Origin of the sequence: Promicromonospora sp. NPDC023805, assembly GCF_040639635.1 — a bacterium.
Taxonomy (GTDB): domain Bacteria; phylum Actinomycetota; class Actinomycetes; order Actinomycetales; family Cellulomonadaceae; genus Promicromonospora.
On record NZ_JBFAAH010000038.1, the window covers coordinates 1 to 41,746 of the forward strand.

Here is a 41,746-nt window from a genome sequence, read left to right on the forward strand (position 1 = left end):
CGGCCCGGGGTTCCTCGTCACTTCGGGCGGTTGCTCTGAGATCGGTCAATTGATTGACCGATCTCAGAGCAACCGACCGAAGTCACGGAGCGCGCCAAGCAACCGACCGAAGTCAGCCCGCCGAGGACGACGATCCTCATCGTGCGACCTGCAGCCGCTGGATCCTGACCGGCGCCGGTGCCGGGACCTCTGCGGGCGCCGGCGCCGACACCGCCCGACCCGCCCGCCGTCCCCGGCCCGGCAGCTGCCCCGCCAGCACCGCGGCGAGCGCCAGCGCGAAGCCCGCGACCTGGATACCGGAGAGGCTCTCGCCGAGCACCCCGACGCCGATCGCCGCGGCGACCATGGGCGAGAGCGGGGCGAGGAACGCGACGGAGGTGACCGGCAGCCGTCCGATGCCGCGGAACCAGAGCACGTAGGCGATGAGGCCGCCCACCAGGCCGAGCCAGAGGTAGCCGAACGCCGCGCGTCCGTCGATGGCCGGTGGGAGGCCCTCTGCGATGAGGGTGACGGGGACGAGGAACAGTCCGCCCGCTGTCAGCTGCCAGCCCGCGGCCGAGACCGGGCTGACGCCCTCTGGGCGTCCCCAGCGCTTGGTCAGGGTGACGCCGAGCGCCATCGAGACGGCGCCGGCCAGTCCGGCGACGACGCCTGCCGCGTCGAGGCGGGCGCCCGGGCCGAGTACGACGAGCCCGACGCCGACGACGCCCGCGATACCCCACCCGACCCGGCGCACGGACAGGCGTTCCCGGAGCACCGGCACGGCGAGGAGCGCTACGAACAGGGGTCCGACGGCGCCGAGCGTTGCCGCGATGCCGCCGGGCAGCCGCTCGGCGGAGATGAAGAGCATCGGGAAGAAGAGCCCGATGTTGAGCGTGCCGAGCACTGCGCTCTTCCACCACCAGGCGCCGCGGGGCAGTGCCCGGGCCGCCGTGCCGTTCCTGGCGGCGGTCGCGCGGCTGAGCGCCGCGCCGATCGCCACGGCGACGAGTCCAGCGGGCAGCGCACGCGCGAGCCCGGCGAAGAGCGGGTGCCCGGACGGGAGCATCTCGGTGGTGACGAAGTACGTGGTGCCCCAGACCATCGGAGCGAGCGCCGTGACAGCGGTGAAGGCGGCGACGGCGGTGAGTGCCGCCGTCCGGCCCTGGGGGCGGCCTTGCCGGAGTGTCGTGGTGTCTGTCGTGGGGTCCATGTGCTCCAGTCTTCGCCCGCGACCAGCGATGAGTCCAACACATCCTTTTCATGCGATCGATCGTGATGCACGATTGATGGCATGGAGCTCCAGCAGATGCGCTACGTCGTCGCGGTGGCCGAGACGTCGAACTTCACGCGGGCCGCGGAACGCTGCCACGTCGTGCAGTCGGCGCTGAGCCACCAGATCAAGCGGCTCGAGCACGAGCTCGGCGCCGCCCTCTTCGCCCGCACCAGCCGCCAGGTGCGCCTGACGGCGGCGGGTGAGGCGTTCCTGCCCGCCGCCCGGCAGGCGCTCGAGGCCGCGGAACGCGCTGCGGCCGACGCCGCGGCCACGGTCGGCGAGGTGCGCGGGCGGCTCGGCGTGGGCGTCATCCCGACGGTTGCCGCCGTCGACGTGCCGGCGGCCCTGCGTGACCTGCGCCGCCGGCACCCGCAGGTGCGCGTCTCGCTGCGCACCGGCCCGAGCGAGCTGCTGACGACCGACGTCGCGGCCGGGCGGCTCGACGTGGCGTTCCTGGGCCTGCCCAGCTCCGCCCGGCCGAGCGGCGTGCACCGCCACGAGCTGGCGCGCGACCGCCTGGTCGCCGTCCTCGCCGCGGACCATCCTTTGGCCGGCGCGGAGGGCCTGGCCCTCGCGGACCTCGCCGCCGAGCCGTTCGTCGACTTCCCGTACGGGTCGGCCGGCCGGGCGCAGACCGATCAGGCCTTCGCGAGGGCCGGTCTCGGCCGTGACGTCGCCTTCGAGGTCACCGACGCACCCCTCATGGCCCAGATCATCCGGCACGGGCTGGCGATCGGCTTCCTGCCCTCTACCTATCTGCGGCGAGCGCCCGAGCTCGGCGGCCTGGCCACGGCCACGGTCACCGATGCGCCGAGCCGCATCGAGTACGTCGTCTGGGGAAAGCCCGGGCCCACCCCGGCGACCCGTGCGTTCCTGACGGCGATCGGGCTCCCTGCGACGGCAGGCCCTCACTCCGCGCCGTAGAAGACCCGCTCCATCACCCCGCGCGCCCGCCGGGCGAGTCGCAGGTACAGCTCCTCGAGCTCCGGGCCGGTGCCGACGTCCCCGAGCAGGCGCGCCAGCCCGGTCAGGGCGTGGCTGTCGTGCGGCAGCTGATCGACGCCGGAGCCCGTCGTCCGACCGGACCAGAGCACTATCGCCGAACGCAGGCGCGACGCGAGCCGCCAGGCCTCCAGCAGCACCTCGGCGTCGTCGTCCGTCAGCAGGTCTGCGTCCCGGGCCGCCTTCAGGGCGGCGACGGTGCCGGTGGTCCGCAGGCCGGGTACCTCGAACGCGTGCTGGAGCTGCAGCAGCTGGACCGTCCACTCGACATCCGAGACCCCGCCGCGGCCCAGCTTCAGGTGCCGCGCCGGGTCCGCGCCGCGGGGCAGCCGCTCCGACTCAACACGCGCCTTGATGCGCCGCACCTCGCGCAGCACCGCGGCGTCCGGGCCGCCCTCCGGGTAGCGCAGCGGGTCGATGAGCGCCGTGAACCGCGCGCCCAGCGACACGCCGCCCTCGGCACCGGGCCCCAGGTCGAGGTCGCCGGCGCCGGCCGCTCCGCCGTCCGACAGCAGGGCCGCTACCGCGCCCTCCTCCGGGCCGCCCGCCGCGACCACGCTCAGCGTCCCGGACAGGGCCCGCGCCCGCAGGAGCGCCTGCGCCTCCCAGGGCGACGACCAGCGGCCGTAGTACTCCACATAGGACTTGAAGGACCGCACCAGGGGCCCGTTGCGCCCCTCGGGCCGCAGGTCGGCGTCCACGGGCAGGCCAGGCTCGGGCCCGACGGCGGAGAGAATCTGCCGCAGGTTCTTCGCCACGGTCAGGGCGTAGTCGTTGGCCTGCTTGTCCGGCGCGCCGCCGACCGCCTCGTACACGAACATGACGTCGGCGTCCGAGCCGTAGCCGAGCTCCTGACCGCCGAGCCGGCCCATCGCGACGATGAGCAGCCGGGCGGGCTCGTCCCCGCGGGCGACCCCGCGCTCGGCCCGCGCGTCGTGCTCGGCGATCCGCAGACCGCCCGCCAGGACGACGTCGGCGGCGTCCGAGATGGCCTTGGCCGCGGAGACCGGGCCGAGCGCCCCCAGCACCTCGGCGACGCCGGTGCGCGCCAGCTCGCGCCGCCGCAGCGCGCGGAGCGCGACGGTCGCGCCGTCCACCTCCTGCGCGCGGCCGAGCAGCGCGTCTGCCTCCGCCGCCAGCCTGCGCACCCCGCGGGGCGCCAGCGAGTCCGACTCCGCGAGCCAGCGCACCGACTCAGGGGACCGCCCGATCGCGTCGGCGAGATATCGCGAGGAGGAGAGCACCTGCGCCAGTCGCGACGCCGCCTCGGCGGAGTCGCGCAGCAGCCGCAGGTACCAGTGCGTCGAGCCGAGGGTGTCGGACAGCTTGCGGAACGCGAGCAGCCCCTCGTCCGGGTCGGCGCCCTCGGCGAACCAGCCCAGCAGCACCGGCAAGAGCTGGCGCTGGATCGACGCCCGGCGCGAGACGCCGTCGGTCAGTGCCTGGACGTGCCGCATGGCGCCGGCTGGGTCCCGGTAGCCGATCGCGGCGAACCGGGCCATCGCGGCCTTCGGCGCGAGCGACGCCTCGCCGGTCGAGAGCAGCGCCGTCGCGGGCAGGAGCGGCCGGTAGTAGACGGCCTCGTGCAGGTCACGGACCTCACGCCGCACCGAGCGCCACGTCTTGACGAGGTCGTCGGCACCGCCCTGGCCCAGCCCGCGCGCGATGCGGCGCAGCTCGGCCTCGGACGTCGGCATGAGGTGGGTGCGGCGCAGCCGGAAGAGCTGGATCCGGTGCTCCAGGGCCCGCAGGAACCGGTAGCACTCCCCCATCCGGCGGGCGTGCTCGCGGCCGACGTAGCCGCCGCGCGACAGCGCCGCCAGGGCGTCGAGCGTCGTCCGCGACCGGATGTCCTCGTCCGCGCGCCCGTGCACGAGCTGCAGCAGCTGGACGGTGAACTCGACGTCGCGCAGGCCGCCCTTGCCGAGCTTGACCTGCCGGTCCGCCTCGGCGACCGGCACGTTGTCCTCGACGCGCTTGCGCATCGCGCGGGCGTCCTCCACGAAGTTGGGCCGCTCCACCGCCTGCCACACCAGCGGCCCGACGGCGGCCACGTACTCCTCCCCCAGCGCCAGGTCACCAGCGACCGGACGCGCCTTCAGCAGCGCCTGGAACTCCCACGTCACCGCCCACCGCTCGTAGTACGCGGCGTGGCTGGCCAGCGTGCGGACGAGCGGCCCCTGCTTGCCCTCCGGCCGCAGCGCCGCGTCGACCTGCCACAGCGCGGGTTCGGCGGACGGGCCGGAGCACACCTGCGCGAGCCGCCCCGCGAGCCGGGCCGCTACCCGCAGGGCGTGGTCCTCGTCGCACGCCGGTGCGCCGTCGGGCAGCAGACCCGGCTCGGCGACGTAGATCACGTCGACGTCCGAGATGTAGTTCAGCTCCCGGCCACCGGTCTTGCCCATGCCCAGCACGGCCAGGCGCACACCGACGGCGTGGTCCTCCTCGTCGGCGCGCGCGATCGCGAGCGCACCCTCCAGCGCCGCCGCCGCCAGGTCGGCGAGCGCGGCGGCCACCGCGGGCAGCACCACCATGGGGTCCGGCGCGGTGACGTCGGTGGCCGCGATCCGCAGCAGCCTCGCGCGGTAGGCCCTGCGCAGCCGGTCGGTGTACGACGGCGGCCCGCCCTCGCCGGGTGCCGCACCGTCGGCCGGCACGTGGGTCCCCGCGACCGGCTCCTCCGACTCGGGGTCCGCGGCGACGGCCCGCAGCAGCTCGGCGCGCACGAGCTCGGCCGGTACGCCGGTGCCCGGCGTGCGGTCGCCGATCAGGTCCAGCAGCGCGGGGTGCCGCACCAGCTCGTCGCCGAGCGCCGAGGAGGAACCCAGCACGCGCAGCAGCCGGTCGCGCGCGGACGGCTGGGGCGCTTCGTCGCCGTCCGCGTCGCGGGCCTCCGCCGGCTCACCGTCGGGGACAGCGAGGACCGGACGCAGCCGGTCCGGGGCGGCGGCAGCGAGCCGGACGAGCTGCAGCAGCGCGAGGTCGGGGTCGGCGACGACCGCGAGCGCCCGCAGCAGCGCGGCGTCCGCCGGCGCGAGCTCGACTGCACCGCGGTCCGGTCCGGCCGCGTGGTCCGCGCCTCTGGCGCCCTTCGGTCTGCTGTCCAGGACCGACACCAGGTCGGGATCCCGCCACAGCGAGGCCGAGCGGGTGAGGTCGGCGAACCCGGCCCGGATCAGGTGGGTCGTCAGGGTCTCGGGTCGGCGGCTCTGCACCCCCTGACCCTACGACGCGAGCGCCCTCTGCCGAAGTAGAACCGTGGCGAAGTAGAACTCTGGCGAAGTAGAACCCGGGCGAGGCTGCGGTTCTATCTCGCCAGGGTTCTACTTCGCCAGGGTTCTACTTCGGCGGGGTGGGTCAGAGCTGGAGGAACCGCTTGATCTCGAACGGCGTGACCTGGGCGCTGTACGCCTCCCACTCCTCGCGCTTGTTGCGCAGGAAGTAGTCGAAGACGTGCTCACCGAGCGTCTCCGCGACGAGCTCGGACTTCTCCATGAACTGGATCGCCTCGTCGAGGTCGCGCGGCAGCGGCGCGATACCCAGGGCGCGCCGCTCGGCGGCCGTGAGCTCCCAGACGTCGTCCTCCGTGTGGTCGAGGAGGTCGTAGCCCTCCTCGATGCCCTTGAGGCCGGCGGCCAGGAGCACCGCGAAGGCCAGGTAGGGGTTCGCGGCCGAGTCCAGCGCGCGGTACTCGATGCGTGCCGAGTTGCCCTTGCCCGGCTTGTACATCGGCACCCGGACCAGCGCGGAGCGGTTGTTGTGGCCCCAGCTCACGTAGCTCGGGGCCTCCTGCCCGCCCCAGAGCCGCTTGTAGCTGTTGACGTACTGGTTGGTGACGGCGGTGATCTCACCCGCGTGCACCATGAGGCCGGCGATGAACTGGCGCGCCGTCTTGGACAGCTCGAACTGGGCGCCCGGCTCGTGGAAGGCGTTGCGGTCGTCCTCGAACAGCGACACGTGGGTGTGCATGCCGGAGCCCGGCTGGTCGGCCAGCGGCTTGGGCATGAAGGAAGCGAACACGCCCTGCTCCAGCGCCACCTCCTTGACGACCGTGCGGAACGTCATGAGGTTGTCGGCGGTGGTCAGCGCGTCGGCGTAACGCAGGTCGATCTCGTTCTGGCCCGGGCCTGCCTCGTGGTGCGAGAACTCGACCGAGATGCCCATGGACTCGAGCATCGTGATGGCCGCGCGGCGGAAGTCGTGCGTCGACCCCCGCGCCAGGTGGTCGAAGTACCCGCCCTGGTCGACCGGCTCGAGCGTCGGGTCGCCCTTGGTCATCTGGTTGAAGAGGTAGAACTCCACCTCGGGGTGCGTGTAGAACGTGAACCCGCGGTCGCTCGCCTTGGCGAGTGTGCGCTTGAGCACATTGCGGGAGTCCGCCAGCGAGGGTTCGCCGTCCGGCGTCAGGATGTCGCAGAACATGCGCCCCGTGCCGTGCCGTTCACCCCGCCAGGGAAGCACCTGGAAGGTGGTCGGGTCGGGCTTGGCGACCATGTCCGCCTCGAAGACCCGGGTGAGCCCCTCGATGGCGCTGCCGTCGAAGCCGATGCCCTCGGTGAACGCCGACTCCAGCTCTGCGGGCGCCACCGCGACAGACTTGAGCACACCGAGCACGTCGGTGAACCAGAGCCGGATGAAGCGGATGTCGCGCTCCTCGACCGTGCGGAGCACGAACTCCTGCTGCCTGTCCATGGGCCCATCTTGCACTAAACCTGTTACAGGCGCGTGTACCGGGCATGGACGACCGGCCGTAGGCTTTCCTGCGGCACCGAGGCCGCCCGAACCACAGGAGGACCATGTCCGCCCACACCTCACCCACTCAGGGTCCCAAGAGGGTCCGCGTGCACCACCTGGCGGAGGCCAAGGCCCGAGGCGAGAAGCTCGCGATGCTCACCGCGTACGACGCGGTGACCGCCGCCATCTTCGACGCCGCAGGCATGGACATCCTGCTCGTGGGTGACTCCATCGGGAACGTCATGCACGGCCACGCCACCACCATCCCGGTGACCGTCGACGACATGATCCCGGCCGCGCGCGCCGTCGCGCGGGCCACGAAGCGCGCCTTCGTGGTGATCGACCTGCCGTTCGGCTCGTACGAGGCCGGACCGCAGCAGGCGCTGGAGACGGCGGTGCGGGTCTTCAAGGAGACGGGCGCCGACGCGGTCAAGCTCGAGGGCGGCATCCGCTCGGCGGCGCAGATCCGCGCGCTGACCGACGCAGGCATCCCCGTCGTCGCGCACCTCGGGTACACACCGCAGTCGGAGAACCTGCTCGGCGGGCCGCGCGTCCAGGGCCGCGGCGACGACGCCGTGGAGGCGCTGGCAGCGGACGCGCAGGCCATCGAGGAGGCCGGCGCCGTCGCCGTCGTCCTGGAGATGGTGCCATCGGGCGTCGCCGCGCGCATCACCGAGATCGTGCGCATCCCGACCATCGGCATCGGTGCCGGGCCGCACTGCGACGGCCAGGTCCTGGTGTGGACGGACATGGCGGGCATGACCGGCTGGTCGCCGCGCTTCGCCCGGCGCTACGCCGAGATCGGCGCAGCCCTGCAGCAGGCCGCTGAGGACTACGTCTCCGAGGTCAAGGACTCCTCGTTCCCGGACGCGGAGCACTCGTTCGACAAGTAGGAGCGGCATGTGTCAGACCTACGGATCACCCGGGTGACCTGTACGTCTGACAGGTGCCCGCGCGTCACTTCTTGCGCCACTCCTCGTCGTCCTTGTCCCAGGACTCGTTGCGCGACTTCGCGCTCTCCAGGGCCCGCTGCGCCTCGGCACGAGTGCCGTACGGCCCCATCAGATGGGTCCAGGAGGAACGGTGCCCCTCCTCGACCTCACCCGTCTCGGTGTTGTACCAGTACTGCTCCCCAGTGGTCATGAGACGATCCTGACATGACTGACCTGGCGTTCGGCATCGACATCGGAGGTTCGGGGATCAAGGGTGCGCCCGTCGACCTCGTGGCCGGCGAGTACGCGGACAAGCGGACCCGCATCCCGACCCCCCAACCGTCCACCCCGCAGGCCGTGGCGGACGTGCTCGCCCAGCTCGTCGACAGCTACCACCTGGCTGACGACGTGCCGATCGGCGTCGCGTTCCCCGCGCCCATGCAGCACGGTGTGGTGCGGTTCATGGCGAACCTCGACCAGTCCTGGACCGGCGTCGACCTGCCCGCGCTCGTGCAGCGCGCGACCGGCCGGAGCGTCACCGCGGTGAACGACGCCGACGCGGCGGGCATCGGCGAGGTCCGGTACGGAGCGGCTCGCAACACCGATGGCGTGGTGCTGGTGGTGACCCTGGGCACGGGGATCGGTTCGGCGCTGGTGGTCGACGGCGTCCTGGTGCCGAACACCGAGCTGGGGCACCTCGAGATCGACGGGCACGACGCCGAGTCGCGTGCGGCAGACTCAGCGCGCGAGCGGGAGGACCTGTCCTGGGACGAGTGGACCGAGCGCCTGCAGCGCTACTTCGGCGTCGTCGAGGACCTGTTGTCGCCCGACCTCATCGTCGTGGGCGGCGGTGTGAGCAAGCATCACGAGAAGTACCTGCCGCACCTGCACCTGCGTGCGCCGATCGTTCCCGCGCAGCTGCGCAACGCTGCGGGCATCGTGGGCGCCGCGGCGCTGGCCGCGGGGCGCTGACCAGCCGCTGAACGGCAGAGCCCCGGTCAGGCCTCCCGCGCCACGGCGGGCTGGGCCGGCTGGGCGAACAGCACGTCGACCCCGAGCATCTCGATGACGCTCCGGACCACCGGTGGCGGGTCCGGAAGGGTGACGGTCAGCCCGTCCTGCGTTCCGTAGGTGTACATCTGCATGAGAAATGCGACGCCCGTCGAGTCCATGAACGTCACCCTCGAGGTGTCGATCACTACCGACTTCGCCCGCTCCAGTGCATTAGCTATCGCAGCACTGGACTCACCGCGCAGGGAGACATCGATCTCTCCCCACATACTCACGACACTCGTGCGGGACTGTTCTTCGAACATGATCCCGCCCGTGCGCCCCCTGTTATCGAATTCCGAGTTGCTCACTTGCATCGCCCCTGTTCATTGCTCCCCGACATGGCCGCCGGAACGGGTCGCCCGACCCCCCGGGCAACTCTGGGAGATTGCAACGCCTTCGTCGCGATCACGGGAAGCCTACATCCGTGAAGATCGCAAGTGGAACAGCCTCGGAGGCTTACATTTCCCCCTCAGGACTGGTATAACCCACCTTTTCTCCGGCCAAACTGGAACATTTCCACCGGTCAGACCGGACATATGGACGCCCAGTTGGACAATCGTCCAAGAAAAAGATTCACAAGATTCATTTCTCGGATGATCGATTGGGGCCATCCGGCCCCTCTGCCATCCCTGGATTGCGAACGGTCGGTGCGCTTTCCTTCTCCCATGCGTCGAGCTGCATAGTGAGCGCCTTGGCGAGCTCGAACACCTGCTGCGGAGGAATGCGCACTCGCGACACCACACGGCCCGGCACCGTTATCGAGGTGACTTCTCCCGACTCGGGGTCGGAGACCGGGCTCGGGGGCTGCTTCACGGCGATGAAGTCCAGGATGAACGACGTCGGCGTGTGCCATACCGAGGCGAAGTCGGCCGGTACGCCGGTCTCCATCTCGTCTGGCACGTCGATCTGGAACTCCTGGGGCAGCTCGTCGGACGACACTGGGGCTCCTCGATTGGCCGGGCGGTTCCCCGACCGTACCGTGGGGCCCGTTGGTGCGACAGTGGAAACGGACTCCGAGGACATATGCATCGCGGTAGCCGGGCGTCACCAAAAAGATGCCGTCTCGATCGGGTCCCCGGCACTAGAATCGCGCGTTCGCTCCCGCGAACATCCCCCGCCGACTCCTGGAGGGTCACCCATGCCTGCCGACGCGCCCGAGCTCGCCAAGGAACGAGAATTTCTCGCCGAGGCACGGACCCAGCTCGGCCGGATGCGCGATCGGGTGGCCGCGCTGGACGGCCGCTACGCCGGGGACCGGGTGAGCGCGGACGTGCTGGAGGCGACGCTCGCCCGGCGGATGGAACAGCTCACCGACGACCCAGAGATCCCGCTCTTCTTCGGCCGGATCACCGTCGAGGAGAGCGACGTCGAGGTCGGCACGGTCGAGGTCGGCACCGAGAGCTTCCACATCGGCCGCCGCCACGTCTCGGACCCGGACGGCGAGCCGATGGTGGTGGACTGGCGCGCGCCGGTGAGCACCCCGTTCTACCGGGCCACGCCCAAGGAGCCCATGGGCATCACCGCCCGTCGCCGGTACGGGTTCGCGCGCGGCCGGCTCACCGCTCTCGAGGACGAGTCGCTGGCCCGGGCCGAGCCGGGCGCCGACGGCGCCACCTCCGCGCACTCGGACATCCTCGAGGCCGAGATCGAACGCCCGCGCACCGGCCCGATGCGCGACATCGTCGCGACCATCCAGCCCGAGCAGGACGTCATAGTCCGCATGCCGCTCGAGCGCACGCTCGTCGTGCAGGGTGCGCCAGGCACGGGCAAGACGGCGGTCGGGCTGCACCGCGCCGCCTATCTCTTGTATGCGCACCGCGACCAGCTCACGCGCCGCGGTGTGCTCGTCGTCGGGCCGAACAAGAGCTTCCTGCGGTACATCCGCGACGTGCTGCCCGCGCTCGGCGAGATCCACGCCACCCAGGCGACCATCGAGGAGATCGTCGGCACGCACGCGCCGGTCCGCGCCACCGAGGCCGCCGACGTCGCGACCCTCAAGGGCGACGGCCGGATGGCGGAGGTGCTGCGGAACGCCGTCTGGTCGCACATCGGCACCCCGCAGGACACGCTGGTCCTGCCGCGCGGCTCGTTCCGCTGGCGCGTCCCCGCGTACGAGGCGCGTGAGGCGATCGAGCAGGTCAGGGCCCGGGACGTGCGGTACGCCCTCGGCGCAGCCCAGCTCCGGCACGCTCTCGCCCACCGTGTCCTCGTCCAGATCGAGGAGACCGGTGACGCGCTCGACGACAAGGCGTGGGACGTGCTGGCCCGCACCAAGCCCGTCCGGGACTACGCGGCGGCGGTCTGGCCGGCGGTCGAGCCGCGTCGGCTGCTCTTCCGGCTGCTCTCCGACCCCGGGTTCCTCGCCGAGTGCGCGGAGGGAATCCTCTCCGAGGCGGAACAGCTCCTCCTGACGTTGGCGCGCCCGCCCCGCACGCCCGGCGCCGCACGCTGGACGACCGCGGACCTCGTCCTGCTCGACGAGATCGTCGACCTGCTGGACCGGACGGAGTCGGTGGCGCACATCGTCGTCGACGAGGCGCAGGACCTGTCGGCGATGATGCTGCGCGCCCTCGGGCGCCGTGCCGCGACGGGCTCGCTCACCGTGCTCGGCGACCTCGCCCAGGCCACCACGCCCTGGGCGTCGCGCGACTGGTCGGACGTCCTCGGCCACCTCGCGAAGCCCGACGGGCATGTGGAGCAGCTGACCGCGGGATTCCGCGTTCCCGGCGACGTGATCGAGCTCGCCGCCCGGCTCCTGCCGAGCATCGCACCCGGCCTCGAACCGCCGACGGCGGTCCGGCGCGCCCGCGGCCGCCTCACGATCACCGACGCACCGCTCGACGACGTCCTCACCGGCGTCGCCGGCCTGGAGGGCTCGGTAGGCCTCATCGTGCCCGACGACGCCGTGGCGCACCTCCGCACGATGCTCACCGCGGCGGGAGTCGCCTTCGCCGTCGTCGGCGAGCAGGACGACGAGCCACCGGGCCCCGGTGAGACCGCTGCCGACCCGGAGGACGCCTCCGAGTTCGACGCGCACCTGGACCTGGTGCCCGCCTCGCTCGCGAAGGGCCTCGAGTTCGACCACGTGGTGCTGCACGACCCGGCAGCGATAGTGGCGGCCGAACCGAACCACGCCACCGGCCTGCGGCGGCTCTACGTCTGCCTCACGCGGGCGGTCACGTCCCTCGTCGTCCGGCACGACGGCGACCTGCCGCCGGAGCTGGGCGTCGACAGCGCGGTGGGTTCGGCGCTGGTCCCCTGAGCTCGGGGGCGCTTGACCCTGTTCCGGGGACATAGTTTCCACTGGGGCATGTCGGCGGCGTACCAGCCGATGGGCGGATCGGACCAGAGGAGCGGATCGGATCGTGGCGTGGAGCACCCGGCAGATCGCGGACCTCGCGGGCACGACGGTCAACACCGTCCGGCACTACCACGAGGCCGGCCTGCTCGAGCAGCCCGAGCGCAGGTCGAACGGCTACAAGCAGTACGGCGTGCCGCACCTGGTGCGGCTCCTGCAGATCCGGCGGCTCCGGGACCTCGGCGTGCCCCTTGCGCAGATCGAGTCGATGGGCCGCGCGGACGAGAACCCCGTCGAGGCGTTCCAGGTGCTCGACGCCGAGCTCGAAGCGACCATCGAGCGGCTGCAGCGAGCGCGGGCCGAGCTCGCCCTGATCATGCGGCACCACGCACCCGTCGACCTGCCGGCGGGCTTCAGCTCGGCGTCGAAGACACTCTCGGAGACGGACCGGTCGCTGGTCATGATCTATGCGCAGATCTACGACGAGGCGGCGATGGATGACATCCGGCGGCTCGTGGAGGAGCACCCGCGCACGGAGGCGGACGAGGAGTTCGACAACCTCCCGCCGGACGCCGACACGGCCACGCGCACCCGGCTGGCGGAGTACTTCGCCCCGGTCATCAAGCAGAAGCAGGCCGAATACCCCTGGCTCAACGACCCGGTCACTCGCGCCTCGAAGGACCCGGCCACGCTCGAGCACACCATGGTGGAGTCGCTGCGGGAGCTCTACAACCCTGCCCAGCTCGACGTGCTCTCCCGCGCCCACCGGATCATCTACGGCACGGCTGACGAACGGCCTGACGCCGACGAGGAACGGACGGACCGCTGACGCTCAGGCGCGCCGCGCGAGCAGGCTGAACGCGTTCGGGAGCCGCCCGTCCCACGCGGCCGCCGTGGCCCCGCCCGGGCGCCAGAACGGGTCGGGGTGCTCGGCGAGGTGCTTGATCTCGAACCCTGCCTCCAGGCACGCCATGACGATCTCCGAGAGCGTGTGCTGGCGCTCCACCGCACCGTTGCCCGGGTACGAGTCGTTGACGTGCGAGGGCGCGAAGTAGCCGCGATCGGGGCGGACGCGGATCTCGTCCGGGCTCCAGTCCCACAGCGGTACCAGCGGGTGCGTCTCGTACACGTAGAACCAGCCGTCCGCCCGGAGCAGGCGGTGCGTCTCCGCGAAGAAGGCGGGCAGGTCGGCGACCCAGATGAGCGCGCCCTTGCCGGTGTAGACGAGGTCGGCGCACGCGTCGTCCAGCCCGCTCGCGGGCATGACCGTGCGCGTGTACCGGCAGGGCATGTCGAGCTCGTCGGCTCGGCGCTGCGCGCTCGAGACCGCCGCTTCGCTGTAGTCCAGTCCGTGCACGGAGCGCGCGCCGAGGCGCGCGAGCGCGACGTCGTCCAGGCCGTGCCCGCTCATCGGGTGCACGACGTCGGAGCCGACGACCATCTCCCTCAGCACGTCGACCTCGGCCGGCAGCAGCTCAGCGGTGCGGGCGCGCTCGAGATGTTCGGCGTACTCGTCCTCGTACTTGCGCGAAGCGATGGCCCAGGCGGCCCGTGTCTCGTCCCCCGTGACGTCCATCCCGCCAGCCTGCCAGCGCTGGTGCCGGCGGCCCAGCTGTTTTCCTGTGCCTTCCGGGCTCAGTCCTCGACCGGTTCCCCGGTCGGGTCGTCGGCCGCCAGGGCGTCGAGCCCGCGGCCGCCGACGGGGTCCGCACTCCAGCTGATCAGCCGCCAGCCACCGACGGGGTCACCCTCGATCTCCACCAGACCGGTGTTGGCCAGCGCCGTCCGCTCGGCGTGGTCGACGTCCACGCCGGCCACCCGCGCCGAGACCCACACCCGGATCGCCGCACCGTGCGACACCAGTACAGCGCTGTCGCCACCTCGCGCGGCGACCTGCGCGACCGCCGCGTCGTAGCGGCCAAGGAATGCCGCGCCGTCCGCACCACCCGGCATGGCGCGGCCGACGTCGCCGCGCGCCCACGCGAAGGCGGTGCCGAGGTAGCGCTGGTGTGCCTGGTGGGTACCGGCCATCTCCAGCTCGCCCGCCTCGATCTCCTGGAGGCCGTCCACGACGAGCGGCTCCATCTCTCGCGCCCGGGCCAGCGGCGCGGCGGTGAGCGACGTCCGGACCAGCGGGGAGACGGCTATCGCGTCGATCTGACGGTCGCGCAGCGCGTGGGGCACCGCAGCGGCCTGACGCTCGCCGAGCGCCGTCAGCCCTGGGCCGGGGTGTGCGGTGTCGAGGAGCCCGTGCACGTTCGAGGGCGTCTGTCCGTGCCGCAGGAGCAGAAGTCTCATGGGGAGCATTCTCGCCGAGACATCGGGCGGCCGGAGACGCCGTCCGGAACACAGAGACAACGGCAGGGAAAGTTGGGGGGTGTCAACCTCGTATCCGTTCCGTTACTCTTGGGCTCGCTATGAGCCTGACATGTCGCCTTCGTCCCCTGCTCGCCGGTTCCCGGCGCGGTCTCACGCGGGCCGCGCACGGGTCTCCTTCCATCTGAAAGGCCCCCGCTTTCATGGATCCCCAGTCCAGCACGGCCACGTCCCAGCTCCGTCGTGGTCGTCACCGCGCCGCACACCGCCCCCTCCTGACCGCCGTGGCCCAGGCCGCCACCGGTCAGGCCGGTGTGATCACTGGTCGCGGAGCAGTGATCGCCGCGGCAGGTTCCGGCGTCCTGCTCTCCCTGATCGCGCCGCCTGCCCAGGCTGCACCGTCCACCGAGATCAGCACGTCGCTGACCGGTACGGCGATGAAGGGCAAGCTCAACACGACCGATATCAACGCTCTCGCCTCCCAGGCGCGCCAGACCGTGGCTGCCGCGAACGTCGTCGCGGTCAACCCCACGGCTGAGCTGAAGGTCGAGAAGTCGGCGGTCACCGTCGTCTCGGCCGCCGAGAACGAGGAGTACCAGGCGGAGCGCGCCGCCGAGATCGCAGCGGAGGAAGCCGAGCAGCGCCGGGCGTCGGTGGTCTCCATCGCGATGCGCTACATCGGTGTCCCGTATGTGTGGGGCGGCACGACTCCGGCAGGATTCGACTGCTCCGGGTTCACGTCCTACGTCTTCGCCCAGGTCGGTATCGACCTGCCGCGCACGTCGGCCGAGCAGCGTTACGCCGGCACCGCCGTCCCGTACTCCGAGGCGCTGCCGGGCGACCTGATCTGGTCACCAGGGCACATCGCGATCTACGCGGGTGACGGGATGCAGATCGAGGCCCCGGTACCCGGCAAGAACGTCCGGTACACGAGCATCTGGCAGTCCGGCCCCGTCTTCATCCGCGTGGGCTGACTCGGTAGACCGATCAGTTTCCGGCTCGTCCTTGCCTGGCTAGAATCCCGGCATGACGACAGAGGCGAGGCCCGGCCCTCGGGAGCGACTGCTGGAGACAGCGGCCGGCCTCTCGTACCAACAGGGCGTCGGCGTCGGCATCGAGGCGCTGTGCAGGACGGCGGGCGTGTCGAAGCGCTCCATGTACCAGCTCTTCGACAGCAAGGACGAGCTGCTGGCAGCAAGCCTCGAACGGGGCGCTGCCGCCTTCGCGGCATCACTCCTGCCCGCGGCCGACGACGCCCGTGGGCACCGTGAGCGGATCCTGCACGTCTTCGAGCAGCTGGAGGTCCAGGCGGGGGCGCCTGAGTTCCGTGGCTGCCGATATCTCGCCGTCCAGATCGAGCTCAAGAGCCCGGACCACCCGGCCGGCCGGGTCGCCCGCCAGGTCAAGGAGGGGCTCACTGAGTTCTTCCGCGCCGAGGCCGCAGCGGGCGGGGCCGGTGCCCCGGACCTGCTGGCGCGGCAGCTCATCCTGGTCTTCGACGGGGCGAGCGCGCGTGCGGGGATCGGAGCCGACCATCTGGCAGGACTCATGGTGCCCACCGTCCGCACCCTGCTGGACGCGTCGGGGATGCACTGACCGCCGGCCCGGCGCCTCGCCGCGCCTGGCACGACAGCCAAATTCACGACATCCATGTTTGCGCAAGGAAACCGATCGGTTTACCGTGTGCCCCGGCGGCGCTCGGTGAACATCGCAAGACCTTGTACCGGCTAGTCGGCGGCGAGGGGTACCGTGGCGTCACAGACTTGCTGGAAACCCTGCCTGGGCGCCCGCCGAAGGCTCCGCAACTCCAAGACCAACGTGGCAAGGTTCGGGCGCCGACCATCGAGCGCCCGACCAGCAGCGAGAGCGCACGACAGACGCAGTAGGAGAGACAAGAGTGACCCTCAGTACCGAAGCAACGAATTTCGGGTGGCTGCTCGACAACTTCGTGCGCACCGTCCCTGGCAGCCGGCACACGCTCGTCGTGTCGGCGGACGGCCTGCTCATGGCGATGTCCGACCAGCTCGACCGCACCAGCGGTGACCAGCTCGCGGCGATCGTCTCGGGCATGTCGAGCCTGACGCGTGGAGCCTCCCGTCAGCTCAACGGCGGCAACGTCCGGCAGACGATCATCGAGATGGACAAGGGATTCCTGTTCCTGATGAGCGTCTCGAACGGGTCGGTGCTGGGCGTTGTGGCCGAGTCCACGTGCGACATCGGCCTCGTCGGCTACGAGATGGCGCTGCTGGTGTCCCGCACCGAGGCGACCTTGACGCCGCAGCTGATCTCGGAGATGCGTGGCAGCCTCCCGACGGACCGCCAGCCCCGCGGTATCTGACCCGCCTGCTGCCGACCGGTCACTGCTGACCGGTCTGGCGAGAGCCGTCAAGAGCGACCCCTACACACTGCACGCCATCATCGGCGTGTCGCATGCAGTGTGTAGGGGTGGACGGTTCAGGACCTCAGCGAGCGGTGCTGAGTCGCGCGGCCCAGTCGGCATTGACGTCATCGGCCTGACGGCGGTGCTCGACCACCAGCTGCCGGCGGCCAGCGCCGCCCGGACGTACGCTTCGTCGATCCGTCCGTCACGAGGTCGGGCTATCCGCCAGCTTTCGGCGTAGTCGTGCAGCGACCGGCGGTTGTTCTTCCCCGGGAAACTGGAGCTGTCCGCCATGAAGTACACCGTCTCGATCGAGATCGCCCTGCCGCGAGAGAGGGTGGTCCAGCTGCTCGCCGACTCCGCACACGTGCCGAAGTGGGTGCGCGGCGTCGTGCTGCACGAGCCGCTGACCGGGCTGCACGGGCAGGTCGGGACCAGGTCGCGCGTCGTGATGCGGACGGGGCAGCAGGAGATGGAAGCCGTCGAGACCATCACCCGCCGGGAACCGACGGACCTGCACGGGATCCCGAGAGACAGCGTCGTTCACTACGAGCGCGAGATCGTCGCCAAAGGCATGTGGAACGGCGCGCGCGAGCGGTTCACTGAAACCGGGCCGGAGACGACGCTCTGGGTGAGCGAGAACGAGTACCGGTTCAGCGGCTTGCTGCGGCTGCTCGCGCCTTTCATGCGCGGGGTCTTCCGCAAGCAGTCGCAACAGCACATGCAGGACTTCAAGGCGTTCGCCGAGCAGGGAACGGACGTCCGCGAAGCAAAGGACTGAACCCGCTAGGCGGCGGGGCCGACGGCGTTCCGCGCTGTCCGGTTCCGCAGATCACCGACGAGGAGCCCGGCTGCGAATGTCAGCCAGCTGGGGATCTGCGCGCCGGCGACCACTACCAGGCCGAGCATCCCCCACTCGTCGCCCCCGATGCTCGCGGAGCCGATCCCCAGGGCGACCACGACCAGGCCGAAGGCCAGCCCGAGCGCGGCCCAGGCGTTGCTGACACGCAGCAGACGCAGCAGGCCGACGGCGACGAGCACCGCCGCGAGCACGACGACCACCCCCATGAGCGCCACCCGGAGGGCGTTGCCGACCTCGGACCCGAAGGAGCCTGTGCCGCCGATCGCCGTGGAGTAGATCAGGTACGCCACCGTGGTGACGACGAGCGCCACCGGGGTCAGGACCAGGAACCGCCGCACGGTCTGCATGGCTCATAGTGACCGGTGCCCGTACGGATGACCAGGAATGTGCAGGCCCGTCGCGGCGGTTCCTGCATTCAGCCCTCGGGGAAGTAGTGGCCGTTGTCCAGATCGGCGAGCAGACCAGGCTGAGCGGGTCCCCAGCCGAGGTCCCGGCGGGTGATGAGGTTGGACGCCGGATAGCTCTGCGTGACCACGTTCGCGAGGAACCCGAAGTGTCCCGGCAGCATCAGCTCGTCCAGGGGCAAGCTCACGGCGGGTAGGCCCAGCCGGTTGCCGATGGCCTCGGCGATCTCGCGGACCGGGATGCCGCCGTCCCCCACCGCGTGCCAGTACCTGCCGGCCTGGCCCTTCTCCAGCGCCAGGCGGAACACGACCGGACGGCAGCAGATCCTGCCTGTGTGCGACATGGATGACGCCGTCGGCGTCCGCGGCCGCCTCCTTGAGTCCGTCGAGGTCCTGGAGGTCGCCGCGGCGTACCTTCGCGCCGAGCGCGGACAGGGTCGCCGAGGCCGTGTCCGACCGGGCCAGGCCGGTGACCTCGTGCCCGGCGGAAATGAGCTCAGGAATGATGTGCGAACCGGAATGGCCGGTCCCGCCAGTGACGAAGACGCGCAAGCTACTGCTCCTTGTGAGCGATTCCTGGTGAGTGATACGGCGGAAAAGAGAGCGGCGCGGGGTCGCTCAGCTGGTGAATTCGTCGACGCCGACGGCGAAATCCCAATGGCCGACCCCGTTTCCGGCGATGCCCACGGTGACCAGACCCATCCCTTCCAGCCAGTGCGCCATCTTCAGGCCACCGACGTCCAACGGGCGCAGCCCGAGGCTTTTGATGAATGCCGCCACACTCGCCTTGGCCTGTGCATTGTCGCCAGCGATGAAGACGTCCGGTCGCCCCTTTTCCAGGACATTACGAAAGATGGTGTTGAATGCCTTCACCATGCTGGCACTGGCCGGGGCCACCTTGGCGGCCTCCCGCACGATCGAGGTCTCCTCGCCGTGAGCCAGCCCGTCGAACGTGGCGTTGAAGGGGTTGCTGATGTCGACGATGACCTTGCCCGCGAGGGCGTCCCCGTACTCGCCGACGACCGGAACGACGCCGTCGGCCAGCAGGGCAGTGATGACGATGTCCCCGGACGGGACGGCGCCCCACCTGCCCGTCGTCGTACCGCCGCCCAGAGTCTTGGCCAGGTCATCGGCCTTGGACTGATCGCGCCCCATGACCTCGACGGTGTTGCCGCCCGCGACCGCGCGCGTGCCGATCGCACGGGCCATGTTCCCCGTGCCGATAAGAGTGATGCTGCTCATGAGATGTGCTCTCTTTCCCTTTCTTGAGGTGTGTGGATCAGATGGCGGTGGTGCCGCCGTCGGCGACCAGCTCCAGGCCGTTGACGTAGCTGGAGTCGCCGGAGGCGAGGAACAGGGCGACGGCGGCGATCTCCTCGGGGCGGCCCATCTCCCCGCGGGGGATGAGGGACTCGAATGCGGCCCTGGTCGCGTCGTCGAAGAGCTCTTCCTGCTTGGCAGTGGCGACCTGGCCCGGGGTCAGGACGTTGACCCGGATCTTGCGGTCGCGCAGCTCGTTGAGCCAGACGCGGGCCCAGGCCTGCTGGACGGCTTTGCTTCCCGCGTAGAGGCTCCAGCCGGGGAAGGCGCCGAGGGAGGCGTTGGACCCGGTCATGATGATCGAGCCGTTGTCGTTCATCAGCGGCAGTGCCTTCTGCACGGTGAACAGGGTGCCGCGCGCGTTGAGCCCGAAGGCGCGGTCGAACTGCTCCTCGGTGGTCTCGCCGAGGACGGCGGGTTCGCCCATCCCGGCGCTGGCCCACAGCACGTCGATCGAGCCCTTTTCCCGCTTGACGGTGTCGTACAAGCGGTCCAGGTCGTCCAGCTCGGTGGCGTCGCCCTGGACGGCGGTGACGTTACGGCCGATCAGCTCGACGGCGTCGTCCAGTGCTTCCTGCCGCCGGGCCTGGATGAAGACGTGCGCTCCTTCCTCGACGAACAGCTTTGCGCCGGCGAGTGCCATGCCGGTCGATCCCCCGGTGATCACCGCTACCTTGCTATCAAGCTTTCCCACGATCGCTCCCGTTGCATTGATAGGCATTTCGAGCAAATACCGACGCCGACGACTTCTTCGCCGCCGCTCAGGCGACTGCCGAGATCACTGCAGAATGCGGTAACTACGAGATGTGGCAGCTTGTGAACGACACCGTCTCAAAACGTGGTTGAGGCGTCCGACTTCTGGCTGACCCTCTGCCCGTCGATCAGCACCTTCGCCGCCCTGTCGATGTTGTCGGCGCACTGGTAGATCCCGACGACGGTCTGGACGATGCCGGCAATGAGCGTTGTGATCCCGAGAAACCACAGCAGGAGCACGCCTGTCCCGGCCACCTGCATGAGGGCAACTCCTAGGAGCGTCGCGGCCGAGGACGGCCGTCGTCCGGGTAGAGCGAGCGGATCGCGGCCAGGTCGTCGGGCCGCAGCGTGCGGGCCGTGAAGTCGACCTTCACCGTCGGGTACATCACGGCTGACCGGTCGCTGCTGTGCCGCAGGCCGAGCAGGTGCCCGACCTCGTGCAGTGCGATCGACTCGATGTCGAGGGCTCCGGGGACAGCGCCGACCGCCCAGGTGTGCTCCGTGGCGTCGAAGTGCAGCGGTTTGGGCAGGGCAATGGTGACGACCGAGCACCGGCCTGGCCAGTCCGCGTGCGCCACGACGCCGCCGACCATGCTGCGGTCAGGGTCTGCTGCGGGCCGCCACTCGACGACGACGTCGGCCGTCTCGCCGGGTGATGCCTCGCGGACCTCGGCGGGCACCACCTCCGCCCAGGTGGTGAACGCAGCCCGGACGGCGTTCCGCGCGTCCTCGGTGCTCGAGCCGTCCGGGCCGTCAACGCCGAAGCCGAAGGTCAGAGCTGCGGCGGGCCACGGACAGGTGATCGCCGCGTCAAGGCCGTCCTCCAGGTCAGGGAGCCCGCACCGCTCCTCGGCCATCGCGGAGCGGGTCTCGGGCTGGAAGACGCCGGTGACCTCGAGGCCGAGACGGCTCTGGAAGAGCGCGAGTCCGAGCCCCGTGTCGCCGTCGAGACTGCCCCGGACGTACCCGCCTGCCGGCAGGTATCCGAAGCGCTGGAGGTAGTCCTGGACGGGGAGCAGTCCAGCGGAGCGTGCTCCCCGTCCGATCGTGGGCAGGTCCCGGATCTCGGGGCGGAGCGCGGAGTTGATGTCGTTCATGTCGGTCCCATCTCCTTCCCGAGAACGGCGGACCGGGCGGTCGTGCGCGAGCGCGAACGCGAGCGCCCGGATGGTCAGCTGAAGAGACCGCTGAAGAAGCCGACGATGGCGGCCCCGGCTTCCTCGATGCCGTGCACGATGTCCGGAACGAGGGGGATGACCTCGAGCAGGAAGTGGCCGATCTCGACGAGCACGTCGCCCACGCCGCTGTCCACCGTGTTCGCCCTGGCGTTGATCGCACCGCGGAAGATGTCGTACATCGGCAGCATGAGCGGGACGCCCTCGGGAGCAGGCAGCGACGGCAGGTTGACGAAGGTCCCTCCCGTGAGCACGTTCAGCATGGTCTGGGCCTGCTCCTCGGTGAAGAGGCCGTAGGTCACCAAGATCCCCAGGGCCAGCCGCAGCACGTCCGGCTCGGGCATCGTCTTGGGGTCGAGCGTGGCGTCGAGCTTCGCGTCCAGCTTGGCGTCGACGGAACCCGCCTGCTGGGCGGCGTGCAGTGCGACGACCTGCCGGACGACACCGGCGGCCCTGAAGTCGCCTGTGACGGTTGGTGCGGTCATGATCTGCTCCCTTGTTGGTCTGTGGTCTGTAGCTGTTCGGCGCGACCGCCGATGCGGCCGTGATTCGACGTTAGGAGCGCTCGGAACGGGGTTGACGGAACCGGACGAACTTTGACGCGGCCGGACGCGCGGGCGGGGCAGCGGCTCTAACATGAGGCGGGGGCTGGATCGCTCAGGCGACAGGAGGCGGGCATGGGCGTTCTGTCGAGGCCGGAGATCTCGCACGGTCCGCTGCAGGTGCTCTTCGACGACCTGCACGCGCTCCATCACCGGGCCGGCCGGCCGAGCCTCCGCCAGCTCGCCGCCGAGGTCGGCTGCAGCAGGACGACGGTTGCCGCGGTGTTCTCGGAACCTCGTCCGCCGCGCTGGGGTCTGCTCGAGCTGATCGTCGAAGCCCTGGGGGGCGACGTCGCCGCCTTCCACGAGCTGTGGCTCACCGCGACCGAGGTGCCCACGACGCACCAGGAGCCGCTTCCGGCGCCCAGACCGGTCCCGAGCGCGGCGCTACGCCAGGCACCCGCACCCGTCGGCGCGTTCGCAGGCAGGGACGAGCTCCTCGAGCGGATGGACAGGGTGCTGCTGCCGGACACCGACGGAGTACCGATCTGCGTGCTCACCGGCACTCCCGGTGTCGGGAAGACCGCGCTGGCGCTGCAGTGGGCCCATCGACGGGCCGACCGGTTCCGCGGCGGCGTGCTGTACGTGGATCTGCACGGGTACCACGCCACCGCGCCGGCACTGGCGCACGACGTGCTTGCCGAGTTCATCAGGGCGCTCAGCGCCCCCGGTCGCCAGGTGCCGGACGGCACCCGGGAGAGGGCTGCGCTCTATCGCACGCTGACAGCCGAGCGGCCGGTGCTCGTGCTGCTGGACAACGCCAGGTCAGTGGACCAGGTCGACGAGCTGATCCCGGGTGCCCCCGGCGCTGCCGCGCTGATCACCAGTCGAGAGGACCTGAGTGGCGCAGTCGTGCGGTACGGCGCGACGCGGCTCGAGGTGCAGCTGATGGCGGAGCACGAGGCGGTCGACCTGCTCGGCGCCCTCGTCGGGGATCGAGTGGCCTCCGACGCAGAGGCGACTCGCACGCTGGCGGCCAGGTGCGCGCGACTCCCGCTGGCACTCCGTGTCGCCGCCGAGCTCGTGGCCACCCGGCCCGACGAGCCGCTGGGCGACATCCTCGACGAGCTCACCAGCGCCGCGCGGTTGTCGATCCTGGACCGCGGGGACGACTACTCCGCCGTTCGTACGGTCTTCTCGTGGTCCTACCAGCGACTATCAGCCGACGCCGCGCGGCTCTTCCGGTTGTTGCCGGTGCACCCCGGGACGAGCCTGGAGAGCGGCGCCGCAGCCGCTCTGCTGGGTACCCACCTCGGTGCGGGTCGGCAGTACGCCGAGGAGCTGGCCCGGGGGCACCTCGTGGAGCGCCTTCGCGGTGGTCGCTTCGCCATGCACGACCTCCTCCGCGAGTACGCGGGCGAGCTGCTCGAGGCCGATCCGATCCTGGAGGTCCAGGCGGCACGCCGCCGGCTCTTCGACACCTACTGCGACGACGCCGCCGCCGCGGCACGGGTTCTCCCGGACAGTGCCCCGCTGCCGAGCGTCCCCCCGATGCCGCCCGCGGGCAACGCACTGCGATGGCTTCGCGCCGAGCGGCCGACGCTGCTCGCCGTCGCGCAGATCTCCCCGAGGCATGCCCTGCTGCTCTCGGAGTCCCTGCACCCCCTCCTCGACACCGGTGGCCACTACGACGAGGCGGCGACGTTGCACCGGTGCGCGCTCACCGCAGCCCAAGGGAACGTGGCGCAGGAGGCCGCCGTGCTCGATCGGCTCGGCACGATCCGGCGCCGGCAGGGCGACTACGAGGGGGCGCTCCTGGACCACCAGCGCGCAGCGGCACTGTGCGACGGCGAGCGGGACGGTGCCGGCCTCGGCCGGGCGCTGCATAACATCGGCGTCATCCAGTGGCGGACCGGCCGCTACCGAGAGGCGCGAGACAGCCTCGGCCAAGCCCTGAACCTGCAGCGCGACGCCGGCGACGTGCGAGCGCAGGGCAGTACGCAGTACAGCCTGGGCATCGTCGAGCGACGCCTGGGACGGTACCGCGAGGCACTGGAACATCACCAAGCGGCTATGCGGATCTTCGAGGGGTTCGCCGACATCACCGGGCTGGGTCGGGCGACCAACAACGCCGCAGTCGTGCACCTGCAGCTCGGCAACTTCGCCGAGGCCGAGGCTGCTCTGCGTCGGGCCCTGGACATCCAGCTACGGCGTGCCGACCGCGCGGCCGAGAGCGTCGTCCTGATCAACCTGGCGTTGGTGATGGAACGGACCGGCAGACTCCATGACGCCGCAGAGGCTCTCGAGAAGGCGCTCGCGATCGCGAGCGAGATCGGGTACCCGGTCGGCATAGCCGACGCTCTACGAGGGCTCGGCGTGGTCCGCGGCCGCGAGGGACGGACCGACGAGGGCGTGGAGCTGCTTCAGAAGGCACTGCAGCTCGGACGACAGCTCGGAGAGGGCGAGGCGCAGACCGGGGCGTGCATCGAGCTCGCCGAGCTGCTCCTCAACGCCGGTCGGGCCGGGGAGGCCGAACCTCCGCTCCGCGAGGCCGAGGAGCGGGCGCTCGCAGCCGGAGAGCGTTACGAGGTGGCCCGTGCACGGGCGGGCCTGGCACGGGTCGCAGCCGCGGCCGGTGCCGACTCCGAAGCCCGATCTCAACGGGAGTCAGCCCTCGCGACGTTCACCGAGCTCGGCATCCCGGAAGCGGCATGGCCGTCGATCGCCCGCAGGGAAGGCTGACGGGCGAGGGCTTGTGGACCAGGTCGTGTCCGGTGAATCGCGGAGCCGTCGTCGTTCTGTCGCCAGAGAGCCGCCAACGCGCTAGGACAAATCACGTCAAGCCGTAGCTCCCATGGGCCGGTATCGCAGGGCGGTCGCCCCCGACTGGAACTCATAGCGGTCCACGAGCTCGAGCTGGATGCGCTCGCGCAGACCGGCGAGCAACGTCGGCCCATGTCCGGCGACAACCGGATGCACGACGAACTCGTACTCGTCGATCAGTCCCAGATCTGCCAACGCGAGTGGGAGCGTCACACCACCCACCCACAGGCCCTCGCCTGGCTGCTGCTTGAGCCGCTGAACCGCTGGTCCCAGGTCGCCTCGCACCAGCTCGGCATTCCAGTCGGCCCCACTCAGAGTGCTCGACACGACGTACTTCTTCGCCCCGTCGATGGCCTCGGCGAACGGGATCTCCCACTCACCCATCCAGTCGGGCCACGGACCCGTGGGAGGCCGCCGCCATGCCGACTCCATCATCTCGTAGGTCACCCGGCCGAAGAGCAGGGCATCGGCCCGCTCCATCTCAGCGGTCCAGTAGCGCATCGACTCCTCGTCCGGAGGGAGCCCTGCCTCGTGATGGCAGCAGCCGTCGAGCGTGACGTTGATCGAGTATCGGAGTGGTCTCATCTTGTTGCTCTCCCTTGAGGCGCGCCGCGTTCTCCGGACCGTGCTCAACTCAGACGACTGTCGGCGCCATTTCTCATCGGTGCCCCGATCCACGCGACGACACCTGGCTAGGCTCGCGGTGTGAGCCTCGATGTTCCTGAACAGGTCCGCAAGACGGTAATCGCCAACGGCAACGAGTCCTGGCTGGACGAGCTCCCGAGCATGGTCGACTCCCTGGCCGAGGAGTGGTCCCTGATGATCGGGTCCAGCCTCGCGGGCGGTCACGTCGCCCTGGTCGTCGAGGTGACGCTGGCTGACGGAACGCCGGCGGTCCTCAAGATCGGTGTGCCGGGGCGGGACATCAGGCCGGAGGCCACGCTGTTGCGCCTGACGGACGGTGACGGATGCGCCAGGCTGCTGGGCGAGGACGTGGACCGGCAAGCCCTTCTGCTGGAGCGCCTCGGGGCTCCGATGTACGACATCGTGGCCGACCCGGTCAGCCGCCACGGCCTGCTGTGCGATGTGGCGGCTCGCCTGTGGCGTCCGGTCGGTCCCGACGTCGACCTGCCAACCGGCGCGGACCTGGCGGAGCAGTACGCCCACCAGCTACCAGGACTGTGGGAGCAGGCGGGACGGCCGTGTTCGCCGGCCACCGTGGCGGACGCGCTGGAATGCATGAACAGTCGTCGCCTCGCCCACGACGACCGGTCCGCGGTTCTGGTCCACGGTGACATCCACGAGCTGAACGCCCTGCAGGCGAGCGACGGCACCTACAAGTTCATCGATCCCGCCGGGCTGCGGGCCGAACCTGCGTGCGACCTCGGCACCATCGTGCGTTGCAACCCCGACCTCGGCGACGACCTCCGGGTGCGGACCGAGCGGCTGGCTTCGCGCACGGGCGTGGACGCCACCGCCATCTGGGAATGGGGAACCATCCACCGGGTCTTCAGCGGCGTCTACGCCTGCAGCATCGGCTTTCAGCCCTTCGGCGAGCTGCTGCTGGCCGAAGCCGATCGCCTCACTGCATAGCCGGGTCTCTCCGGCCGCTCAGCGGCTGCTGACCTTGCCGACGAGGGAAGCGATCGGCGCGATCACCAACGGCCGCGCCGCGAAGACCGCCGCGACCGCGAGGACGAGACCTCCCGCGAACCAGCCGAAGCCCACCCAGCTGACCGTGTCTTGGGCCGCGAACATGTGGTTCAGGTTGCGCAGCGCTCCCGTGGCAAACACGAGGGTGACGTGCACGATCACGAACAGCACGAAGAAGAGCATCGTCGGGAAGTGGATCGCCCGAGCCACCGGCGCCGGGTAGAGCCTGTTCAGCCGGTCCGCGTCCTTGGGCCACCACTCGCTCATACGCAGCCCGGTGATCGCGGCCAGCGGGGCGGCGACGAACACCACCGTGAAGTACATGAGCTGCTGCAGGCTGTTGTAGTTCACCCAGCCGTGCTCGGTGGGCCAGTTCAGCGTGAGGTACTGCAGCATCGCCGACGCCGCGTTCGGGAACACCTCCCACGAGGTCGGCACGATCCGCACCCAGTGGCCGGACGCGAACAGGAGCACCACGAACAAGGCCCCGTTGGCCAGCCACAGCAGGTCGATGCCGGTGTGCAGCCACAGGTTGATGCTGATCTTCTTGCCGCCCTTCGCGGGCGTCCAGTAGGCGGGCGGGGTCTTCTGGTACCGCACCTGCAGACCCGTGCGGACGATCAGCACCATGAAGAAGAAGTTGAGGTAGTGCATCCAGTTCGCCCAGGCGGGGAAGCCGACCGGGGCGGACTCGGGCAGGTCGTACGACCCGGGGTAGCGCTCCAGGAACCCGGGCACGCCCGGCAGCGTGGTCACGCCGCGCGCGGCCAGCACGATGATTCCCGCAGCGGCGACGACGCCGGCCAGCCCCCATCCGAGGATCCGCGCCCAACCACCCAGGGTGCGCGAACCGATCCTGCGCGGCTCCCGCGCGGGCTCGGCGGGTCGTGCGGGCGCGGTCGGGCGTGCGGGAGCGGTCGATCGTGCCGGCGCGCTCACGCTTGCCGTCGCGGCCGGGGCCTCCGGGGCGGGTTCGACGGCGGCAGGCTGCTGGACGACCGGCGCGCTCTCGTCCTGGGCAGCGGGAGTGCTCGACACCGGGGCCAGCGGCGCCGGTTCAGGCACGGGTGAACCGCCGTCGGCCACATCGGCACGGGAAGGCTCGGCGGCGACCGACGCAGTGGCCACGTCGGGAACGACGGCGACTCGTCGCTGGACCGCGACCGTCTCCGCCGGAGGCCAGGGCTCGCCGCCGACGATCCGCGGCAGGCCGCGACGCAGCGCCACCTGCTCGGTAACAGTGTCGGCGGTCGGTCCCGTCGGCCCGACGGCGGCCGGAGCGTCCGCAGCGGCGGGCAAGTCTGCGGTCGCGGCGACCGTCTCCTCGGCGACGACGGCGGTCCCGCCCACCACGGCAGGCGGGCCGGCGTCCGGGGTCACAGTCGGGGCCGCGGAGCGGTCCACCCGGACGACGGCAGCCGGCGGCCAGGGCTCGCCACCGGCGACACGCGGCAGGCCGCGACGCACCGTGACCTCGACGCCGCCGGCCGGAGCCGGGGCGTCCGCGGCAGCAGCCGCAAGCTCTGCAGGCGCTGCGGCGAGCGCCGGCTCCGGAGCCGGCGCAGCAGGCGCGGGTTCGGCCGCCGCCACAGCGGGCGCGGGCGTGGCCGCCTCCTGCACAGCGGTGCCGTCAGCCCCGGCCAGGGCTGGTACCGCCGCGTCGGCCGGCGGCCAGGCCGGCCCGCCGGGATGACGCGGCAGCCCCTGACGAAGACCCTGGGTGAACGTCGCCACGGTGATTACGCCTTCGCCTTCTCGATCTCGGCGATGAGCTGCGGCACGACGGTGAAGACGTCGCCCACGATCCCGAAGTCGGCGATCTCGAAGATCGGGGCGTCCTCGTCCCTGTTGATCGCGACGATGGTCTTGGCGGTCTGCATGCCGGCCAGGTGCTGGATCGCCCCGGAGATCGCCAGGGCGATGTAGAGCTGCGGCGCGACCTGCACACCGGTCTGGCCCACCTGGGCCGACGACGGCACGAAACCGGCGTCGACCGCGGCGCGCGACGCACCGACAGCGGCGCCGAGCGCGTCGGCGAGCTGCTCGACGAGGGCGAAGTCCTCCTTCGAGCCCAGGCCCCAGCCGCCCGAGACGACCTTCGCGGCTCCGCGCAGATCGGGACGCCCGCCGGTCTTCTCGGCGACCTCGACCGAACCGGTCGTGGCGGCGGCAACGCCGCTCGCGGCTACCTCCAGCGTGATCTCGGCCAGCGGCCGCGCCTCGGCGCGCGCCTCGACCGCGCCCTGACGCACCGTGATGACCGGCGCGCCGTGGGTCACCGTCGACGTCACCGTGTACGACCCGCCGTAGGCGGAGCTGCGGGCGATGACGCCCTGGTCGTCGCGGGCCACCTCGATAGCGTCCATGACCAGGCCCGAACGGGCGCGCACGGCGAAGCGGGCGGCGGCCTCCCGGCCGTCGACCGAGTGGGACGCCAGGACGGCGTCGGGCCGAGCCAGAGCCGCGGCGGCGACCAGGGCGTCGACCACGCCCACCTGGCTGTCGGGCGCAGGGGCGCGCAGTACCGTGGCGGCGCCGAGCTCGGCGGCGGCCTTGGCGGCCGCCTCGTCGCCGAGGACGAGCGCGACCGGCGTCCCCACGGTCGAGGCCGCACCCAGCAGCGCGGCCGAGGACTTCGCCAGGGCGCCGTCGGGCGTCGTGTCGAGCAGCACCAGGATCGAGTCAGCAGCGATAGTCATCGTCGTCCCCCTTCTCAGATCAGGTGGTTCTCGGCCAGGAAGGCCGACAGTCGGACGGCGGCATCACCGTCGTCGTCGGTGATCTTCACGCCCCCGCCTCGCGGAGGACGGGCGTCGATCGTGAGCATGATCGAGCGCGACGTGCTCAGGTCGTCCGCGTCGAGGCCGAGGTCGGCGAGCGAGAGCACCTCCACCGGCTTCTTCTTCGCCGCCATGATCCCCTTGAAGCCCGGGAACCGGGGGTCGGGGAGCGCCTCGGTCACCGACACGACGGCCGGCAGCGGTGCGCTCAGGCCCACCGCCGCGTCCTCCGACAGGCGCGTGCCGCTGACCTCGGCGTCCCCGATCGTCACCGCGGTGAGGTTCGTCAGGCTCGGCAGGCCGAGGTGCTCGGCGACCATCACCGGAAGCACCCCGCCCATGCCGTCCGTGGACTGGTTGCCGGCGAGCACCAGGTCGTACCCGACCCGGCCGAGCGCCGCGGCGACGACCTCGGCCGTCAGCCCGAGGTCCGCGCCGACGAGTCCGGCGTCGACGACGTGCGTGGCACTCGCCGCGCCCATCGCGAGGCACTTGCGGATCGACGTCGTCGACTCCTCGGGGCCGACGGCCAGGACGTGCACGTCGGTGCCCTCGTGCGCGTCGGCGTAGGAGAGCGCGACCTCCAGGGCGCGCTCCCCGATCTCGTCGGCGACGAGAGCTGCCGTGGCACGCTCGGCGAGCCCCGTCTCCAGGCTGAGCGTGCGCTCAGCGTTGGTGTCGGGCACGACTTTCACCAGGACGACGATCCTCATGGCTGGACTCTGCTCTTTCCTCGAACGGCTGACGTGGAGAGACTACTTGCGGCCGGTGATGCTGCGAGCGACGATCTCGCGCATGACCTCGTTCGTGCCGCCGTAGATGCGGTGGACACGGGCATCGAGGAAGGCCCGCGCGATCGGGTACTCCAGGATGTAGCCGTACCCGCCGTGCAGCTGGACGCCCTGGTCGAGGACCTCCCACTCCCGCTCGGTGCACCAGAACTTGACCTTCGCGGCCTCGTCCGCGCTGAGCTTGCCCTGCCGGTAGAGGTTCATCGCGCGGTCGACGTAGGCCCACATGACGTCCACCGTGGTGGCCATCTCGGCCAGCCGGAACCGGGTGTTCTGGAAGTCGATGACCGGCTTGCCGAACGCCTCGCGGCTCGTGGTGTAGTCGATCGTCCACTTCACCCCGGCCTCGGCGACGGCGGCGGCGACGGCACCGATCGAGAGGCGCTCCAGCGGCAGGTTCATCATGAGGTGCACGAACCCGCGGCCCTCGACGCCGCCGATGAGGTTCTCGTCCGGTACGAAGACGTCGCTGAAGCTCAGCTCGGCCGTGTCGTGGCCGGGGAAGCCCATCTTGTGCAGCTTCTTGCCGTGCTCGAAGCCGGGCATGCCGTCCTCGAGGATGATCAGGCTGAAGGCGTCCGGGCGGTTGCCCTCACCGGTCTTGACGAACGTGACGATGATGTCCGCCGTCTTGCCGCTGGAGATGAACGTCTTGGCACCGTTGACGACGTAGCCGCCGTCGACCTTCTTCGCGGTGGTCCGCGCGGCCCGCAGGTCGCTGCCCGCACCCGGCTCGGTCATCGCGAGCGCGCCGAGAATCTCGGCCGTGGCCATCTTCGGGAGCCACTTCGCCTTCTGGGCGTCGGTGCCGAAGTGGGCGATGTACGGTACCGCGAGGTCGTCGTGGATCCCTACGGCCCCGGCCAGCGCCGAGCCGTGGCCGCAGCCGATGAGCTCCTCGTTCACCACGCTGCGGAAGCGGTAGTCCATCAGCATCCCGGCGCCGCCGAACTCCTCCGGCACGGAGAGCCCGACGATGCCGTGCTCCGCCGCTGCCTTCATGGTCGCGCGGTCGACCTCACCGTCGGCGTCCCACTGCTTCGCCTTCTCCGGGGTGACGTAGCGCTTGACGAACTCCTTCACGACCTCGCGGAACGCCTCGTGGTCCTCGTCGTAGATTTCACGCTGCATGGCTTCGCCTTTCGTTGGGCCGGACGGCTGTGGTGCCCGGCGCGTGGAGGGGAAATACCGTGTTCCGGCTGCTCGTCGTCGAGTGTCTCGTCCGTCGGCGTCACGCCGCCACCCGGGCACTGGCGAGTATGCCTGAGACCCAGTATCAGATCAAGCGCCAGCGGTCGACGGCGGGATCTGGGCGGAGGTCCGCGCCAAGCCGGCGTCTGAAACGGCGTCTCCCAACTGCGATGCCATCCGCGCTGACGAGGGCGCGAAACGGCGGGCCAGCGCCCCAGCCACCGGTGATCCCAGAGCCTGAAACGATTAAGTAGATGCTAAATCAAGGACAATTCGCCTTACGGTGACGGACGAGTGAGACCTCGTCCGTGTATTCCGCCGAGCTACCCGTGTCGGGGGTGAGTGCGTCCGAAACCCTGCGCGTCGAATCTCTGCCTGGTCTTGCCAACGAGGGCGCCGGGGCCGCTCTCGTTGGCGAGCGCGTCCCGAAACGGAGTTGTCGCACATGACCAATCACATCGACCGGTCCGCCTTGACTGATCTGACGCCAGCTGACCAAGAGTTGTTCCGGCGCTTCGGGACGGGGGCGTCGGCGCGACCGCCGTTCGTCCTGCTGCATCAGGCGTTCGAGGCCACGGCCCGGCGTCGACCGGAGGCGGTCGCGGTGACACACGCCGGCGAGTCGCTGACCTACCGCGAGCTCGACCGACGGGCGAACCTGCTCGCTGAAAGGCTCGTGCGGCTCGGCGTCGGCCCAGGTGATCGAGTTGGACTGTTCGTGAGGCGCTCGATCCCGATGGTTGTCGGCATCCTCGGGGTATTGAAGGCGGGGGCCGCGTACGTGCCTCAGGACGCCCGGATCACGTCGAGTGCACACCTGGCGCACATCGTCACGACCGCTGACATCCGTGTAGTGCTGACGCTGTCCGATTGCGTCACCGCCCTGCCCTCGCTGCCCGGTCGGGTGGTGCTCGCAGTGGACAAGCTCTCCGGTGAGCGGGCGGAGCCGCCCGCGGTCGCGGTCATGCCGGGACATTCGGCGGTGGTGATCTTCACCTCGGGCACCACGGGCACACCGAACGGAGTCGCAGTCACGCACGCGAATCTGTGCAATGTGGTCACACACGGGCCGGGCGCACTCGACGTCCGGCCGGGCATGAAGGTGTCGCAGCTGCTCAACATCGCGTTCGACATGGCGGCGTGGGAGATCTTCGTGGCGCTCTGTCGTGGCGCGGAACTGGTGATCAGAGGCGGCTCGATCCTGGAGGTGGTGCGGTCGGTGGACGTGGTGATCGCGACACCGAGTGTGCTCGCGAGCCTGGATCCGGCTCTGTGCCGCAACGTCGCTGTGGTGGCGGTGGCCGGGGAGCGCTGCCCGCGCCCGCTCGCGGACACCTGGTCGTCGTTCACCCGGTTCCACAACGCGTGCGGACCCACCGAGGTCACCATCGTGAACACGATCGCCTCGCCGCACCGGCGCGGCGAGGAGCCCACCATCGGCTCGCCGCTGCCCAACACCACCGTCTATGTGCTTGATGAGCACCTTCGGCCGTGCCCGATCGGCGAGGTCGGGGAGCTGTGGGCGGGCGGGGCCTGCGTCAGCCAGGGCTACCTGGGCAATGCTGAGCTGACCGCGCAACGCTACCTTCCCGACCCGTTCCTCGGTGGCGAGAACCGTATGTTCCGCACCCGCGACCTCGGCCGCTGGACCTCCGACGGCCGGCTCGAGCACCACGGACGCACCGACGATCAGGTGAAGGTCCGGGGCTTCCGCGTAGAGCTGGATGCGGTCACCTCAGCGCTGGAACGCACGCCCGGATGCGAGCGTGCGACGACCGTGCTGCATGACGGCGAACTGGTCGGCTTCGTCACCCCGGTGGGAGTGGACGCCGTCGCGGCCCGCCATGTGGTCGCGGGCATCCTGCCCTACTACTGCGTGCCGGCCACCGTCCACCCTGTCGCCGAGCTGCCGACCACGCACCGCGGCAAGGTCGACAAGCGAACTCTGGTCGCCGGACTGACCGCTGAGGAGGCGATGGCGTGACAACGGCCGACACCGAGCTGACCCACTCGCTGCCACCGGTCCGCGGGAGGTGGCGCCGCGCGTGGCGACACAGGCGGTTGATGCACCACAACCGGCTCGCAGCGGGCGTGGTCGCGGTCAACATCGTGGTCCTCGCCGGCGGCGGCTGGCTGGGCGACCTGGGCACGATCTCAAACATGATGCTGGCGAACATCGCGCTTGCCACGCTGATCCGGCAGCAGTACGTGATCAACGCGATCTTCCTGTCCGCGACCAGCGCGCCGGTGACCTGGCCACTGCGGGTGCGCGCCCTGCTCGGCAAGGTCTACCACGTGTTCGGGGGCATCCACGTCGGCGGGATGGTGTCCGCGACCGGGTGGTTCCTGATCTTCGCGGCCACAGCGACGGTGCGGCCGGTGGGCGCTGCGGTGCTCGTGGTGACCTACCTGATCGCCGCACTGCTGCTCGCCATGATCACGTTCGCGCTGCCGACGCTCCGGGCGCGCCACCACAACCGTTTCGAGCTGATGCACCGTTTCGGTGGCTGGAGCCTGCTCGCCCTGTTCTGGCTGCACTCCTTCCTCTTCTCCGAGGCCGGGCCGGCGCCGTTCCTGGTGCTGCTCGTCGTGTCGGTCAGCGTCGCCCTGCCCTGGCTTCGGCTGCGCCGGGTGCCGGTACGGATCACCTCTCCCTCCACGCATGTCGCGCTCGTGCACTTCGACTACGGCGTGACGCCGTTCGCCGGATCGTCCACCACGGTCAGCCGTAGCCCTCTGCGCGAATGGCACTCCTTCGCCAACGTGCCGTCTCCCGGTGCGCCCGGATTCCGGCTCACCATCTCCCGAGCGGGCGACTGGACCGGGGCGCTGATCGACGACCGCCCATCGCACCTGTGGGTCAAGGGCATCCCGACAGCCGGCGTCGGGAACATCGACCGGCTGTTCCGCCGCGTCGTGTGGGTGGCCACCGGCAGCGGTATCGGTCCCTGCCTGCCACATCTGCTCTCGCGTGAGACACCCTCTCGCCTGGTCTGGTCCACTCGCGACCCGCGGGCCACCTACGGGGACGACCTGGTCGACGAGATCCTCGCCGTGCAACCTGATCCGGTCATCTGGGACACCACGGCTTCCGGCAAACCCGACCTGGTGGCGCTCGCCTACCAGGCGTACCGCGAGTTCGACGCGGAAGCGGTTATCTGCATCTCCAACAAGAAGACCACCTGGAACATCGTCGAACAGCTGGAGATGCGGGGCATCCCGGCCTATGGCGCCATATGGGACTCCTGAGAGGCAACCACCATGAGCGACAAGACCTTGCTGCTGTCGGACGACCGCGGCGTCCTCACCATCACAGTGAACCGGCCGAACGCGCTGAACGCGCTGAACAGGGCAGTGCTCACCGAGTTGTGCACCTTGCTGGAAGGCCTGCTTCCGCTGACCGGTAGCGACATCCGCGGCGTCATCCTGACCGGAGCCGGTGAGCGTGCGTTCGTCGCGGGAGCCGACATCCGCGAGATGTCCGTGATGACCCCGGACGAGGGCGAGGCATTCGGTGCACTCGGCCAGAGGGTCACCCGGCTGCTCGAAGAGCTGCCCGTCCCGGTGATCGCCTGTGTGTCCGGCTATGCGCTCGGCGGGGGCTGCGAGCTGGCCATGGCCGCTGACTTCATCTACGCCACCAGTTCGGCGGTGTTCGGCCAGCCCGAGGTGTCGCTCGGCCTGATCCCGGGCTTCGGCGGCTGCGCGCGTCTGCACCACCGGGTCGGCCCCAGCTGGGCAAAGGAGCTGATCTACACGGGCCGGAAGATCGATGCCATGGAGGCGCGGCGGATCGGACTCGTCAACAGGGTGTTCGACACCCGAGAAGAGATGCTCGACTCCGCCGCCGCGACACTCGCTGAGATCGCCACTCGCTCACCGGTAGCGGTCGCATTGTGCAAGTCAGTGATCGGCGACTCGGTCGGGAGAACCACTACTGATGCGCTCGATATCGAGAGAGCGGCCTTCCGGAAGACGTTCGCGACGGGCGACATGCGCGAAGGCACTGCGGCGTTCCTAGCCAAGCGGCCACCGTCGTTTCCAGGACACTGAGCGACAGGACGGGCCGCCCTCTCCGGACTCACACCCTCACCTGCTCAAGGCGTCCCGTACCGACGGCCAGGACTTCAGGACGCCGAGGACCTCGACGTTCCGCTCGGTCGCGAGCGCAGACTCGTAGGACCGCTCGAGCACGTCGTCGATCGCGACCCTGCTCCCCTGCGCCGCGCTCTGGATCGCGGCCTCGACCATGGCGAGACTCATGACGTTGGCGTGCACGCGCCCCATCGGCTCCGTGCCGAAGCGGAGGGCGGCGACGAACTCGCGCAGAGATCCCGCGATCTCATGCCCGGGGTCTTCGGCGTCTGCGACGGACGTCTCGGGGTCGCTGTCGGGTTCGCCGTCGCCGTCCCAGAGCACGGTGCCGCGCTCGGCGGAGATCCGCCAGGCGCCGTTCCAGGAGGTCTCGAAGCCAGGGCTGCACCACGAGCCGTTGAAGGTGAAGCGGGCTCCGCCCTCCATGGCGAAGACCGCGGTGGCGGCCGCGTCGCCGGCGTACCAGCTCCACGCCGGGTTGTATTCCTCGCAGGAGACCGAGACAGGGTCGGCGTCGAGCAGGAACCGCGCCATGTCGAACTGGTGGATCGCCATGTCCAGCAGCAGAGGACTCGCCATCTTGTCGCGGAAGCCGCCGAAATGCGGGGCCTTGAAGAACTCGACCGCGACGAGGCCGACGACGCCGAGCGCCGCCACCTGTCGCTTCACGGTGAAGAGCGACCGGTGATAGCGGCGGGACTGGCTGACCATGAACAGCTGCCCGGTGTACTCGGCCGCGGCCGCGAGCGAGAGTCCTTCGGCCACGCTTGCGGCGACCGGCTTCTCCCCCAGGACCGGGATACCGGCCAGCAGCGCGGCCGTCGTGACCGAGTGGTGTGCTTCCGGAATAGTGGCGTTGAGGATGGCGTCCGCATCGGTGCGACGAGCAAGTTCGACGGCGTCGGCCCCGACCGGGAGACCAGGGATGCCGGTCTCGGCGGCGGCCGATTCGGCCGCCGCCGAGGACAGGTCGGCGATGCCTACGAGCTCGGTATCGGGGTTTGCCTGGATCGCCCGGGTCCAGGCCCGGCCCATGCCGCCGGCGCCCACCACGACGAGGCGCAGGGGCCCTTCGGTCTCGATGGTCCGGAAGGTCATCGCTCGAACGCCCCACGGTAGCCCTGGCCGTTGAAGAAGTCGTCGGTCTCGTAACGCAGGAGCGTCGGCGTCTCGCGCTCCCGGTCAGGCCGGGCCCATTCGATGCCGTTGGCGATCACGTGGTTCACGTCCCGGTGGTGGTAGACGGGAAAGTCCTGGTCGCCGGGGCTGAAGTAGAAGATGCGGCCGAACCCGCGGCGGTAGGTCAGGCCGCTGCGGAAGACCTCGCCGCCGCTGAAACCGCTGATGAAGACCAGCTCGTCGGGGGTCGGCACGTCGAAGTACTCGCCGTACATCTCCTGCTCGGGGATGATGATCGGGTTGGGGATACCGCGGGCGATGGGGTGCTGCGGGTTCACGGTCCACACCAGCTCGCGGTCGTGCTCGCTGCGCCAGCGCAGCGAACAGGTGGTGCCCATGAGCTTCACGAAGATTTTGGACCAGTGTCCGGAGTGGAGCACGATGAGGCCCATCCCGGCCAGGACATGGCGGTGGACCCGCTCGACCACATCGTCAGCGACGTCGCCATGGGCAGCGTGTCCCCACCAGACGAGCACGTCGGTCTCGTCCAGCACATCGGAGGTCAGCCCGTGCTCGGGCTCGTCGAGGGTGGTCGTGGCGATGCGGGCCTTGTCCCCGAGCCACTCGCCGACGCCTTTGGCGATCGCGCCGTGCATGCCGTCCGGGTAGCGCTCGGCGACGGACGACTCGACCTGCTCGTGCCGGTTCTCGCCCCACACGAGGACCCGGATCGGTTCGTTTGGCATGTCTGCTTCCTCCGTTTTCTGGGCCCGGCCCACGGCACCACGTAGAGCGCGCCAGGGCTGCCCGCCAGACGTCGCGGCGGGGCCCGCCCATCGAAGCAGTACCGACAGGCCAAGACCAGCGGTATTTGCCGGTCACAACCCTGCAGAGCGCGGAGCCGAGCCAACGCCGCGTCCGTAGGCTGTCTCCCGTCCTCGCCCAAGGCGCGCGGGGTCGCCGGCCGGCCCGTCGAGCATGTCCGACGTCGGGCGGGCTACCCAGCGAGATCAGCCGAGAATGTTGGCTCCTCACCCCCGGTAGAAGACCTCGTCATCCTCGCTTGGTACGAGCGGCGCGAACTGCCGCAGCTCGTCGCCGCGGACCATCCACAGCCGGAAGAAGCCCTCGTCCTGGTCCATCGTGAACAGTTGCGCAGCGTTCGGCTCGCGCCACGGCGTCTCGAAAAACCGCTGCCGGAGAGCATCGAGGTCAGCGTGGTTCAAGGCTCCTGCCCACACCTCGCACTCGGGCACCTTCCACCCGCCCCATTGGCTGTCCTCCGCGCTCGTGAGCAACCTCAGGTAGCCCACTCCGCCACGCTCAGGACTCGACCGGAGGGGAGCTTCCGTCCGCAGCCACTCGCTCAGCGCCTCCGCGTTCTCGTTGTCGTCCATATCGACCGAGATCATGACGTTCGCCACCCAGCTCATAGCGATCGTTCTACCGGAACGGACAGCACCTCACCAATGAGCGGTGAGACGGTCAAACTGCAACCCTGCGCCGGCTTCCCGCCAAGGCCGCGTTCGGCCATAGGGTGGTGAGCATGTGCTGCGCTCTCGCCGTTGCCGCCACGAGCCGATGAACCAGGGCACCCATCCCGAAGAGCTACCGGCCGAGGTGCTGGACGACGTGGCCAGATCGGTCGGGGCAGAGGTCACTCTGCTCGGTCGCCTCACCGGAGGCGTCAACGGGGGCGCCACACGCGTCCAGCTGGCCGGACGTGCAGATGCGGTTCTCAAAGTGGTGCCCCGGGCACACCCCGACCACCTGGACGAGACGTTGCGCGCCCAGAGAGTGGTCGAGCACATGCGGAGGCGCGGCTATCCCACCCCGGCCTGGCTCGCAGTAGGGGCGACCGCCACTCATGTGTGGCATCTGATGGACTTCGTCGACGCGGCTCCCGCGTCGGAGCTGAACGCCTGCCTCATTGAGCAGCTGATGGAGATCATCGAGCTCCAGGCCGGCCAAGCCTCCGAGCCCTACGACCACTGGTCGTACGCCTGGCGGGTCGCCACTGGTCGGGATTCGGCTGTCGCCGGGCAGGTTCTCGACGAGGCGCTCGAGCATTCGCTGCTCCGCCAGTCCATCGCCAGGCTCTCGGGGTACTCCTCCGCGGTATCCGCCCTGGTCGAGCGCCTGCGGCTCGTGTGTGCCGACATCCCACCACCACCAGACGCACCCGACATGGTCCACGCCGATCTCGCTACCCCCGGCAACATCCTGGTCCGTGACGGAGCGGTGGTGGCGGTCGTGGACATCGGGAACGCAGGTAGCGGCACGCGGGCGATCGATCTCGCCACCCTCGTTTGGTACACCTTCCAGGATCCGCTGCTGGACGATGTCCGAAGGCGGCTGTGGACGAAAATCCTCGACCTGGTCGGCTGGGAGGGCGCGGCGGTGCTCACAGCGGCGCACATACTCCACATGCTCGAAATCCCCGTCCGCGATAGGCGCCACGACGTCGTTCCCGGGGTGGTCGAGCGCGGCCATCGCGCTCTCGACGAACTGAACTCGCTGCGCTAGCCGCGGTGGTGAATCAGCCTCCGGTACGGGTCAGGCCCTGGTCCACAGGTTGATGTCGCTGCTGGTCGCCACCACCAGCGTCGCCCCGGATGGGGAGAACCCGGCCGCACGCAGTTCGGAATAGCGCGAATGGAAGATGTGCCACCAGGTCTCGCCGTGCGCTCCACCGGTGTACGGACTCCCGGTGGACAAGAGCACCCGCTCATATGGCCAGTCCGGGCTGGCGATGTCCACCGACCAGCCCGCGGCGCCGGCGCGCAGACCGCCGCCGGCCAGCCCTGCCATCGGCACGCGGCGCTGCGCGATCGGCCCGATCCCCTGGCACGTCAAGTCGTTGTCGTCCGGCCAGCCCGTATCAGCCTCGCGGTCGCGGGCCAGGCGCTCACCGGTGACGGTGTCGAACAACCCGAGCCCGCTTGTGGATGCCACCAACAGCAGGTCGCGACCGCTGTCGGGATCGCTGGCGAATCCGACACAGAGCAGCCCGCCGATAGCGACCACGTGGCAGTCGGCCGGACGCCATGGTGGGGGTGCCGGCACCGTCGCGGCGGTCAGAACCTTCGCCCGCAGGTCCCGTTAGTAATCGGTGATCGAGAGATCCTCCGGCATCCCGCAGGTATGGGGGCACCGGATACACCGAGCGTCACCAAAATTCGCTCATGAGAGCTGGGCGGGAATGTGAGCAACGTCGCCGAGCTCTACTATTCAGCCATCAACTGAGCATACAGTTTCACTAGTCGTGCCGCAGCTTCCTGGCTATCAAAACGTTTGGCGATTCGAGCGGCAGATTGTTGTTGTGAACTATAGAACGCCTTGTCGCTACGCAATTCCATCACTGCTTCTGTAAATCCTTCGTCACTACACAGCAGCGCATCACCTTTGAATGTATCTTCATACTCAGGAATGTCGCGCAGAATAACTGGCAACCCGGCACCAGCCGCCTCGAGAACACACATAGGATGATTCTCTTGCTCGGCGGGTAGACAGAATACATCCGCGGCCAGTAGATAGTCACGAACCTTCTCGTGGGGCACAACTCCGGTGATGACCATATTGGTTGGCACACTGCGCATCAGGCGCTGCATACTCGCGTAATCGGCGCCCAGCTGCTTGAACGGTATCCCACCCACCCAGATAAAAGCAATGTCAGGCAACTCCTTGGCCATCCGTATAAACACGTCCAAACGCTTTCGCGGCTGCACCTGGCCATTGCCCAGTACCACAAAATCGTCTAGTGCAATACGTAATCCCTGGCGCGCCGTCGTCTTGTCCGTGGGCACGTGAGCATAACGACTCATGTCGATCGTGTTATAAAATACGCCGATCTTTGCTTTGGGAACACGCAGTTCATCGTGCAGAGCCCGCGCTACCGTCGCCGACACCGCTAGCACCTTATCGGCACGATTGTAGAACCATCGCATATACCAGCGGGCGACAGGGAGCCAGTACTTTGCCCCCACCAGCGATCCGACAAGCGAAGCTGGCACTACGTGAGCTGATACTACTTTCTTCGCACCAGGTTGGAATAACTTGCGCCACGTACGTGGCCCTATGGTGTGCAGGTGGACAATGTCGACATCAAGCGTTCGTCCAAAAGCACTGCGGGTGAGAGCTACGTCGTCACGCTTCTCCAGCGCATCTGCCATCTCGATATAAGCAGTATGAACTCCGTGACCCTGTACGGAGATGTCGCTCTCCGAGGCCATGTTTACGCGAACTTTTTTCATCGCCGTAGTGTACCTCCTGTGAGGTCAACTCGAATTCATCTAGCGCCAGCCGCTCGGCGCCCTGCGGAGCGGGACCAGGGCCAGCAGAAACCGCAAAAGCGCTGACAAGCCAGCAGTATTGCTGGGACCATTCGGGCCGGGTACATACGTCGGATCTTCGAGATCGCTCTCCGTCGGCTTCGGCCCGAAGGACTGGAAGCTACTTAGCCGGGCGACGGCGTGGTTGGAGTCCGACTGCTCAGCGGCTGCCGGTCAGACCCGGCTCCACCGCTGGTTCGCGTTGGAGTGGCACGACCACAGGATCACGGCCGTGCCGTTCACTGTGGCCGCGGCGTTCACGTCGAGGCACAGCGACGGGAACCGAACGCTGCTGATCGAGCTGCCGTTGGACGTCCACTGCCGATTGTTGCCCCCGTTGCAGTCCCACAGCCGGACCCGGGTACCGTTCGCGGCTTCCGCAGGGACGTCCAGGCACTTGCCCAGAATCCGCAGCGTCTGGCCGCTCTGGGTGATCTGCTGGTTGGAGTTGCTGTGGCAGTCCCAGATCTGCAGGCCCGTGCCGTTGGTGGTGGTGCCGTTCGGCACGTCGAGGCACCGGCCCGAAGACTCACTCCGGAGCCGGAACGTGTTGCCCGAGGAGACGCCGTTGAGCGCGTCGAGGACGGCGTGGTAGGCGAGCTTCTTGTTGCCCGAGCGGTCGAACAGCAGGGGGTTGTCCGTGCGCCAGGAGGTGTCGTCGCGCACACCCCACACCGTGATGCCGGTGCACCGTGAGACCGCCAGGCACGCCCGGGTCACCGCCGCGTAGATGTTGGCCTGGTTGTTGCCCTGCTCCACGTCCAGCTCGGTGATCTGCACGTCGACACCCAGGTCCGCGAACCGCTGCAGGTTGGCCTGGTAGTCGCTGGAGAGCGAGGTCCCTAGGGCCTGTTTGGGATTGTGGTCCTGACCTGCTGGTTCGGCATGATGCGGGGTCGTGAGCGATGCGCGACGCCATGACCTGTCCGACGAGATG

The 41,746-nt window shown here is 69.8% G+C and carries 41 protein-coding genes and 1 pseudogene; 15 read left to right on the forward strand and 27 right to left on the reverse strand.

Annotation, left to right across the window (positions count from 1 at the left end; translation table 11 throughout):
* Window positions 1-136 precede the first annotated feature (136 nt).
* Complete coding sequence (locus AB0F70_RS25340; protein WP_357455304.1) at window positions 137-1,192, reverse strand: EamA family transporter; 1,056 nt, start codon at window positions 1,190-1,192, stop codon at window positions 137-139.
* An 81-nt stretch (window positions 1,193-1,273) separates the two neighbouring features.
* On the opposite strand from AB0F70_RS25340, the gene AB0F70_RS25345 reads away from it, so the two are divergent.
* Entirely contained in the window at window positions 1,274-2,179 is a 906-nt protein-coding gene (locus tag AB0F70_RS25345; RefSeq protein ID WP_357455306.1) for a LysR family transcriptional regulator, read from the forward strand.
* Here AB0F70_RS25345 and AB0F70_RS25350 read toward each other — a convergent pair.
* The gene (locus tag AB0F70_RS25350) at window positions 2,164-5,472 is read right to left on the reverse strand and encodes a bifunctional [glutamine synthetase] adenylyltransferase/[glutamine synthetase]-adenylyl-L-tyrosine phosphorylase (RefSeq protein WP_357455309.1); all 3,309 of its coding nucleotides are present in this window, start codon (window positions 5,470-5,472) and stop codon (window positions 2,164-2,166) included. The two genes, AB0F70_RS25345 and AB0F70_RS25350, sit on opposite strands and share 16 nt — an antisense overlap.
* Window positions 5,473-5,614: 142 nt before the next feature.
* The gene (gene glnA / locus AB0F70_RS25355; RefSeq protein ID WP_357455313.1) at window positions 5,615-6,949 is read right to left on the reverse strand and encodes a type I glutamate--ammonia ligase; all 1,335 of its coding nucleotides are present in this window, start codon (window positions 6,947-6,949) and stop codon (window positions 5,615-5,617) included.
* Between the two features lie 104 nt (window positions 6,950-7,053).
* Between glnA and panB the strand changes: the two genes are divergently transcribed.
* The gene (gene panB / locus AB0F70_RS25360; protein ID WP_357455316.1) at window positions 7,054-7,884 is read left to right on the forward strand and encodes a 3-methyl-2-oxobutanoate hydroxymethyltransferase; all 831 of its coding nucleotides are present in this window, start codon (window positions 7,054-7,056) and stop codon (window positions 7,882-7,884) included.
* Window positions 7,885-7,948: 64 nt separating this feature from the next.
* On the opposite strand, the gene AB0F70_RS25365 is transcribed toward panB, so the two are convergent.
* Entirely contained in the window at window positions 7,949-8,134 is a 186-nt protein-coding gene (locus AB0F70_RS25365) for an SPOR domain-containing protein (protein WP_357455319.1), read from the reverse strand.
* Window positions 8,135-8,148: 14 nt separating this feature from the next.
* Here AB0F70_RS25365 and ppgK point away from each other — a divergent pair, with 14 nt between their 5' ends.
* Window positions 8,149-8,895: a polyphosphate--glucose phosphotransferase gene (gene ppgK / locus AB0F70_RS25370; protein ID WP_357455322.1), complete on the forward strand. Its 747-nt coding sequence runs from the start codon at window positions 8,149-8,151 to the stop codon at window positions 8,893-8,895.
* A 26-nt stretch (window positions 8,896-8,921) separates the two neighbouring features.
* Here the strand turns inward: ppgK and AB0F70_RS25375 are convergent, their stop codons facing one another.
* Together AB0F70_RS25375 and AB0F70_RS25380 are read right to left on the reverse strand one after the other, a co-directional pair.
* A complete protein-coding gene (locus AB0F70_RS25375) occupies window positions 8,922-9,290 on the reverse strand; it encodes an STAS domain-containing protein (protein ID WP_357455325.1) in 369 nt (122 codons plus the stop codon).
* Window positions 9,291-9,558: 268 nt separating this feature from the next.
* Entirely contained in the window at window positions 9,559-9,915 is a 357-nt protein-coding gene (locus AB0F70_RS25380) for a DUF3467 domain-containing protein (protein ID WP_357455328.1), read from the reverse strand.
* Between the two features lie 199 nt (window positions 9,916-10,114).
* Here AB0F70_RS25380 and AB0F70_RS25385 point away from each other — a divergent pair, with 199 nt between their 5' ends.
* Together AB0F70_RS25385 and AB0F70_RS25390 are read left to right on the forward strand one after the other, a co-directional pair.
* Window positions 10,115-12,238 (forward strand): AAA family ATPase, encoded by a 2,124-nt coding sequence (locus tag AB0F70_RS25385; protein ID WP_357455331.1) that lies wholly within the window; start codon window positions 10,115-10,117, stop codon window positions 12,236-12,238.
* Window positions 12,239-12,341: 103 nt separating this feature from the next.
* Window positions 12,342-13,103, forward strand: a complete 762-nt coding sequence (locus AB0F70_RS25390; protein ID WP_357455334.1) for a MerR family transcriptional regulator — start codon at window positions 12,342-12,344, stop codon at window positions 13,101-13,103.
* A gap of 3 nt (window positions 13,104-13,106) precedes the next feature.
* Here AB0F70_RS25390 and AB0F70_RS25395 read toward each other — a convergent pair whose 3' ends face one another.
* Window positions 13,107-13,850: a class I SAM-dependent methyltransferase gene (locus tag AB0F70_RS25395; RefSeq protein ID WP_357455337.1), complete on the reverse strand. Its 744-nt coding sequence runs from the start codon at window positions 13,848-13,850 to the stop codon at window positions 13,107-13,109.
* A gap of 59 nt (window positions 13,851-13,909) precedes the next feature.
* On the reverse strand, window positions 13,910-14,572 hold the full coding sequence (locus AB0F70_RS25400; protein WP_357455340.1) for a histidine phosphatase family protein: 663 nt from the start codon (window positions 14,570-14,572) through the stop codon (window positions 13,910-13,912).
* Window positions 14,573-14,793: 221 nt separating this feature from the next.
* Here AB0F70_RS25400 and AB0F70_RS25405 point away from each other — a divergent pair, with 221 nt between their 5' ends.
* The 4 genes from AB0F70_RS25405 to AB0F70_RS25420 all read left to right on the forward strand — a co-directional run bounded on the left by AB0F70_RS25405 (window position 14,794) and on the right by AB0F70_RS25420 (window position 17,751).
* Complete coding sequence (locus AB0F70_RS25405) at window positions 14,794-15,564, forward strand: NlpC/P60 family protein (protein WP_357455343.1); 771 nt, start codon at window positions 14,794-14,796, stop codon at window positions 15,562-15,564.
* A 52-nt stretch (window positions 15,565-15,616) separates the two neighbouring features.
* Window positions 15,617-16,186, forward strand: coding sequence for a TetR/AcrR family transcriptional regulator (locus AB0F70_RS25410; protein WP_357455346.1), 570 nt, complete (start codon window positions 15,617-15,619; stop codon window positions 16,184-16,186).
* Window positions 16,187-16,487: 301 nt separating this feature from the next.
* A complete protein-coding gene (locus tag AB0F70_RS25415; RefSeq protein WP_116676091.1) occupies window positions 16,488-16,928 on the forward strand; it encodes a roadblock/LC7 domain-containing protein in 441 nt (146 codons plus the stop codon).
* A 334-nt stretch (window positions 16,929-17,262) separates the two neighbouring features.
* Window positions 17,263-17,751, forward strand: coding sequence for an SRPBCC family protein (locus AB0F70_RS25420; protein ID WP_357455350.1), 489 nt, complete (start codon window positions 17,263-17,265; stop codon window positions 17,749-17,751).
* Between the two features lie 5 nt (window positions 17,752-17,756).
* Here AB0F70_RS25420 and AB0F70_RS25425 read toward each other — a convergent pair whose 3' ends face one another.
* The 8 genes and pseudogenes from AB0F70_RS25425 to AB0F70_RS25460 form a co-directional block, all read right to left on the reverse strand.
* A complete protein-coding gene (locus tag AB0F70_RS25425; RefSeq protein WP_357455353.1) occupies window positions 17,757-18,179 on the reverse strand; it encodes a hypothetical protein in 423 nt (140 codons plus the stop codon).
* A gap of 68 nt (window positions 18,180-18,247) precedes the next feature.
* Complete coding sequence (locus AB0F70_RS25430; protein ID WP_357455425.1) at window positions 18,248-18,580, reverse strand: nucleoside-diphosphate sugar epimerase; 333 nt, start codon at window positions 18,578-18,580, stop codon at window positions 18,248-18,250.
* A gap of 40 nt (window positions 18,581-18,620) precedes the next feature.
* Window positions 18,621-18,788: pseudogene (locus tag AB0F70_RS25435) on the reverse strand (NAD-dependent epimerase/dehydratase family protein); the annotation flags it as partial.
* Between the two features lie 66 nt (window positions 18,789-18,854).
* Entirely contained in the window at window positions 18,855-19,478 is a 624-nt protein-coding gene (locus AB0F70_RS25440) for an NAD(P)-binding domain-containing protein (RefSeq protein WP_357455356.1), read from the reverse strand.
* A gap of 37 nt (window positions 19,479-19,515) precedes the next feature.
* Window positions 19,516-20,250: an SDR family oxidoreductase gene (locus AB0F70_RS25445; protein ID WP_357455360.1), complete on the reverse strand. Its 735-nt coding sequence runs from the start codon at window positions 20,248-20,250 to the stop codon at window positions 19,516-19,518.
* 137 nt (window positions 20,251-20,387) lie between these two features.
* On the reverse strand, window positions 20,388-20,570 hold the full coding sequence (locus AB0F70_RS25450; RefSeq protein ID WP_357455363.1) for a hypothetical protein: 183 nt from the start codon (window positions 20,568-20,570) through the stop codon (window positions 20,388-20,390).
* Window positions 20,571-20,581: 11 nt separating this feature from the next.
* Window positions 20,582-21,406, reverse strand: coding sequence for a matrixin family metalloprotease (locus AB0F70_RS25455; RefSeq protein ID WP_357455367.1), 825 nt, complete (start codon window positions 21,404-21,406; stop codon window positions 20,582-20,584).
* Window positions 21,407-21,480: 74 nt separating this feature from the next.
* Entirely contained in the window at window positions 21,481-21,969 is a 489-nt protein-coding gene (locus AB0F70_RS25460) for a hypothetical protein (RefSeq protein ID WP_357455370.1), read from the reverse strand.
* A 192-nt stretch (window positions 21,970-22,161) separates the two neighbouring features.
* Here AB0F70_RS25460 and AB0F70_RS25465 point away from each other — a divergent pair, with 192 nt between their 5' ends.
* Window positions 22,162-24,768: a tetratricopeptide repeat protein gene (locus AB0F70_RS25465; protein WP_357455374.1), complete on the forward strand. Its 2,607-nt coding sequence runs from the start codon at window positions 22,162-22,164 to the stop codon at window positions 24,766-24,768.
* 96 nt (window positions 24,769-24,864) lie between these two features.
* Here AB0F70_RS25465 and AB0F70_RS25470 read toward each other — a convergent pair whose 3' ends face one another.
* Window positions 24,865-25,434 carry a dihydrofolate reductase family protein gene (locus AB0F70_RS25470; protein ID WP_357455377.1) on the reverse strand — a complete coding sequence of 190 codons (570 nt, stop codon included), beginning with the start codon at window positions 25,432-25,434 and terminating at the stop codon, window positions 24,865-24,867.
* Between the two features lie 120 nt (window positions 25,435-25,554).
* Here AB0F70_RS25470 and AB0F70_RS25475 point away from each other — a divergent pair, with 120 nt between their 5' ends.
* Window positions 25,555-26,442, forward strand: a complete 888-nt coding sequence (locus AB0F70_RS25475) for an aminoglycoside phosphotransferase family protein (RefSeq protein WP_357455380.1) — start codon at window positions 25,555-25,557, stop codon at window positions 26,440-26,442.
* A gap of 18 nt (window positions 26,443-26,460) precedes the next feature.
* Here AB0F70_RS25475 and AB0F70_RS25480 read toward each other — a convergent pair whose 3' ends face one another.
* The 4 genes from AB0F70_RS25480 to AB0F70_RS25495 are packed head-to-tail and all read right to left on the reverse strand — an operon-like array spanning window position 26,461 to window position 31,204.
* A complete protein-coding gene (locus AB0F70_RS25480) occupies window positions 26,461-28,236 on the reverse strand; it encodes a cytochrome b/b6 domain-containing protein (RefSeq protein WP_357455383.1) in 1,776 nt (591 codons plus the stop codon).
* A 5-nt stretch (window positions 28,237-28,241) separates the two neighbouring features.
* Window positions 28,242-29,201 carry an electron transfer flavoprotein subunit alpha/FixB family protein gene (locus AB0F70_RS25485; RefSeq protein WP_357455386.1) on the reverse strand — a complete coding sequence of 320 codons (960 nt, stop codon included), beginning with the start codon at window positions 29,199-29,201 and terminating at the stop codon, window positions 28,242-28,244.
* Window positions 29,202-29,215: 14 nt separating this feature from the next.
* Entirely contained in the window at window positions 29,216-29,995 is a 780-nt protein-coding gene (locus AB0F70_RS25490; protein ID WP_357455388.1) for an electron transfer flavoprotein subunit beta/FixA family protein, read from the reverse strand.
* 42 nt (window positions 29,996-30,037) lie between these two features.
* Window positions 30,038-31,204: an acyl-CoA dehydrogenase family protein gene (locus AB0F70_RS25495; RefSeq protein WP_357455391.1), complete on the reverse strand. Its 1,167-nt coding sequence runs from the start codon at window positions 31,202-31,204 to the stop codon at window positions 30,038-30,040.
* Between the two features lie 505 nt (window positions 31,205-31,709).
* Between AB0F70_RS25495 and AB0F70_RS25500 the strand changes: the two genes are divergently transcribed.
* From AB0F70_RS25500 to AB0F70_RS25510, 3 genes are read left to right on the forward strand one after another with little or no spacing between them, the layout of a single operon-like run.
* Window positions 31,710-33,248, forward strand: a complete 1,539-nt coding sequence (locus AB0F70_RS25500) for an amino acid adenylation domain-containing protein (protein WP_357455394.1) — start codon at window positions 31,710-31,712, stop codon at window positions 33,246-33,248.
* The gene (locus AB0F70_RS25505; protein WP_357455397.1) at window positions 33,245-34,513 is read left to right on the forward strand and encodes a hypothetical protein; all 1,269 of its coding nucleotides are present in this window, start codon (window positions 33,245-33,247) and stop codon (window positions 34,511-34,513) included. The genes AB0F70_RS25500 and AB0F70_RS25505 overlap by 4 nt, the downstream gene beginning before the upstream one ends.
* A 12-nt stretch (window positions 34,514-34,525) precedes the next feature.
* Complete coding sequence (locus AB0F70_RS25510; RefSeq protein WP_357455400.1) at window positions 34,526-35,317, forward strand: enoyl-CoA hydratase-related protein; 792 nt, start codon at window positions 34,526-34,528, stop codon at window positions 35,315-35,317.
* Window positions 35,318-35,353: 36 nt separating this feature from the next.
* On the opposite strand, the gene AB0F70_RS25515 is transcribed toward AB0F70_RS25510, so the two are convergent.
* From AB0F70_RS25515 to AB0F70_RS25525, 3 genes are all read right to left on the reverse strand, one after another.
* Window positions 35,354-36,457 (reverse strand): Gfo/Idh/MocA family oxidoreductase, encoded by a 1,104-nt coding sequence (locus AB0F70_RS25515; RefSeq protein ID WP_357455403.1) that lies wholly within the window; start codon window positions 36,455-36,457, stop codon window positions 35,354-35,356.
* The gene (locus AB0F70_RS25520; RefSeq protein WP_357455407.1) at window positions 36,454-37,224 is read right to left on the reverse strand and encodes a ThuA domain-containing protein; all 771 of its coding nucleotides are present in this window, start codon (window positions 37,222-37,224) and stop codon (window positions 36,454-36,456) included. Before AB0F70_RS25520 ends, AB0F70_RS25515 begins: the two co-directional genes overlap by 4 nt.
* 285 nt (window positions 37,225-37,509) lie before the next feature.
* Window positions 37,510-37,875, reverse strand: coding sequence for a squamosa promoter-binding protein 15 (locus AB0F70_RS25525; RefSeq protein WP_357455410.1), 366 nt, complete (start codon window positions 37,873-37,875; stop codon window positions 37,510-37,512).
* 184 nt (window positions 37,876-38,059) lie between these two features.
* Here AB0F70_RS25525 and AB0F70_RS25530 point away from each other — a divergent pair, with 184 nt between their 5' ends.
* Window positions 38,060-39,004, forward strand: a complete 945-nt coding sequence (locus tag AB0F70_RS25530) for a phosphotransferase (RefSeq protein ID WP_357455413.1) — start codon at window positions 38,060-38,062, stop codon at window positions 39,002-39,004.
* A 30-nt stretch (window positions 39,005-39,034) separates the two neighbouring features.
* Here AB0F70_RS25530 and AB0F70_RS25535 read toward each other — a convergent pair whose 3' ends face one another.
* The 3 genes from AB0F70_RS25535 to AB0F70_RS25545 form a co-directional block, all read right to left on the reverse strand.
* Entirely contained in the window at window positions 39,035-39,505 is a 471-nt protein-coding gene (locus AB0F70_RS25535) for a hypothetical protein (RefSeq protein ID WP_357455416.1), read from the reverse strand.
* Between the two features lie 200 nt (window positions 39,506-39,705).
* Entirely contained in the window at window positions 39,706-40,731 is a 1,026-nt protein-coding gene (locus tag AB0F70_RS25540; RefSeq protein ID WP_357455419.1) for a glycosyltransferase, read from the reverse strand.
* A gap of 252 nt (window positions 40,732-40,983) precedes the next feature.
* A partial coding sequence (locus AB0F70_RS25545; RefSeq protein WP_357455422.1) for a ricin-type beta-trefoil lectin domain protein occupies window positions 40,984-41,746 on the reverse strand: 763 nt, incomplete at its 5' end.

Excerpts from the sequence above, each read along its gene's own strand:
- AB0F70_RS25340 (WP_357455304.1), bottom strand. The coding sequence starts at position 1,192 with ATGGACCCCACGACAGACACCACGACACTCCGGCAAGGCCGCCCCCAG.
- AB0F70_RS25345 (WP_357455306.1), top strand. The coding sequence starts at position 1,274 with ATGGAGCTCCAGCAGATGCGCTACGTCGTCGCGGTGGCCGAGACGTCG.
- glnA (WP_357455313.1), bottom strand. The coding sequence starts at position 6,949 with ATGGACAGGCAGCAGGAGTTCGTGCTCCGCACGGTCGAGGAGCGCGAC.
- panB (WP_357455316.1), top strand. The coding sequence starts at position 7,054 with ATGTCCGCCCACACCTCACCCACTCAGGGTCCCAAGAGGGTCCGCGTG.
- AB0F70_RS25365 (WP_357455319.1), bottom strand. The coding sequence starts at position 8,134 with ATGACCACTGGGGAGCAGTACTGGTACAACACCGAGACGGGTGAGGTC.
- ppgK (WP_357455322.1), top strand. The coding sequence starts at position 8,149 with ATGACTGACCTGGCGTTCGGCATCGACATCGGAGGTTCGGGGATCAAG.
- AB0F70_RS25375 (WP_357455325.1), bottom strand. The coding sequence starts at position 9,290 with ATGCAAGTGAGCAACTCGGAATTCGATAACAGGGGGCGCACGGGCGGG.
- AB0F70_RS25385 (WP_357455331.1), top strand. The coding sequence starts at position 10,115 with ATGCCTGCCGACGCGCCCGAGCTCGCCAAGGAACGAGAATTTCTCGCC.
- AB0F70_RS25395 (WP_357455337.1), bottom strand. The coding sequence starts at position 13,850 with ATGGACGTCACGGGGGACGAGACACGGGCCGCCTGGGCCATCGCTTCG.
- AB0F70_RS25400 (WP_357455340.1), bottom strand. The coding sequence starts at position 14,572 with ATGAGACTTCTGCTCCTGCGGCACGGACAGACGCCCTCGAACGTGCAC.
- AB0F70_RS25405 (WP_357455343.1), top strand. The coding sequence starts at position 14,794 with ATGGATCCCCAGTCCAGCACGGCCACGTCCCAGCTCCGTCGTGGTCGT.
- AB0F70_RS25410 (WP_357455346.1), top strand. The coding sequence starts at position 15,617 with ATGACGACAGAGGCGAGGCCCGGCCCTCGGGAGCGACTGCTGGAGACA.
- AB0F70_RS25420 (WP_357455350.1), top strand. The coding sequence starts at position 17,263 with ATGAAGTACACCGTCTCGATCGAGATCGCCCTGCCGCGAGAGAGGGTG.
- AB0F70_RS25425 (WP_357455353.1), bottom strand. The coding sequence starts at position 18,179 with ATGCAGACCGTGCGGCGGTTCCTGGTCCTGACCCCGGTGGCGCTCGTC.
- AB0F70_RS25430 (WP_357455425.1), bottom strand. The coding sequence starts at position 18,580 with ATGTCGCACACAGGCAGGATCTGCTGCCGTCCGGTCGTGTTCCGCCTG.
- AB0F70_RS25440 (WP_357455356.1), bottom strand. The coding sequence starts at position 19,478 with ATGAGCAGCATCACTCTTATCGGCACGGGGAACATGGCCCGTGCGATC.
- AB0F70_RS25450 (WP_357455363.1), bottom strand. The coding sequence starts at position 20,570 with ATGCAGGTGGCCGGGACAGGCGTGCTCCTGCTGTGGTTTCTCGGGATC.
- AB0F70_RS25455 (WP_357455367.1), bottom strand. The coding sequence starts at position 21,406 with ATGAACGACATCAACTCCGCGCTCCGCCCCGAGATCCGGGACCTGCCC.
- AB0F70_RS25460 (WP_357455370.1), bottom strand. The coding sequence starts at position 21,969 with ATGACCGCACCAACCGTCACAGGCGACTTCAGGGCCGCCGGTGTCGTC.
- AB0F70_RS25465 (WP_357455374.1), top strand. The coding sequence starts at position 22,162 with ATGGGCGTTCTGTCGAGGCCGGAGATCTCGCACGGTCCGCTGCAGGTG.
- AB0F70_RS25470 (WP_357455377.1), bottom strand. The coding sequence starts at position 25,434 with ATGAGACCACTCCGATACTCGATCAACGTCACGCTCGACGGCTGCTGC.
- AB0F70_RS25485 (WP_357455386.1), bottom strand. The coding sequence starts at position 29,201 with ATGACTATCGCTGCTGACTCGATCCTGGTGCTGCTCGACACGACGCCC.
- AB0F70_RS25490 (WP_357455388.1), bottom strand. The coding sequence starts at position 29,995 with ATGAGGATCGTCGTCCTGGTGAAAGTCGTGCCCGACACCAACGCTGAG.
- AB0F70_RS25495 (WP_357455391.1), bottom strand. The coding sequence starts at position 31,204 with ATGCAGCGTGAAATCTACGACGAGGACCACGAGGCGTTCCGCGAGGTC.
- AB0F70_RS25500 (WP_357455394.1), top strand. The coding sequence starts at position 31,710 with ATGACCAATCACATCGACCGGTCCGCCTTGACTGATCTGACGCCAGCT.
- AB0F70_RS25510 (WP_357455400.1), top strand. The coding sequence starts at position 34,526 with ATGAGCGACAAGACCTTGCTGCTGTCGGACGACCGCGGCGTCCTCACC.
- AB0F70_RS25515 (WP_357455403.1), bottom strand. The coding sequence starts at position 36,457 with ATGACCTTCCGGACCATCGAGACCGAAGGGCCCCTGCGCCTCGTCGTG.
- AB0F70_RS25520 (WP_357455407.1), bottom strand. The coding sequence starts at position 37,224 with ATGCCAAACGAACCGATCCGGGTCCTCGTGTGGGGCGAGAACCGGCAC.
- AB0F70_RS25525 (WP_357455410.1), bottom strand. The coding sequence starts at position 37,875 with ATGGACGACAACGAGAACGCGGAGGCGCTGAGCGAGTGGCTGCGGACG.
- AB0F70_RS25530 (WP_357455413.1), top strand. The coding sequence starts at position 38,060 with ATGAACCAGGGCACCCATCCCGAAGAGCTACCGGCCGAGGTGCTGGAC.
- AB0F70_RS25540 (WP_357455419.1), bottom strand. The coding sequence starts at position 40,731 with ATGAAAAAAGTTCGCGTAAACATGGCCTCGGAGAGCGACATCTCCGTA.